General features: G+C 70.8%; 39 protein-coding genes. 28 read left to right on the top strand and 11 right to left on the bottom strand.

What is annotated here, in order from left to right; all coding sequences use genetic code 11:
• On the bottom strand, window positions 1–357 hold a 357-nt coding region (locus FGX59_RS28185), incomplete at its 3' end, for a helix-turn-helix domain-containing protein (protein WP_171060868.1).
• Window positions 358–425: 68 nt separating this feature from the next.
• Between FGX59_RS28185 and FGX59_RS28180 the strand changes: the two genes are divergently transcribed.
• The 15 genes from FGX59_RS28180 to FGX59_RS28110 all read left to right on the top strand — a co-directional run bounded on the left by FGX59_RS28180 (window position 426) and on the right by FGX59_RS28110 (window position 18,389).
• Window positions 426–707, top strand: coding sequence for a hypothetical protein (locus FGX59_RS28180; protein ID WP_138470635.1), 282 nt, complete (start codon window positions 426–428; stop codon window positions 705–707).
• Window positions 708–1,189: 482 nt separating this feature from the next.
• Window positions 1,190–2,182, top strand: coding sequence for a phosphotransferase (locus tag FGX59_RS28175; protein WP_138470633.1), 993 nt, complete (start codon window positions 1,190–1,192; stop codon window positions 2,180–2,182).
• On the top strand, window positions 2,179–3,435 hold the full coding sequence (locus FGX59_RS28170; RefSeq protein ID WP_206078457.1) for an aspartate aminotransferase family protein: 1,257 nt from the start codon (window positions 2,179–2,181) through the stop codon (window positions 3,433–3,435). The genes FGX59_RS28175 and FGX59_RS28170 overlap by 4 nt, the downstream gene beginning before the upstream one ends.
• Window positions 3,436–3,469: 34 nt before the next feature.
• Window positions 3,470–4,165 (top strand): GntR family transcriptional regulator, encoded by a 696-nt coding sequence (locus FGX59_RS28165; RefSeq protein ID WP_206078456.1) that lies wholly within the window; start codon window positions 3,470–3,472, stop codon window positions 4,163–4,165.
• A gap of 198 nt (window positions 4,166–4,363) precedes the next feature.
• Complete coding sequence (locus FGX59_RS28160; protein ID WP_138470631.1) at window positions 4,364–5,719, top strand: aminotransferase; 1,356 nt, start codon at window positions 4,364–4,366, stop codon at window positions 5,717–5,719.
• Window positions 5,720–5,796: 77 nt separating this feature from the next.
• Window positions 5,797–6,858, top strand: coding sequence for a TMAO reductase system periplasmic protein TorT (gene torT, locus FGX59_RS28155; protein ID WP_138470629.1), 1,062 nt, complete (start codon window positions 5,797–5,799; stop codon window positions 6,856–6,858).
• 91 nt (window positions 6,859–6,949) lie between these two features.
• Window positions 6,950–8,434, top strand: a complete 1,485-nt coding sequence (locus tag FGX59_RS28150) for a sugar ABC transporter ATP-binding protein (RefSeq protein WP_138470627.1) — start codon at window positions 6,950–6,952, stop codon at window positions 8,432–8,434.
• A gap of 10 nt (window positions 8,435–8,444) precedes the next feature.
• Window positions 8,445–9,473 (top strand): ABC transporter permease, encoded by a 1,029-nt coding sequence (locus tag FGX59_RS28145; RefSeq protein ID WP_138470626.1) that lies wholly within the window; start codon window positions 8,445–8,447, stop codon window positions 9,471–9,473.
• Complete coding sequence (locus tag FGX59_RS28140) at window positions 9,470–10,447, top strand: ABC transporter permease (RefSeq protein WP_138470624.1); 978 nt, start codon at window positions 9,470–9,472, stop codon at window positions 10,445–10,447. The genes FGX59_RS28145 and FGX59_RS28140 overlap by 4 nt, the downstream gene beginning before the upstream one ends.
• Before the next feature lie 23 nt (window positions 10,448–10,470).
• Window positions 10,471–12,531: a hydantoinase/oxoprolinase family protein gene (locus FGX59_RS28135; RefSeq protein WP_138470622.1), complete on the top strand. Its 2,061-nt coding sequence runs from the start codon at window positions 10,471–10,473 to the stop codon at window positions 12,529–12,531.
• 16 nt (window positions 12,532–12,547) lie between these two features.
• Entirely contained in the window at window positions 12,548–14,347 is a 1,800-nt protein-coding gene (locus tag FGX59_RS28130; RefSeq protein WP_138470620.1) for a hydantoinase B/oxoprolinase family protein, read from the top strand.
• A gap of 10 nt (window positions 14,348–14,357) precedes the next feature.
• Complete coding sequence (locus FGX59_RS28125) at window positions 14,358–15,275, top strand: aminotransferase class IV (RefSeq protein ID WP_138470618.1); 918 nt, start codon at window positions 14,358–14,360, stop codon at window positions 15,273–15,275.
• Window positions 15,276–15,375: 100 nt separating this feature from the next.
• Entirely contained in the window at window positions 15,376–16,353 is a 978-nt protein-coding gene (locus FGX59_RS28120; RefSeq protein ID WP_138470616.1) for a hypothetical protein, read from the top strand.
• 108 nt (window positions 16,354–16,461) lie between these two features.
• Entirely contained in the window at window positions 16,462–17,286 is an 825-nt protein-coding gene (locus tag FGX59_RS28115; protein WP_138470614.1) for an amidohydrolase, read from the top strand.
• A gap of 68 nt (window positions 17,287–17,354) precedes the next feature.
• On the top strand, window positions 17,355–18,389 hold the full coding sequence (locus tag FGX59_RS28110; protein ID WP_138470612.1) for a proline racemase family protein: 1,035 nt from the start codon (window positions 17,355–17,357) through the stop codon (window positions 18,387–18,389).
• On the opposite strand, the gene FGX59_RS28105 is transcribed toward FGX59_RS28110, so the two are convergent.
• The 3 genes from FGX59_RS28105 to FGX59_RS28095 all read right to left on the bottom strand — a co-directional run bounded on the left by FGX59_RS28105 (window position 18,379) and on the right by FGX59_RS28095 (window position 21,582).
• The gene (locus FGX59_RS28105; protein ID WP_138470610.1) at window positions 18,379–19,635 is read right to left on the bottom strand and encodes an FAD-binding oxidoreductase; all 1,257 of its coding nucleotides are present in this window, start codon (window positions 19,633–19,635) and stop codon (window positions 18,379–18,381) included. The genes FGX59_RS28110 and FGX59_RS28105 overlap by 11 nt on opposite strands.
• 61 nt (window positions 19,636–19,696) lie before the next feature.
• On the bottom strand, window positions 19,697–20,623 hold the full coding sequence (locus FGX59_RS28100) for a proline racemase family protein (protein WP_138470607.1): 927 nt from the start codon (window positions 20,621–20,623) through the stop codon (window positions 19,697–19,699).
• On the bottom strand, window positions 20,614–21,582 hold the full coding sequence (locus FGX59_RS28095; protein WP_138470605.1) for a dihydrodipicolinate synthase family protein: 969 nt from the start codon (window positions 21,580–21,582) through the stop codon (window positions 20,614–20,616). Before FGX59_RS28095 ends, FGX59_RS28100 begins: the two co-directional genes overlap by 10 nt.
• A 196-nt stretch (window positions 21,583–21,778) precedes the next feature.
• On the opposite strand from FGX59_RS28095, the gene FGX59_RS28090 reads away from it, so the two are divergent.
• From FGX59_RS28090 to FGX59_RS28080, 3 genes are all read left to right on the top strand, one after another.
• Complete coding sequence (locus FGX59_RS28090; protein ID WP_240722779.1) at window positions 21,779–22,399, top strand: helix-turn-helix domain-containing protein; 621 nt, start codon at window positions 21,779–21,781, stop codon at window positions 22,397–22,399.
• Window positions 22,400–22,463: 64 nt separating this feature from the next.
• Complete coding sequence (locus FGX59_RS28085) at window positions 22,464–23,501, top strand: Ldh family oxidoreductase (protein ID WP_138470601.1); 1,038 nt, start codon at window positions 22,464–22,466, stop codon at window positions 23,499–23,501.
• 81 nt (window positions 23,502–23,582) lie between these two features.
• Window positions 23,583–24,680: an NAD(P)-binding domain-containing protein gene (locus FGX59_RS28080; protein WP_138470599.1), complete on the top strand. Its 1,098-nt coding sequence runs from the start codon at window positions 23,583–23,585 to the stop codon at window positions 24,678–24,680.
• Between the two features lie 19 nt (window positions 24,681–24,699).
• Here the strand turns inward: FGX59_RS28080 and FGX59_RS28075 are convergent, their stop codons facing one another.
• From FGX59_RS28075 to FGX59_RS28060, 4 genes are all read right to left on the bottom strand, one after another.
• Window positions 24,700–26,124, bottom strand: a complete 1,425-nt coding sequence (locus FGX59_RS28075; RefSeq protein WP_138470597.1) for a cytochrome c — start codon at window positions 26,122–26,124, stop codon at window positions 24,700–24,702.
• 2 nt (window positions 26,125–26,126) lie between these two features.
• Window positions 26,127–27,716 carry a GMC family oxidoreductase gene (locus FGX59_RS28070; protein WP_138470595.1) on the bottom strand — a complete coding sequence of 530 codons (1,590 nt, stop codon included), beginning with the start codon at window positions 27,714–27,716 and terminating at the stop codon, window positions 26,127–26,129.
• 51 nt (window positions 27,717–27,767) lie between these two features.
• Window positions 27,768–28,331, bottom strand: a complete 564-nt coding sequence (locus tag FGX59_RS28065) for a sugar dehydrogenase complex small subunit (protein WP_138470593.1) — start codon at window positions 28,329–28,331, stop codon at window positions 27,768–27,770.
• Window positions 28,332–28,496: 165 nt separating this feature from the next.
• The gene (locus FGX59_RS28060) at window positions 28,497–29,396 is read right to left on the bottom strand and encodes a LysR substrate-binding domain-containing protein (protein WP_138470591.1); all 900 of its coding nucleotides are present in this window, start codon (window positions 29,394–29,396) and stop codon (window positions 28,497–28,499) included.
• A gap of 100 nt (window positions 29,397–29,496) precedes the next feature.
• On the opposite strand from FGX59_RS28060, the gene FGX59_RS28055 reads away from it, so the two are divergent.
• The 3 genes from FGX59_RS28055 (at window position 29,497) to FGX59_RS28045 (ending at window position 32,787) form a co-directional block, all read left to right on the top strand.
• The gene (locus FGX59_RS28055) at window positions 29,497–30,570 is read left to right on the top strand and encodes a nitronate monooxygenase family protein (RefSeq protein ID WP_138470589.1); all 1,074 of its coding nucleotides are present in this window, start codon (window positions 29,497–29,499) and stop codon (window positions 30,568–30,570) included.
• A gap of 370 nt (window positions 30,571–30,940) precedes the next feature.
• Window positions 30,941–31,276, top strand: a complete 336-nt coding sequence (locus tag FGX59_RS28050; RefSeq protein WP_138470587.1) for a hypothetical protein — start codon at window positions 30,941–30,943, stop codon at window positions 31,274–31,276.
• Window positions 31,273–32,787, top strand: coding sequence for a sodium:solute symporter (locus FGX59_RS28045; protein WP_138470584.1), 1,515 nt, complete (start codon window positions 31,273–31,275; stop codon window positions 32,785–32,787). Before FGX59_RS28050 ends, FGX59_RS28045 begins: the two co-directional genes overlap by 4 nt.
• A gap of 38 nt (window positions 32,788–32,825) precedes the next feature.
• Here the strand turns inward: FGX59_RS28045 and FGX59_RS28040 are convergent, their stop codons facing one another.
• A complete protein-coding gene (locus tag FGX59_RS28040; protein WP_138470582.1) occupies window positions 32,826–33,779 on the bottom strand; it encodes a LysR family transcriptional regulator in 954 nt (317 codons plus the stop codon).
• Window positions 33,780–33,964: 185 nt separating this feature from the next.
• Between FGX59_RS28040 and FGX59_RS28035 the strand changes: the two genes are divergently transcribed.
• A complete protein-coding gene (locus FGX59_RS28035; RefSeq protein ID WP_206078455.1) occupies window positions 33,965–35,008 on the top strand; it encodes a carbon-nitrogen hydrolase family protein in 1,044 nt (347 codons plus the stop codon).
• A gap of 4 nt (window positions 35,009–35,012) precedes the next feature.
• On the opposite strand, the gene FGX59_RS28030 is transcribed toward FGX59_RS28035, so the two are convergent.
• Together FGX59_RS28030 and FGX59_RS28025 are read right to left on the bottom strand one after the other, a co-directional pair.
• Window positions 35,013–35,642: a glutathione S-transferase family protein gene (locus FGX59_RS28030; RefSeq protein ID WP_138470580.1), complete on the bottom strand. Its 630-nt coding sequence runs from the start codon at window positions 35,640–35,642 to the stop codon at window positions 35,013–35,015.
• A 24-nt stretch (window positions 35,643–35,666) separates the two neighbouring features.
• A complete protein-coding gene (locus FGX59_RS28025) occupies window positions 35,667–36,551 on the bottom strand; it encodes a LysR family transcriptional regulator (RefSeq protein ID WP_171060867.1) in 885 nt (294 codons plus the stop codon).
• A gap of 217 nt (window positions 36,552–36,768) precedes the next feature.
• Here FGX59_RS28025 and FGX59_RS28020 point away from each other — a divergent pair, with 217 nt between their 5' ends.
• The 6 genes from FGX59_RS28020 to FGX59_RS27995 all read left to right on the top strand — a co-directional run bounded on the left by FGX59_RS28020 (window position 36,769) and on the right by FGX59_RS27995 (window position 42,811).
• Window positions 36,769–37,977, top strand: a complete 1,209-nt coding sequence (locus FGX59_RS28020) for an ABC transporter substrate-binding protein (protein WP_138470576.1) — start codon at window positions 36,769–36,771, stop codon at window positions 37,975–37,977.
• 10 nt (window positions 37,978–37,987) lie between these two features.
• Window positions 37,988–38,866, top strand: a complete 879-nt coding sequence (locus FGX59_RS28015) for a branched-chain amino acid ABC transporter permease (RefSeq protein WP_138470574.1) — start codon at window positions 37,988–37,990, stop codon at window positions 38,864–38,866.
• Window positions 38,863–39,849, top strand: coding sequence for a branched-chain amino acid ABC transporter permease (locus tag FGX59_RS28010; RefSeq protein ID WP_138470572.1), 987 nt, complete (start codon window positions 38,863–38,865; stop codon window positions 39,847–39,849). The genes FGX59_RS28015 and FGX59_RS28010 overlap by 4 nt, the downstream gene beginning before the upstream one ends.
• A complete protein-coding gene (locus FGX59_RS28005; RefSeq protein ID WP_138470570.1) occupies window positions 39,842–40,570 on the top strand; it encodes an ABC transporter ATP-binding protein in 729 nt (242 codons plus the stop codon). The genes FGX59_RS28010 and FGX59_RS28005 overlap by 8 nt, the downstream gene beginning before the upstream one ends.
• Complete coding sequence (locus tag FGX59_RS28000) at window positions 40,557–41,258, top strand: ABC transporter ATP-binding protein (RefSeq protein ID WP_138470568.1); 702 nt, start codon at window positions 40,557–40,559, stop codon at window positions 41,256–41,258. Before FGX59_RS28005 ends, FGX59_RS28000 begins: the two co-directional genes overlap by 14 nt.
• 119 nt (window positions 41,259–41,377) lie before the next feature.
• On the top strand, window positions 41,378–42,811 hold the full coding sequence (locus FGX59_RS27995) for a CoA transferase (RefSeq protein WP_138470567.1): 1,434 nt from the start codon (window positions 41,378–41,380) through the stop codon (window positions 42,809–42,811).
• Window positions 42,812–42,912: the final 101 nt, after the last annotated feature.

Raw genomic sequence — 42,912 nt, 5'->3', positions numbered from 1 at the left:
CGCAGCCATCGACCGGATCGACCAGTGTGTCGCGTCCCGGGGCGTGCTTTCCAGCGTCCTCTTGATGACCTCCGCCACCTGTTCGTCCGAAACCGTGCGTGGACGGCCTTCACGGTATTCATCGGAAAGCCCCTCGAGCCTCTGCTCCGCAAAGCGGCGGCGCCATTTGCCCACCGTGTGCTGGCTGTGGCCGAGTGAGACGGCGATCTCCTTGTTGGACATCCCTTCGGCGCATCGCAGGACGATGCGGCAGCGGTCCGAAAGTGATCGGGCCGCCTTGTGCCTGCGAAGCTGGGATTCGAGGAATGAGCGTTCCTCGTCGCTGAGATCAATTGGAACAGCAACACGGCCACCCATCACATCCTCCCGCATCAGGCAGAATAATGATACAAACTTTAGTTCCAGGTGACTAGGTCCATCTGGCTATGGATGCGGCACTGGGCGACATGCGGGCGGAAGACGTCACCTCCAGCCGCGAGGGCGGCATCCCGGTTCTGCAGGAACTCCCGGTCCGTATTTCCGGCGACGTGCAGATCGGCCGTCACCGGGGACGAGGTCTTCGGCACTCGCCGGCGCCATCCAGCGATCTGGCGCGCGGAGGCACCGGAGACATTCCGATGAGGAAGAGCGGCTGCCTTTCGCAGGCTGCTGAAAAAGGAAACCAAGGCCTCGTCGTGGAGGAATTCGTTCCGGACCTGGTCAGGTGATTTCTTCAGGGATGGGCAAGTCCAGCCGCTTTCAGGACGATTGTTCCAGTTTTGCCCCCAGCTCCTCGGCCAAACGGACTTTTTCAGCATCCTGTTAGAAAATGCATTCTCCGGCTGCGCTCGCGCGCAACGGCATTCTGCCGGTGACGCGGCGCCTCCGACGGACGGTCCGGAATCGGCAGTCGGGCTGCGATGTCCGGAGCAGGGGCGAGGCGAAGAAGCGGTGCCTGAAGACCTTCGGCGAAGGGATCGCCTCGATAGCCCCTGACCGCCGAGATCTTCTCCGAATTGCGGTCATGACCTGCTTCAACGCATCGGCACCGCCAAGATCGAACCCGTGGTCGAACTTTGACTGGCGAAAGGGGTATTCCGTTCCGGCGCCGGTGTCTGCAGCAAAGCCGCTCGTGCCGTCCGGTCCGAAAATCGGCTTGATAGTGCTTACAATTTATAAATAATAAAATGACGCAACCGAGGGCAGGCGAGTGACAGCAGAGATTCCCGGCTTCGAAGAGATCGCGCGGAGCCTGCGCGTGCCGCGGCCGGTCCTGTCGGCCGCGCAGGCCGAAGCGCGGCTGCGGCAGGGCTGGGGGTGCGAGGCGCGGGCCGATCTGCTCGGCGGCGAGCGCGACCTGAATTTCCTGGCCCGCAGCGCTGACGGCTTCCGCGGCGTCTTCAAGGTCTTCAACGCGACCGAGGATCCGCGCGGCCGTGCCTTCCAGACCGGGCTCCTGCGCCATCTGGAAACCGCCGCGCCGGGCCTGCCCGTGCCGCGGCTGGTGCCTGCTCTGGGCGGCGGGGCGGAATGCGAGGGCGAGGGCGGGGTCGCGATCCTGATCACCTGCCTCGACGGGCGCATGCCGGGGCCGCCCTCTGCCCCGCTCCGGCGGGAGGCGGGGCGGGTCGCGGCCGAGCTCCACTGCGCTCTGAAGGACTTCCGCGACCCGGCCGCCGACCGCATCCTCCTCTGGGACGTGATGCAGCTGCCGCGCCTGGCGCCGCTTCTGGAGCTGCTGCCGCCGGCTCTGCGCCACGCCGTCGGGCCGGTCCTCGCGGAGATGGCCGCCAGACGCGAGGTGCTCGCGGCGCTGCCGCGGCAGGTCATCCATGGCGATCTGAGCCCGAGCAACCTGCTGGCCGATGCCGGGACGGGCGTCAGGATCACCGGCATCATCGATTTCGGCGATGCCGTCCTGGCGCCGCGCATTGCGGATCTGGCCGTGGCGGCGAGCTATTTCATCGACGGGACGGCGTTCGGGGACCAGGTCGCCGAGCTGGCCGAGGGCTATGAACGCGTCCAGCCATTGCTGCCGGCGGAGCGCGCGGCCCTGCCGCTCCTGGTGCGGGCGCGGCTGGCGGCGCGGATCGTGCTGCCCTACTGGCGCGCGCAGATGTTCCCCGAGAACCGCGACTACATCCTGCGCAGCAGCCGCCAGGCGGTGGCGCTGCTGACCGCCATCGACGGGGCGGCGGCATGAGCGGCGCGGATCTGATGGCGCGCCGGGAGGCGGTGCTCGGCCCGGCCTACCGGCTCTTCTACGACGAGCCGCTGCATCTGGTGCGCGGCCGCGGGGCCGAGGTCTGGGACCGCGAGGGACGGCGCTATCTCGACGCCTACAACAACGTGCCCTCGGTCGGGCACTGCCATCCGCGCGTTGTCGCCGCGCTGGCCGAGCAGGCCGGGGCGCTGAACACCCATACCCGCTATCTGCATGAAAACGTTGTCGCCTATGCCGAAAGGCTTGTCGGCACCCTGCCGCCGGAGCTGGGCCAGGTCATGCTGACCTGCACCGGCAGCGAGGCCAATGACCTGGCGCTGCGGGTTGCGCGCTGCGCGACCGGCGGCACCGGGGTGATCGTCACGGCCCATGCCTATCACGGCGTCACCCTGGCGCTGGCGGAGATGTCGCCGTCGCTCGGCGCGGGCGCCCCGCTCGGGCGGCATGTGCGGACCATCCCGGCGCCGGACGCCTTCCGCCTGGCCGATCCGGGGCAGGCGATGGCGGCCGCGGCCGAGGCAGCGGTCGACAGCCTCGCCGCCGAGGGGATCCGCCCCGCCGCGATCCTCTTCGACACGGTCTTCGCCAGCGACGGGCTGCATCCCGGAACGCCCGGGATCTATGCCGGGGCGGTGGAGGCGGTGCGCCGCGCGGGCGGGCTCTTCATCGCCGACGAGGTGCAGTCGGGCCTGGGGCGCCCAGGCGGCAGCATGTGGGCCTTCGAGCGCCACGGCCTGGTGCCCGACATCGTCACCATGGGCAAGCCGCTGGGCGGCGGCCATCCGCTGGCGGCCATGGCGGCGCGGCCCGATCTGCTAGAACGCTTCGGCAGGGAAACCCGCTATTTCAACACGTTCGGCGGCAATCCGGTCTCGGCGGCGGTCGGGCTGGCGGTGCTCGACGTGATCCGCGACGAAGGGCTGATGCAGCGCGCCGAAGCGACCGGGCGCCAGCTTCTCGACGGGCTGCGCCAGATCGCGGCGGGGCGCGCAGGGATCGGCGATGTGCGCGGCGCCGGGCTCTATGCCACGCTGGAGGTCGTCTCGGCCCCGTCCGGCCGCCCCGACGGACCACGCGCGGCGGCGCTGCAGAACCGCCTGCGCCAGCTCGGCATCCTCGCCGGGCTGTGCGGCGCAGAGAACCAGTGCCTCAAGCTGCGCCCGCCGCTATGCTTCTCGGACCGCGACTGCGACGAGCTCCTCTCGGGCCTGGACCGGGCGCTGTCCACCTGACCCCGCCGACCCTAGCTCCGGAGCCGCGAAGACATTGACACGACAGCCCCGCAACGCCATCGAGCCGCTCGTCCAGGGCAGCCTCTCGTCGCGCGCCTATATCGCCCTGCGCGAGGGGCTGACCTCCGGCAAGTTCCGTCCCGGCCAGCGGCTGATCATGCAGGAACTGGCCTCGCAGATGGGCACGTCGATCACCCCGGTGCGCGAGGCCTGCATGCGGCTCGTGGCCGAGGGCGGGCTGATCCTGAAATCCGGGCGCTTCGCGATCGTGCCGCCGATGACGCTGGAGCGCTACATGGAAGTGCGGATGATGCGGCTGGAGCTCGAGGGGCTCGCGGCGGCGCTGGCGGCAGAGCGCGCGGGCAAGGCCGATATCGAGCGGCTGCACGCGATCCATGCCGATTACGTGCAGATGGATGCCTCGCCCGATCTGGCTGCCGCCTACGAGACCAACCGGGAATTCCATTTCGCGGTCTACCGCATCCCCGGCATGCCGCTGCTCGCCTCGCATATCGAGAGTCTCTGGGTCTCGATGGGGCCGATGCTGACCGCCTTCTTCGCCAATGGCGACCGCCGCTACTACGGGGCGGAGGCGCATCTGACCATCATCCGGGCAATCGAGGCGGGCGATGCCGAGGCGGCGCGGCGCGCGCTGCGGCGCGACATCATCGATGGCGGCGAGGACTTCCTGCGCTTTCTCGAGGCGCATCCCGGCTATTCGGTGGAATAGCGCGCCAGCCAGCGCCCAAGTTACCGACATTCCAGCCTAAATTTTCTGCACCCCGCCTGCGGGCGGCACTCTCCTGCCGGGAGAGTCGGGTGATTCCAGTGGCTTGCGCCGGAATTTGCCGCGCTGCCGCAAAAAGGTGATTGACGCGTATAATTTATAAAATGCACGTTGTGACTCGGAACAGTCAGGAGACGTGCCGTGGACGGCAATCCGAACTCTCTCGAAGCCCGGGACATCCTCTACCAGCTCCATCCCTCCACGCCCGCGCGCAGCCATCAGCGCACCGGCCCGCTGGTCATCGCCAAGGGCGACGGCGCCGGAGTGATCGACACGTCCGGCCGGCGCTATATCGAGGCGATGTCGGGGCTCTGGTGCGCCGGGCTGGGCTTTTCCGAGCCGCGGCTCGCGGAGGCGGCCTACCGGCAGATGCTGGAGCTGCCTTACTATCACGGCTTCAGCCACAAGGCCTCGGCCCCGGCGGTCGAGCTGGCCGAGCGGCTGGTGCGGATGGCGCCGGTGCCGATGAGCAAGGTCTTCTTCGCCAGCTCGGGCTCGGAGGCGAATGACACGGCGGTCAAGCTGGTGCGCTACCGCTCGAACGCGCTGGGGCAGCCCGCGCGCAAGAAGATCATCGCGCGGCACCGCGGCTTCCACGGCGTGACGATGGGCGCGGCCAGCCTGACCGGCCTGCCGGTCAACCATGCCTCCTTCGACCTGCCGCTGCCGGGCTTCCTGCACGCGACCTGTCCCGACCATTTCCGCGAGGGCCGCCCCGGCGAGAGCGAGGAGGCCTTCGCCACCCGCCTGGCCGAGGAACTCGAGGCGATGATCCAGGGCGAGGGGCCCGAGACGGTGGCCGCCTTCTGGGCGGAGCCGGTCATGGGCGCGGCGGGGGTGATCGTGCCGCCCGCGACCTACTGGGAGAAGATCCAGGCGGTGCTGGCGCGCCACGGCATCCTGCTGGTCGCCGACGAGGTGATCTGCGGCTTCGGGCGGACCGGGCGGATGTTCGGCTCCGAGGCCTGCGGCCTGCGCCCGGACATCATGATCCTGTCGAAGCAGCTCGCCTCGGGCTACCAGCCGATCGCCGCCGTGATGATGAATGACGCGGTCTTCGAGCCCGTCGCCGACGAGAGCGAGCGCCAGGGCAGCTTCGGCCACGGGCTGACCTCGGGCGGCCATCCGGTGCCCTGCGCTGTGGCGCTGGAGACGCTCGACATCATCGAGGAACGCGGCCTGGTGGCGCGGGCCGCCCGGCTCGGCGCGTCGATGCAGTCGCAGGTGGCGGAGCTTGCCGCGCTGCCCGCGGTCGCCCAGACCCGCGGCATCGGGCTGATGGCGGCGGTCGAGCTGGACGCAGCTGCGGCCGGGCTGGCGCCCGGCGAGGCAGGCCCCATGGTCCGCGACCGGATGCAGGCGGCCGGGGTCATCGTCCGCGCCATGGGCGACGCGATCGCGCTCTGCCCGCCGATGATGATCCCCCGAGACGAGCTCGACACGGTGCTGGGCTGCCTGCGCGACACGATCGCGGCGCTCGCGCTGGAGACCGCCTGAGCTTGCGGGCGCCGTCCCCGACACAACCCGGAGAGCCGGAGCAACCGGCCCCGCCTTCCCCCGACATGGAGTCTGACATGAACGCGAAGCTACTTTTCCTCCTTTCCGGAACCGCCCTGCTGGCCGGGCAGGCCGCGCTGGCCCAGGACGCCGCGCCCTGGTGGCCCTTCGCCATCGAGGCGGCCAAGGGCGGCGATCTGGAGGCGGTCGAAAGCATCGAGTACGAACCGCTGGAAAAGGCCGACCAGAAGTTCAAGCTCTGCGTGCTGCTGCCGCATCTGCAGGACAGCTACTGGGTTTCGGTCAATTACGGCCTGGTCGAGGAGGCCCGCCGCCAGGGCGTCGCTATGAGCGTATACCAGGCGGGCGGCTATTCCAACCTGCCGCGCCAGATCTCGCAATATGACGACTGCGTGGCCTCGGGCGCCGACGCGATCCTGATCGGCGCGATCTCCGAGGCGGGCGTCGCCGCCAAGATCGGCGAGGGCATGGAGAAGGGCATCGTCAATATCGCGGTTGCCAACCCGATCCTCGACACGCCGATCACCGCGCGGATCACGCCGGATTTCTACCAGAAGGGCTTCCAGACCGGCGAATTCGCCAAGGAATATCTCGACGGCGAAAGCGCGGTCTCGGTGGGCTTCCCCGGGCCGCAGGGCTCGGGCTGGGCCGAGACCTACATGTCGGGCTACCGCGACTCGGTGAAGGACAGCAATATCGACCTCGTCGCCGAGATGTACGGCGAGGCCAGCGTGCCCGCCCAGCTGCGCCTGGTCGAGGACGCGCTGCAGACCTATCCCGACCTGAAGGTGATCTGGGGCGGCGCGCCCACGGCCGAGGCCGCGATCGGCGCGGTGGCCGATGCCGGGCTCGACGACGCGCTGATCGTCGCCTCCTACGAGAACCAGCAGATGCTGCGCTTCGTCAAGGACGGCGACGTCAAGGCCTTCGCCACCGAATACCCGGTGATGATGGGCCGGATCAGCGTCGACCTGGCGGTGCGCGCGCTCGAGGGCAAGGAGTACGAGCAGATCCTGCTGGTCACGCCGGGCATGGTCACGGCCGACAATATCGACAGCTTCGACACCACGCAGATCTTCGCCCCCGAGGGCTTCCAGCCGGTCTTCTCGGTCGATTGATCCGGCCGGGGCCGGGAACGGGGATCTCCGGCCCCTCCGCCTCTCCCGGCTCCGCAGGCAGCGGGGCCGGCCGCGACAGGAAATGTGCCATATGCTAGTCACCAGAGGCCTGACCAAGACATTCGGCAGCGCCACGGCCCTGCAGGATGTCGACTTCACGCTGGAAGCGGGCGAGGTCCATGCGCTCCTGGGCGAGAACGGCGCCGGGAAGTCGACGCTGATCAACCTCATCTGCGGCACCTTCCCGCCGAGCGCGGGCACGATCGAGATGGACGGCCGGCCGCTTGGCGCGGGCACCGTCGCCGCGGCGCGGGCCGCGGGCATCGCGCCGGTCTTCCAGGAATTCAGCCTCGCCCCCGACCTGACCGTGCTGGAGAACCTCTTCCTCGGCCGCGAGAAGCGCCAGGGGCTCTTCCTGCAGAAGCGCGCGATGCGCCGGGAGGCGGAGGAGCTGCTGGCCGAGATCGGCTTCGCGCTGCCGCTCGACCGGCTGGTCTCCGAGCTCTCCCGCGCGCAGAAGCAGATGACCGAGATCGCCAAGGCGCTGCGGCTGCGACCGCGCATCCTGATCCTCGACGAGCCGACCGCCTCGCTGACTGACGGCGAGGCGCGCCACCTGTTTCGCGCCATCGGGCTCCTGCGCGGCAAGGGCGTCGGCATCCTCTATGTCTCCCACCGGATGAGCGAGATCCGCGCGCTTTCGGACCGGGTCACGGTGCTGCGCGGCGGGCGCCATATCGGCACGGTCGAGACCGCCGCCACCAGCGACCGCGCGCTGATCGAGATGATGGTCGGCCGCCCGGTCGAACAGCTCTTCCCGGCGATCCGCAGCCGCCCCGCCGAAGAGGTGCTGCGCGTCGAGGGCCTCGCCACCGCCGATGGCGCGGTCGAGGGCGCCTCGATCACGCTGCGCCGCGGCGAGATCGTCGGGCTGGCCGGGCTGGTCGGCTGCGGCCGCTCCGAGCTCTGCCGCGCGGTCTTCGGGCTCGACCCGCTGGCGGCGGGGGAGATCGCGCTGAAGGGCGAGACGCTGCGCCGCCCGTCGCCGAACGCCATGATCCGCCGCGGGCTCTGCTACTTCCCGGGCGACCGCGCGGCGGAGGGGCTGGCGCTGGCGCGTCCGGCGCGGGAGAATGCCGGTATGGCCGCGCTGCGCCTGCCCGCGCTGTCCGCCGGGGGCACGGTGCTGAAGACCTGGCGCGAGGGCGCCGTGGTCGCCGCGCCCTTCGAGGATCTCGGGCTGCGCCCGATGGCGCCGGAACTTCCGGCCGGGGCCTTCTCGGGCGGCAACCAGCAGAAGGTGATGCTGGCCCGCGGGCTCCTGCAGGACTTCGACGTCTACCTTTTCGACGAGCCGACCGTCGGCATCGATGTCGGCGCCAAGGCCGATGTCTACCGGTTGATGAAGCGGCTGGTCGAGGGCGGGGCGGGGGTGGTCGTCTCGACCTCCGAGCTGCCCGAACTGATCCATCTCGCCGACCGCATCTACGTCATGCATGCCGGCCGCGTGGTCACCGAGATCGCCGGCAAGGGCACCGGCGAAGCGGAAATCCTGTCCCACTATTTCGGCGAATGAGGAGAAGCGCATGAGTTTCGCCCCGTCCCAAGCGGCCCCGTCCCAAGCGGCCCCGTCCCTGGCCGACCGCGCGCTGCTGCGGCGCATTCTGGCCAATGGCGGCGCGGTGATCGCGCTGCTGGTCCTGACGCTCGGCTACACGATCCTGTCCGAGCCGCGCTTCCTGAGCCGGCTGAACCTGATCAATGTCGGGCGCAACTTCGCCTTCCTGTCGATCCCGGCGATCGCGCAGATGCTGGTGATGACGGTGGGCGGGTTCGACCTGTCGATCGGCGCCGTCGTCGCGGCGGGCTCGCTGCTGACCGCGGCGACGATGGGCTGGGCGACGGCCGCGATGCCGGGCGCCGAGGCGGCCGCGCCCTGGCTGTCGCTGGCCGCGGTGCTGGCCATGGGCGCGCTGATCGGGCTGGCCAATGCGCTGATCGTGGCGCGGCTGGAGCTCTCGGCCTTCATGGTGACGCTGGCGACCGGCTCGATCCTGACCGGCATCGCGCTCTACCTGACCCAGGGCATCCCGGTCTACGGCGTTCCCGACGGCTTCGTCGACCGGATCGGCCGCGGGAGGCTCTTCGGCCTGCCGGCGGTGACGCTGATCGCGCTCGGGGTGATCTTGCTGGCGGTCGCGGTGCAGCGCGGCACGGTGCTCGGGCGCCATCTCTATGCCGCGGGCAGCGACTTGAAGGCGGCGCGGCTTTCCGGCGTGCCGGTCCTGCCGGTGCAGGTCGCGGCCTATGTCGCGGCGGGGATGCTGGCCGGGCTGACCGGCTTCCTGATGACCTCGCGGATCGGCTCGGGCCAGGCGACGATCGGCGGCACGCTGGCGCTCGAGACCATCGCCGCGGCGGTGATCGGCGGCGTCTCGCTGCGCGGCGGCGTGGCGAGGGCCGAGCTGGTCGCCATCGCCGCGCTCTTCCTGACGGTGATCGCCAATTCGATGAACCTGCTGCGCATCGACAGCAAGTTCCAGACCCTCGCGCTTGGCGCCGTGCTGATCCTGGCGCTCGGCTTCGAGCGGCTGGTGCTGAGGAGATCCGCATGACCGGGCAGACCGCATCCGCCCGTTCCGGCGCGCCCGCCCGGCTGCCGCTGCAGAAGATCCTGCGCGCGCTGCGCATGCCGCTTGCCATCCTCGCCGCGCTCCTGGTCTTTGCGGCCTTCTCGCCGCAGGTCCTGACCGTCGGCAACCTGCGCAACATCGCGCTGCAGGCGAGCTTCCTGATGATCTTCTCGCTGGCGCAATGCGTGGTGATCCTGACCCGCGGCTTCGACCTGTCGCTGGGCTTCACCGTGTCGCTGGTCAGCGTGGTCTCGGCGCTGGCGATGGCGGCGACCGGCGCGGTCCTGCCGGGGCTGGCCGCCGGGCTCGGGGTCGGGCTGGCCGTGGGGCTGGCGAACGGGCTTCTCGTCGGCGCGGTCGGGCTGAACCCGCTGGTGACGACGCTGGGGATGGGCAACATCCTGCTGGCGCTGGCCAGCACGGTCTCGGGCGGCTTCCCGGTCTCGGGCCTGCCCGCGGGCTTCAACGCGGCCTTCGCCCAGGGCACGTTCCTCGGCCTGCCCGCGCCGATCTGGAGCGCCGCGCTGCTGCTGTCGCTGCTCGGCCTCGTGCTGCACCTGACGCCGCTCGGGCGCAGCTGGTACATCCTGGGCGCCAATCCCCGCGCGGGCCGGGCCGCGGGCATCCGCGCGGTGCCGGTCCTGGTCGCCGCCTATGCGATCTGCTCGCTGCTCGCCGCGGCCGGAGCGCTCCTGATGACCGCGCGCACCGGCTCGGGCGAGCCCAATCTCGGCGGCAACCTGACGCTCGAATCCATCGCCGCGGCAGTGGTCGGCGGCGCCAAGCTCTCGGGCGGGGAGGGCGGCATCTCGGCCGCGATCCTCGGCGCGGTCTTCATCACCATCCTCTCCAACGGCATGAACCTCGTCCAGGTCGACGGCTATCTGCAGCAGATCTGCCTCGGCCTCATCATCCTCGCGAGCCTTGTCCTCAGCCGCGGCGCCCGCCGCCGCTGATCTCCCAGTCCAGGAAAAGCACCATGGGTTACCAGATCTGCATCGATATCGGCGGCACCTTCACCGACTGCCTCGTCTCCGACCCGGCGGGCGAGATCTCGATCTTCAAGTCGCCCACCACCCCGGGCGAGTTCGAGAAGGGCTTCGTCAACGTGCTGCATGTCGCGGCGGAGGGCTACGGGCTGCCGCAGGACGCCTTCATGCGCCAGATCGACATGATCGTGCACGGCTCGACCGTCTCGACCAACGCGCTGGTGGAGCGCAAGACCGTCAAGGTCGGGCTGATCCTGACCGAGGGGCACCAGGACATCCTGGTGCTGCGCGAGGGGCCGCGCAAGGGCGCTTTCCAGTGGAAGATCGACTATCCCGAACCCTATGTCCCGCGCCACCTGACCCGAACGGCCGGGGGGCGGATCGACGCCCGCGGCCGCGAGATGCGACCGCTCTGCGAAGACGACATCCGCGCCGCCGCCGCGCATTTCCGCGCTGCCGGGGCGGAGGCGGTCGCCGTCGGGCTCCTGTGGTCGGTCGTCAATCCCGCCCATGAACTGCGCGCCCGCGAGATCCTCGGCGAGGAGCTGCCCGGCGTGCCGGTGACGCTGTCCCACGAGATCAACCCGATGCCGCGCGAGTACAAGCGGGTGATCGCCTCGGCCATCGACGCCTCGATCAGCCCGATCGTGCGCACCTATGTCGAGCGGCTGAACACCGCGCTCGACGAGGCGGGCTTCGCCGGAGACCTGCTCCTGGCCAATTGCGTCGGCGGCATGATGCCGGTGGCGGACATGATCCGGAAGCCGATCTACTCGGTGATGTCGGGCCCGACGCTGGCGCCGATGGCGGCGCTGTCGCTGAGCGAGGAGGCCGACATCATCGTCGGCGACATGGGCGGCACGACCTTCGACGTCTCGGCGCTGCGCGACCACCAGATCATCGTCACCCCCGACAGCATGATCCACGAGGACAGCCTCGGCATCCCCAAGGTCGATGTCCGCTCGGTCGGCGCCGGCGGCGGCTCGATCGCGCGGGTGGACGAGGGGGGGCTGCTCCATGTCGGGCCGCATAGCGCAGGCGCAAGGCCGGGCCCGGCCTGCTACATGAAGGGCGGCACCGAGCCCACCGTCACCGATGCCAACGTGATCCTCGGCATCGTCGATCCGGACTACTTCCTGGGCGGCAAGATGCAGCTCTCGCGCGCGGCGGCGGCAGAGGCGGTCGGCAAGATCGCGGCGCGGCTCGGCACCTCGCTGCAGGAGGCCGCCTACGCGATCTACACCACCTCGAACCACAACATGGTCGCCGCGATCGAGGAGATCACCGTGCGAGAGGGCATCAACCCGCGCGACAGCTTCTTCGTCTGCGGCGGCGGCGCGACCGCGATCCACATCGCCGAGATGGTCGATATCCTCGGGCTGAAACGCTACATGATCCCGCGCTTCATGGCCGGGCTCTCCGCCTTTGGCGGGCTGATCTCCGACATCCGCTCGGAGGAAAGCACAGTGCTCCTGGCCTCGGACCGGATCTTCGACGCGGACGCGGTCAATGCGGCGCTGGCCGGGCTTCTTGAGCGCGGCAACGCCTTCCTCGCCCAGGCCGGGATCGCCCCCGCGGCGCGGCGCTTCGAATTCTCCTTCCAGGGCCGCTACGAATACCAGTCCTTCGAGATCGAGGTGCCCTTCGAGGCGCCGGACGGGCGGATCGCGGCGGAGGATCTGCCGCGGCTCGTCGAGGAGTTCCACCGCATGCACGAGCGGATCTACTCGATCCGCACCGACACCGACACGGTCGAATTCACCGCCTGGAAGCTGCGCTCGATCGGCAAGCGCGAGGGCCAGGACATCTGGAAGACCGACACGCTGGCGGTCCAGGACGGCCCCGTGGCGCCGAAGGGCAGCCGCGAGGTCTGGAACGAGACGCTGCGCGAGATGCGCCCGGTCCCGGTCTACGAGATGACCGGCCTGGGGCAGGGCGCGGCGCTGTCGGGTCCCTGCCTGGTCGAGGCCGCCACCTTCACCGCCTATCTCAAACCGGGGCACCAGGGCGCGATCGACGCCCATGGCAACCTCGTCGTCACCGTCGCCTGAGCCGGAGGAAGGCCCCATGGACACCCGCTACGAACCCGACGCGCCCGAGGCAGGCAGCCGCCAGACCGACGCCTTCATGATGTCGGTGCTCAAGAGCCGCTTCGAGGCGATCGTGCGCGAGATGACCCTTGTCGTGATGCGCGCCAGCCGCTCGGCGGTCATCAAGAACGCCCGCGACTTCAGCTGCGCCATCCTGACCTACGAGCACGAGCTGGTCACGGTCGAGGACGCGCTGCCGATCCATGTCATGTCGATGGACATGGCGACCCGGCCGCTGACCGAGCTCTTCTCCGACATCTCGCAGGGCGACATCTTCGTCAACAACTGCCCCTATACCGGCGGCACCCACCATGCCGACCTGATCATGGCGATGCCGGTCTTCTCGGGCGGCCGGCCGCTCTTCTGGGTGGTGGCGCTGTCGCACCATGCCGATACCGGGGCGCCCGCGCCCTCGACCTACCTGCCTTTCGCCAAGAACATCTTCGAGGAGGGCATGCATTTCCCCTGCGTGCGCATCGCCGAGAACTACCGCGAGAAGGACGACATCCTGCGCATCGGCGCGATGCGCAACCGCGTGCCCGACCTGTGGATGGGCGACGTGCGCGCCCAGATCGGCGCCTGCCGCACCGGCGAGCGGCGGATCGCCGAGCTGATCGATCGCTATGGCGAGGCCGAGGTGCTGGATTTCGTCCGCGACTGGTTCGCCTATGGCGCGCGCTGCGCCAAGGCGGCGATCGCGAAGCTGCCCGCGGGCAGCTACAGCTACGAGACCCATCACGACCCGGTGCCGGGCGTGGCCGAGGCCGGCATCCCGGTGCGCGTCACCGTCACGGTCGATCCCGAAGAGGGCGAGATCTTGGTCGATGTCACCGACAATATCGATAATGTCCCGGGCGGGCTGAACCTCTCGGAGAACACCACCACCGGCTCCTGCCGGATCGGCGTCTTCAACAATCTCGACGAGAGCGTGCCGCATAACGAGGGCGCGAAATCCCGGGTCCGGGTGAAGATGCGCGAGGGATCGGTGATCGGCAAGCCGCGCTACCCGGTCGGCACCTCGGTGGCCACGACCAATGTCAACGACCGGCTGATGATCGCCGGGAACGCCGTCTTCTCCGAGATGGGCGCGCCCTACGGCCATGCCGAAAGCGGCTCGCACCTGCCCGCGGGGGTCGGCGTGATCTCGGGCGCCGATCCGTTCAAGGACGGGCGCGGCTATATCAACCAGGTCTTCGTCGGCTATGGCGGCGGCGGCGCGAACCACGGCCATGACGGCTGGCTGACCTATTGCGGTCCCGCCAATGCCGGGCTGATCCAGCTCGACTCGGTCGAGGTCGACGAGAGCATGTACCCGATCCTGATCGAGAGCCGCGGCGTGCTGCCGGGCACGCAGGGCTTCGGCGAATACGAGGGCGCCCCGGCGATGGGCGGCGTGTTCTACCCACTCGATCACGACATGACGGTGGCCTATGCGGCCGACGGCAAGGCCTTTCCGCCGCGCGGCGTGCTCGGCGGCGGCGACGGCGGCGGCTCGGACACGGTGCGGATCGAACCCGGCGGCGCCCGCGTGACCCTGCCGGAATTCGCCGAAGAGGTGATCCCCGGCGGCCACAAGATCGAATTCGCGGCCTGCGGCGGCGGCGGCTACGGCGATCCGCTGAAGCGCGCGCCCGCACGGGTGGCGGCGACGGTGAACCGCGGCTGGCTCTCGCCCGAGGCCGCGCGCGAGGTCTACCGCGTGGCACTGGAAGACGCGGGCGAGCCCGGGCTATGGAAGGTCGACGAGGCCGCCACCGCGGCATTGCGGGCAGGTTGAGGAGCGCAGGATGCAGGATTTCTCGAAGGGCGCCGCCTGGATCGGCGGCGAGGTGGTGCCGGTCGGCGAGGCGAAGATCCCCGTCACCCACTGGGGCTACCGCCGCTCGGACGTGACCTATGACGTGGTCGGCGTCTGGGAGGGCAATTTCTTCCGGCTCGGCGACCATATCCGCCGCTTCCGCGCCTCGATGGAGCGGCTGCGGATGGATCCCGGGCAGAGCGATGCCGAGATCGAGGGGATCCTCCACCGCATCGTCGCGGCCTCGGGGCTGCGCTCGGCCTATGTGGCGATGGACTGCCTGCGCGCCCAGCCGGTGCCCGGGCTGCCCCGCCACCCGGCCCATGTCCCGGCCTATCTGGTCTGCCACGCGGTGCCCTGGGCCTGGGTCGCCTCGCCCGAGATGATCGCGCGCGGCATGCACCTGATGATCCCCGAGGTGCGCCGCATCCCGCCCGAGAGCTTCGACCCGCGGGTCAAGAACTTCCACTGGGGCGACCTGACCGAGGGCCAGTTCGAGGCCGAGGCGGCGGGGGCGGATTTCGCCATCCTGCTCGACGCGCAGGGCAATGTCACCGAGGGGCCCGGCTTCAACATCTTCTGCATCCGCGACGGGCGCGTGGTCTCGCCGGACCGCGGCGCGCTCGAGGGGGTGACCCGGGCCTCGGTCTTCGAGCTCTGCGCCGAGCTGGGGATCCCGGTCGAGATCCGGCCGCTGCCGGTGGCCGAATTCCGCGATGCCGACGAGATCTTCGCGGCGACCACCGCCGGGGGGATCATGCCCGCCTCGCGGATCGACGGGCGGATCATGAACAACGACCGGCCCGGCCCGCTTTCCATGCGGCTGCATGACCGGTTCTGGCAGAAGCGCGCCGAGGGCTGGCACGCCACGCCGGTGCGCTACGCCGCCGAACCGGTCGGCACCTGATCCGGGCGATCCTTCACTTGTTCGCTGTTCTGTGTCCTGCGGCACAGAAGGGCGGCGCCGTCCCGGCTAGGATCGGGGCGGCAACGCAAGGGAGGAAACGATGCCCGAAGACTACAGCAATGTCCCCGTGCCGGGCTGGATCGGCGGCTTCGCCCAGTCCGATCCGGCCTTCGCCTATCCCGATCCGGATCTGTCGTCGCTGCCGCTGCTCGACAACATGGACAATATCGACAAGCTGGAGCGGCAGCAGGCGGTGCTCTGGCCGGAATTCAGCTGGCAGACCGTGCCCGGCGACGAGGCCTCGCGCTGCTTCCAGATGTTCTCGCCCGACATCTCGCGCATCGGCTACACGTCCGAGGGCCGGGTCTATTCGATCATCTGCCCGCAGCAGGGCGCCTGCTCGCCCTCGCTCGGCTGCCTCAATGTCGAGGTGACGGTGACCGGCCAGCGCGGCTGGGTCGACGAGACGACGAAGACCATGGCCGCCGACATGACCGTGACCGGCAAGGTCTGGTTCAGCCCCTCGGCCAAGAGCTCGGGCGCCGGAGCGCTGCTGTGGCACCTCTTCGAAGGGCTCGGCAAGGACTTCCCGCATGACAAGGCGCATGCGATCGAGGTGGCGACCTCGCTGAAGGGCGATCCCTCCCAGCCGGTCTTCCCGGTCCGCTCGGGCGAGACGCGGGCCTTCGAGAGCCCCGATTTCGCCCGCCATCCCGAGGCCTGGGACGTCGCCAACCTGCTGGTGGAGATCGGCGCGGTGAAGCCGACCGGCGAGCCGATGGTCGATGCCTTCAACAAGCTGGTGATGGAGATCTTCAACGCCGCTTCGGGCAACCTGCTTCTCCAGGGCAACACGCTGGCCTGGAATGTCTGGTTCACCGCGCCCGAGCTCGTGGATCGGGCCGAATGGCGCGCGCATGCCGAGAAATGGCGCGAGTCGATCGACGCCGACCATGGCAGCCCGGGCGGCCCCGGCACTGCGGCGCGCTATTTCGACGGGCGGCCCTTCGAGGCGGGCGAGGCACTGCTGGCCGAAGAGCTGGAGAAGATCTGGCGCTTCATCCGAGACCACGTCTGAGCGGTCCGGGCCGGGCGGAATCCGGCCGGGACCGGCGGAGGGCTCTGGCGCCCTCCGCCGCCATGGCGCATGAGAAGGGCGTGCCCGCAGCAGACAGGAGCCGCCGCCATGACCGTCCATGACATGCCCAAGGTCGACTGCCATTGCCATGTCTTCGACCCGGCCGCCTTTCCCTACGATCCGGCCTCGCCCTACCACCCCGCCGGGCAGGAGATCGCCCCGGCGGCGCAGATGGCCCATGCCTTCGCCGCCCATGGCGTCGCCCATGCGCTGCTGGTGCAGCCGAATTCCGGCTATGGCGAGGACAACCGCTGCCTGCTCGACGCGATCGCCCGCAGTGGCGGGCGCTGGAAGGGGATCGCGGTGGTGCCGCCCGGCACCTCCGGGGACGAGCTCGCCGCGCTGAAGGCGCAGGGCATCGTCGGCGCCGCGGTCAACCTGACCTTCCACCCGCCGGGCCATTACGACGGCTACGGCCCGCTCTTCGACCGCCTCGCCCGGCTCGGCATGCATCTGCAGGTCCAGGTCGAGGGGCCGCAGCTGACGGGCATCCTGCCGCTGCTGCTCGATTCGGGGGCATCGCTGGTGATCGACCATTGCGGCCGGCCCGATGTCGCGGCGGGGCTGGACCAGCCGGGCTTCCGCGCGCTCCTGGAGCTCGGCCGCAGCGGCCGCGCGGCGGTGAAGCTGTCGGGGCAGGTCAAGTTCTCCGCCCAGGCACATCCCTTCGCCGATGCCCGCCCCTATGTCGCCGCGCTGATCGACGCCTTCGGGCCGGAGCGCTGCCTCTGGGGGTCCGACTGGCCCTTCCTGCGCGCGCCCTCGCGGGTGGATTACGGCCCGCTCCTCGACCTCTTCGAGAGCCTGGTGCCGGACCGCGCGCTGCAGCAGCAGATCCTCTGGGACAATCCGCGGCGGATCTTCGGCTTCTGACACAGGGACTTGCCTGCCCGGCGGGCAGGGTTCCATATGGCCGGGCACGTCCCCGAGGAGGCCCCCCGATGCGCAGCAGCAAGATCATCCACGCCGTCTCCTGCCATGCCGAGGGCGAGGTGGGCGACGTCATCACCGGCGGGGTCGCCCCGCCGCCGGGCGCGACGCTCTGGGACCAGCGCGGCTGGATCGCCCGCGACGGCGCGCTGCGCAGCTTCATGCTGAACGAGCCGCGCGGCGGGGTGTTCCGGCATGTGAACCTGCTGGTGCCGCCGACGCATCCCGAGGCGCAGGCCGCCTGGATCATCATGGAGCCCGAGGACACGCCGCCGATGTCGGGCTCGAACTCGATCTGCGTCGCGACCGTGCTGCTCGAGACCGGCATCCTGCCGATGCAGGAGCCGGTGACCGAGCTGGTGCTGGAGGCGCCGGGCGGGCTGGTGCGGGTGCGCGCCGACTGCCGGGACGGCAAGGCGGAGCGCATCCATGTGGAAAACCTGCCCTCCTTCCCGACCCGGCTGGGCGTGCCGCTCGACGTGCCGGGGCTGGGGCGCATTGCCGTCGACACCGCTTTCGGCGGTGACAGTTTCGTGGTGGCCGACGGAGAGGCGCTCGGGCTCGACCTGTCCGAAGGGCGCGCGCGCGAGCTCGCCGAGCTGGGCATCCGCATCACCAATGCGGCCAATGCCGCCTATCCGTTCGAGCATCCCGGCCGACCCGACTGGCGCCACCATTCCTTCTGCCTCTTCGCCGGGCCGGTCCGCCGCGCGGGACGCGAGCTGCGCGCGCAATCCGTGGTGGCGATCCAGCCCGGCAAGCTCGACCGCTCGCCCACCGGCACGGCGGTCTCGGCGCGCATGGCGCTCCTCGAGGCGCGGGGCGAGATGGGCCCGGGCGACCGCTTCACCGGCGTTTCCGTGATCGGTTCGGAATTCCACGGCCGCATCCTCGGCATGACCGAGGTCGCGGGGCAGCGGGCGATCCGCCCCGAGATCAGCGGCCGCGCCTGGATCACCGGCACGCATCAGCACATGCTCGACCCCGCCGATCCCTGGCCCGCGGGCTACCGTCTGTCCGACACCTGGCCGCGGATCACCGGCTGAGGCGGAAGCGCGACGCGGCATAGGGGGCGAGCGGGATCGCGGGGTCGCGCCCGGCGGCCAGATCGGCGAGGATCGCCGCCGTCCCGGCCGATTGCGTCAGCCCCAGATGGCCGTGGCCGAAGGCGTAGAGCACCCGCGCCGCCCCGGGGGCGCGGCCGATCACCGGCAGGCTGTCGGGCATCGAGGGGCGGCAGCCCATCCATTGCGTGCCGTCTTCCGGCGCGAAGCCCGGCAGGAAGGCGCGGGCCTTCTCCACCAGGATTTCCGAGCGGCGGTAGTCGGGCGGCAGCTCCGGCCCGCCCAGCTCCACCGCGCCGCCGACGCGCAGCCCCTGGCCGATCCGCGAGATGACGAAGCCATGGGCGGAGAAGGTCAGATGGGTGCGCAGGTCGAAGGCCGCCGCGGGGAAGGTGGTGTTGTAGCCGCGCTCGGTCTCGAGCGGCAGCCGGTCGCCGAGGCTCCGCGCCAGCCGCTTCGACCAGGCGCCCGCGGCGACGACCGCCTGCGCGGCGCGCATCGGGCCGGTCGCGGTGTCGATCACCACGCCGCCGTCCACCTGCCGCAGGGCGCGGACCTCGCGCTGCTCGAAGGTCCCGCCCTCGGCGAGGAAGCGCGCGGCGACCATCTCGGTCCAGGCAAGCGGGTCGGTGACATTGGTCCAGTCGGGGGTGAAGCCCGCATGGGTGAAGCGCGGCGACAGGCCGGGCTGGATCTCGGCCAGCGCGCCGGGGCTGTCGAGAAGCTCGAAGCGGATGCCGTGGCAGCGGCGCAGCTCCCACGAGGGCAGGCTGGCGCGGTAGTCGGCGGCGCTCTCGTAGAGCTGCATCTGCCCCTCGCGGCGCAGCATCGCCCCGGCCCCGCAGGAGGCGACGAGCCGCGCCAGCGCATCCTGCGACACCGCCATCAGCGCGGCCTGCGCGGCCACTGCCGCCTCGTAGCGCGCCGGCCGGCTGGCGCTGGCGAAGCACAGCATCCAGGGCAGCATCCGCGCCGCATGGGCCGGGCGCAGCGACAGCGGCCCGAGCGGATCGAAGAGCCATTTCGGCGCCTTGCGGAGGATCCCCGGCGTGGCCAGCGGTTCCACCTCGGAGAAGGCGAAGGCCCCGGCATTGCCGCGCGAGGTCTCCGCGGCGATGCCCTTGCGGTCGACCAGCCGCACCTTGTGCCCTGCGCGCTGCAGCGCCAGCGCGGCGGTGGCGCCGATGATGCCCGCGCCGATGACAATGAGCTCCCGTTCCGGCTCCATGCGACCGTTTCCCTTGGCTTGCGTGGTTGGGCGCCCCCGCAGGCAGCGGAGACGCGGCGCGTCAGAGGCGGATGCCGTCCCGGAACGGATCGTCCGGATCGAAATGCAGCCGGGCCTCGGCCATGATCCAGGCGCGGCCGGTGATCGAGGGGATGACGCCCCCCGCGGCACCCGGCTGCCAGGAAAGCCGGTAGGTCGAGCCGATGATGCTCTCCTGCACGATCTCCTCGCCCGCGCCCAGCCGTCCCGACGCGGCCAGGCAGGCCAGCCGCGCCGAGGAGCCGGTGCCGCAGGGCGAGCGGTCATGGGCATCGTCGGGGCAGAGCACGAAATTCCGGCTATGGGCGCCCGGCCCCAGCGCGGGGCCGTAGAAGATCACGTGATCGACCGGCGCCGCCGCCGCGCCCGGCCGCCGGGCCAGGGCGCGGCGCAGCGCGATCGCGGCCGCGGTCAGCTCGGGGATGCGCTCCGGCCCGACCGGGACGGGGCTGTCTTCGACGAGGAAGAACCAGTTGCCGCCATAAGCGATGTCCCCGGTCACCGGGCCGTGGCCCGGCAGCTCCACCGTCACGCCGGTCTCGCTGCGGCGGCTCTCGACATTGGTGACGGTGACCTCATGGGCGTCGCGGAGCTCGACCGTGACGATGCCCGCCGGGGTCTCGATCCGGTGGCGTCCGGGGCCGATCCGGCCGAGATGGCCGAGCGTCACCGCCAGCCCGATCGTGCCATGGCCGCACATGCCCAGCACCGCGCCGGCGTCGAAATAGATCACCCCCGCCACGCAGCCGGGATCCACCGGCGGCACGAGGAGCGCGCAGACCATCGCGGGCTGTCCGCGCGGCTCCAGGCTGACCGAGCGGCAGAAGGCGCCATGCGCCTCCGCCAGCCGCGCGGCGCGCTCCGAAAGCGGCCCGGTGCCGAGATCGGGCCCGCCCCCGAGGATCACCCGCGTCGGCTCTCCGCCGGTATGGCTGTCGATCACATGCATTCGGCGATCGCCCCGCCCTGCGTCGACCAGGCGGCGAACCAGGCATTGAACTGGTGGAACTGCGCCTCGCAGAACCGCGCCTGCGAGGGCGACAGCGCGTCGGTCTCGTTGATGTTCAGACGGTAGGCCTCCTCGCCCTTGAGCACCATCAGATGCTTGAAATAGAGCACCAGATCGGCGCCCTCGTCGAATTTCGCCAGCACCGAGAAGGCCTCGGCCAGCTCGCGCGCCAGCCTGTCGGCCTGCGGGTCGCCCGCCGCGGCGCGCTTCGACAGCGCCACCTGCAGCAGCGCCTCGCGCGGGAAGATCGTGCCGATCCCGGTGATCGCGCCTGCTGCGCCGCATTTGGCGAAGCCGTGATAGACCTCGGTGTCGACCCCCACCATCAGGAGCACGTCCCCGTCCTGGTGGGTGATGTGCTCGGCGGCGTAGCTCAGCGCCTCGCGGCCGCCGAATTCCTTGAAGCCGACCAGGTTGGGATGGGCGGCGCGCAGCTCGAAGAACAGCTCGGCACGGGTGGAATAGCCGTAATGCGGGCTGTTGTAGATGATCGCGGGCAGCCCCGGCGCGGCGGAGAGCACCGCCTTGAAATGCGCCTTCTGCGCGGCGGGCGAGGCGCCGCGCGACAGCACCCGCGGGATCAGCATCAGTCCCTTGGCGCCGACCTCCGCCGCATGGGCGGCATGGGCGGCGGCCGCGCGGGTATTGACTGCGCCGGTGCCCGCCACGACCGGAATCCCGGCCTCCGCCAGGCGGCGCACGCCCTCCATCCGCTCGGCATCGCTCAGCAGCGGCCAGTCCCCGCAGGAGCCGCAATAGACCACGCCGGACATGCCGGCCGCCATCATCTCGTGCCCCTTCGCGACCAGCGCGCCGTAATCGGGGCTGCGGTCGGGCAGGCAGGGGGTCAGCAGGGCGGGGATCGTGCCGAGGAAGATGTCCTTGTCGAGGGCGGTCATGGGCGGGCTCCTGTGCGGAAAGGGCGGTCGCGGCAGGGCGCGGGGCGCTCTGCCCGGGGCATGGGGCGTCATCTGCCGCCGGAGGCGGCACTCTGCGGGGAATTCGGGTCTTTCGCGCGCGCAGGGCAGGGCTATCCTTGTCCTCGCGACAAGGATGTGCTTAAACAATCAAGATTGGTAAGAAAAGAAAAATCTGATGGAAACGGAAAAATCTCCGGACAGCGCCTGGGATGCCGAGCGCCAGCAGCTGCGCGCCGAGCTGGGCGCCCGCATGAAGGCGGTGCGCACCTCGGCCGGACTGACGCTCGAGGCGGCGGCGCAGGCCTCTGGCCTGGCGCTGTCGACCATCCACAAGATCGAAAACGGCCGCGTCTCGCCGAGCTACGAGAACCTGGTGCGGATCGCGCGGGCCTATGACATCGGCATCGAGCGGCTGATCGCCTCGGATCACGAGGCCGGGCCGACGACGCGGATGACGGTCACGCGGGCGGGGCAGGGGCGCAAGGTGCGGGGCCGCAGCTACGATTACGAGCTGCTGTGCAACGCCCTGGCCGAGAAGAAGATCCTGCCGCTCGTGACCCGGGTGGAACAGCGCGCGCCGCTGGCGCCGGGCGATCTCGACTCGCATGACGGCGAGGAGACGCTCTACGTGCTTTCCGGCCGGGTCGAGCTGGTCGTCGAGCATTACCAGCCGGTGGTGCTGGAGACCGGCGACTGCGCCTATTTCGACAGCACGCTCAAGCATGGGCTGCGCGCGCTCGACGAGACCGAGACCCGCGTCTTCTGGGCCTGCACCTATATCGATGTCGACAAGTAACCCTTCCGGGACGGGCCCTTGCGGCCGGTCGCGGCCCGCTGGACAAGACAGGAGAGCCTGATCCATGCCGACCCCCAACCTGATCCCCGTGGCCGAGCTCGAGGCGCGCGTCACCCGCATCTTCGAGGCCGCCGGGGTGCGCCCCGAAAGCGCCGCCTCGGTCGCGCGCGTGATCGTCGCGGGCGAGCGCGACGCCTGCAAGTCGCACGGCATCTACCGGATCGAGGGCTGCCTGAAGGTGCTGGCCGCGGGCAAGGCCGCGGGCGATGCGGTGCCGCAGGTCCATGACAGCGGCCGCGCGGTGATCGAGGTCGATGCCGGCGGCGGCTTCTCCAACCCCGCCTTCGACGCCGCCCGGCCGCTTCTGGCCGCGCGGGCGCGCGAGACGGGGATCGCCGCGCTGGTGATCCGCGACTGCCTGCATTTCTCGGCGCTCTGGCACGAGGTGGAGACGCTGGCGGGCGAGGGGCTGGCCGCGCTGTCGATGTGCCCGAGCTACGCTTTCGTGGCGCCCGCGGGCGGCAAGGAGCCGCTCTTGGGCACCAACCCCTTCGCCTTCGGCTGGCCGCGCCAGGGCGAGCACCCCTATGTCTTCGACTTCGCCACCTCGATGGCGGCGCGCGGCGAGATCGAGCTGCACCGCCGCGCGGGCAAGCCGATCCCCGAGGGCTGGGCGGTCGACGCCGACGGCAACCCGACCACCGATCCCGAGGTGGCGCTGGCCGGCGCGATGCTGCCCTTCGGCGCGCATAAGGGCTCGGCGATCTCGACCATGGTAGAGCTCCTCTCCGGGGCGATGCTGGGCGAGTTCATGAGCCGCGAGGCGCTGGATTTCATGGGCGGGGGCGGGCTGCTGCCGCGGCATGGCGCGCTGATCCTGGCGCTCGACCCGCAGGTCTTCGCCGCGCGCAGCGGCCGCGATCCGATCGCCGAGGGCGAGAAACTGCTCTCGGCCTTCGGCGCCCAGGGCGCGCGGCTGCCCTCGCAGCGCCGCTTCGCCGCGCGTGCCGCGTCGCTTGCCGGGGGCATCCCGCTGACCGATGCGGAACTGGCCCAGATCGAGCGCTTCGAGGCCGAGGGGCTGGCCGCGCCCGGCGCCTGAGCCTGCTTGCCCTCCTTGCGGATCCCCGGCCGGGCACATAGCTCGTCCGGGGGCGGAGCGGTCATGAGGGAAGGCAGCACCATGGCAGAGCGCGCAGCGGGCATCCCCAAGATGGAGGTCGTCGTCATCGGCGGCGGCCAGGCGGGGCTCTCCTCCGCCTACTATCTGGGCCAGGCGGGGCTGGTCCCCGACCGCGAGTTCACCCTGCTCGACCGCGCCCCCGGTCCGGGCGGCGCCTGGCAGTTCCGCTGGCCCTCGCTGACGCTGAGCACGGTCAACGGCATCCACGACCTGCCGGGCGGCATTGCCCTGGCCGCCAGCGCCGCGCCGGGCGAGACCGGCGATGTCCGCGCCGCCGAGGCGGTGCCGCGCTATTTCGCCGAGGTGGAGCGCGCCTTCGCGCTGCCGGTCCACCGCCCGGTCGAGGTGCTGGCGGTGCGCGACCACGGCGCGCGGCTGCGGATCGAGACGGATCGCGGCACGCTTTCGGCCAGGGGGATCATCAACGCCACCGGCACCTGGGACGCGCCGCATATCCCGCCATATCCCGGCGCCGACAGCTTCCGCGGCCGCCAGCTCCATGCCCATGACTACTGCGGGGCCGCGGAATTCGCCGGGCAGCATGTGGTGGTGGTCGGCGGCGGCATCTCGGCGGTGCAGATCCTCGACGAGATCTCGCAGGTGGCCGGGACCACCTGGGTCACGCGGCGGCCGCCGGATTTCCACGAGGGCGCCTTCCGCGCCGCGGACGGCCGCGCCGCGGTCGCCCGGGTGGAGGCGCGGGTGCGCGCGGGGCTGCCGCCGGGCTCGCTGGTCTCGGTGACGGGCCTGCCGCCCTCGCCCGCGCTGCAGGCGGCACGGGACCGCGGCGCGCTGGAACGGCTGCCGATGTTCGCTCGGATCACGCCCGAGGGCGTCGAATGGGCCGACGGGCGGCGGCAGCGGGCGGATGCGATCCTCTGGGCGACGGGCTTCGGCAATGCGCTGGGGCATCTGGCGCCGCTCGGCCTCGTCAATGCCGAGGGCGGCATCCGCATGAGCGGGCGGCTGGCGACCCAGGTCGCGGCCGATCCGCGGATCCACCTGGTGGGCTACGGTCCCTCGGCCTCGACCATCGGCGCCAATCGCGCCGGCCGCGCCGCGGCCGAGGAGCTGCTGCGGCATCTGGGCAGGCGCTGAGCCGCGCCTGCCCGCGCCGTCAGGCGGCGCGGCGGCCGTCCTGGCGCAAGAGCCGCACCAGCGCGATCAGCACCAGCAGCACCAGCACCGCGGCGGCGATCCCGGCCCAGGTCAGCCAGGCCGCGTTGCGCAGGATCCAGGGCGCGGCGCCGCCGACGCGGATCTGCGCCACGTCCCCCGCCGAGGGACCGGTCTTCGCGCCGCCGAAGGTCTCGGAGACATAGCTGGCCAGCGACGCGATCTGCGCATTGTCGAGATCGCGCGCGAAGCCCGGCATCACCGTGTAGCCGTCGGCGGCATGGCGGCTGATCCCCTCGGCGATCACCATCACGAGGTTCGAGGGATCCTTCGAAGTCACCGGCGCGGCATGGGCGAGATCGGGGAAATGCCCGTCCGCCGAGCCGCGCCCGTCGACGCCATGGCAGGCGGCGCAGGCGGCATTGTAGAGCACCGCCCCGTCGGTCGTGCCGTGCTGCGCCAGCGCCGCGGCATGGTCCGGATTGCCCACCCAGCCGGCGGACTCGTAGTCGCTCAGCGCCACCGGCTGGACCTGCGGCGCCGCGCGGCTGTCGACGGCCGAGCGCACGGGCGGGACGGTCTTCAGATAGGCGGCGATGGCGGCCAGGTCGGCATTCTCGAGATGGCTCAGCGAATGCTCGACGGCTTCGGCCATCGGACCGGCCGCCGATCCGCGCCCGGCGGCGGAGCCGGTCGCGAGATAGGAGACGATCTCCTCCTGCGACCAGGCGCCGATCCCGGTGGCGGTGTCGGGGGTGATGTTCGGCGCCCGCCAGCTGCCGAGGCTGCCGCCGCCCAGGTAGTCGCCGGCCGTCTCGTTCATCAGGAGGCCGCGCGGCGTGTGGCAGGTGCTGCAATGGGCCAGCGCATCGGCCAGATAGGCGCCGCGCGCCTCGGTCTCCGACAGGCCCGCGGGCGCGGTCCAGCCGGGATCCGGCGAGAAGAGCAGGTTCCACCCGGCCATCAGCGCGCGCTGGCCGAAGGGGAAGGGCAGGTCGGTCTTCTCGGCGGGCGCGGCATCGACCGGCGCCACCTCCTGCATCAGGTAGGCATAGAGCGCCGAGACATCCTCGTCGGTCATCTTGGCATAGGACGGGTAGGGCATCGCCGGATAGAGATGTCGGCCGCCCGGCGCCACGCCCTCGCGGATGGCGCGGGCGAACTCCGCCTCGCTCCAGCCGCCGATGCCGAATTCCTCGGAGGGCGTGATGTTGGTGGCGATGATCGGTCCCATCGGCGAGGCGATGGCATAGCCGCCCGCGAAGGGCGCCCCGCCCGAGGGCGCGGTGTGGCAGGCGACGCAGTCGGCGGCGCGGGCGACATAGGCGCCATGGGCGACGGGATCCGCGCTGTCCTGCGCCAGGGCCGGGGCGGCGAGCCCGAGGGCGACCGCGGCGGCGGCGAGGCCGGTTCGGGGAAGGGCCATGCTCAGACCTCCTTGGCGATGGTGTCGGCGGCGCGGATGCCCAGGGCGACCGCGGTCAGCGTCGGATTGACCACCGAAGAGGAGGGCAGGTTGCCGGTGCCGACCACGAAGAGGTTCTCGTGCTCCCAGCTGCGGCAGTCCTTGTCGACCACGGAATCCGCCGGATCGTCCCCCATGATGGTCGTTCCCATGATGTGGTCGTGATTGGCCAGATCGCGGGACATGCTCAGCGTCTCGCCATTCATCGCGGTGACGAAATTGGTGAAATCGGCGATGCAGGGTTCGATCGCGCCGCGGCAGTAGTCGTCGACCGCATAGGTCAGGCGGATATTGGGATTGCCGAGCGCATCGGTCCGGTCGCCCGGCTGCACCCGGTTCGCCGGATCGGGCAGGGTCTCGAACATCGAGTAGAGGCTCATGTAGCGGGCGCTGTCATGGCGGATCCGCGCGTCGAGCTCGGAGCCCAGCACGCCCTGCGCCAGCAGCCGCTTGGTGATGTTCTCGTTGGCGACGAAGTTGTTGACCGCGTGCTTCATGCCGGAATGGCGCGCGCGGCTCTCGCCGTCGCGATGGCTGAAGATCGCGCCCTGCTGGATCGGGCCGCGGCCCGGCCAGACGGCCTCTTCGGCGAAGAAATCGACGCCCAGCCCCAGATGCGGCATCAGGAACCGGCCGACCATGTCGTTGGAATTGCCGACATCGGACATGATCATCAGCTTGGGGCTCTCGTAGCCATGCGCCGCCAGCACGAAGGCCCTGGCCGAGAGCCGCCCCTCGGAGCCGTCGGAGGACTTGTAGTGCACCGAGGCGATCTTGCCGTCGGGGCCCTTCTCGATCCGGTCGACGGTGGCGTCGGTGATCAGCCGACAGCCCGCCTCGATCGCCAGGTCGGCATGGAAGACGCCCGAATAGTTGGCGCCGATCGGGCAGACCGGGGCGCAGTTGTTGTTGCCGACGCAGCCCGGCCGGCCGCGGTAGCTGCCGCTCATCATCGCCGAGGGCTCGGCGACGATCTCGTAGCCCATCGGCCCGATCGCCTTGGCGAAGGTGTCGAGCATGTAGCTGTTCTTCTGCGCGGGCATCGGGAATTCGCGCGCGCGGGGCGGCCAGGTCCGGCCGGGGCGGACCCCCGACTGGTCCTCGCCGAGATTGCCGGCGACGCCGATCTCGTATTCGGCCTTGTCGTACCAGGGCTCCAGGTCGTCATAGCTGATCGGCCAGTCGCGGCCGACGCCATAGGTCGACTTCATCTTGAAATCGTCGGGGATGAAGCGCCAGGTCGCGCCGCCCCAGTGCCAGGTGGAGCCGCCGACGAGCTTCAGGAAGTTCGCCACCATCGCGTAGCTGCCGTCATTCTCGACATAGGCGTGGGAGGCGGAGGTATGCGCCCAGGGCGCGTCCGGGTAGGGGCCGTTATAGTCCGTGCGCCGCGGCGAGTTGCGGAAGCTCTCGATCAGCTTCCAGCGCGGGATGCGGACGCCGGCCTCGAGGATGATGACGGACTTGCCTTGCTTGGCCAGCTCGTAGGCGGCGTTGCTGCCGACCGTGCCGGAGCCGATGACGATGACATCGGCATCATGTTCTTGTGCCATGGGGTGGGGGGAATCCGGTGTGGTGGAAAGGGCTTGCGTGGGCGGGACGGATCAGTCCGTCGCGATGCTCGCGGGCGGTTCCGCCCAGTAGTTCTGCCGGTGCTGCGAATAGGTGGGGATCGGCGTCGCATCGGCCGTGGGTTCCCACATCAGCGCCTCGCGATAGGTCACGAGCTTGGCGTTGTCGCTTTCCTGCGAGGGGTCCGGCGTGCCGGTATAGCCCAGGTACCAGGCGGCGGTGATCGTCGTCATGGTGGCGCGCAGCTCCGGCGCGGGGCCGGTGGCGAGGAAGGCGTCGACGCTTTCCGCGCCGGTTTCCGCAATCGCGGCCGACAGCGCGGCGAGCTTGGCGTCGAAGCCGGGATCGAGCGCCGCGAGCTGGCCGTAGGCGCGTTCCGCCAGCGCGGCATCGAGCGCGCTGCGGCCGGTGACGAAAGCGCTGAGCGCGCCGAAATCGGCGGCCCCGGCGGCCCGGGCGGTCCCGCCGAAGGGCAGGGATGCGGCGAGCCCGGCCAGCGCCGAGCTCAGCAGGAAATCGCGGCGGCGAAGGCCGGCGGGGGCGGGGGCGGCCGGTGCCGCGTCGCGCCCTTCCCGCCGGATGGATCCGATGGACATGGTCGTGCTCCCTTCAGGGCATGGGCCGGAATCCGGGGAGCAGCATCGGACGGCGGTGGGCGATGGCTCGGCGGAGACCCGGTGCTCGCCCTTATTGGGACGGCCGCGCGGCAGGCGCCAGTGACGCAATGGCGAAGAAACTTTTCGAGAAATGCGAAAAATAGATTAGATTTGGATATGTGATTTCGATGCGGGCGAAGGACCGGGGCGCGGCTCGCCTCCGGCCAGCGCCTCGCGGAATTCGGCGAAGGCGGCGGTGGCGAAGCCGGGGCGGCAGGCCAGCAGGGTCTCGCTGACGGCGATCGGCTGCATCCCGACGGCCGCGCCCGGGTCCATCCGCTCGGCGGTGCTGCGCGGCATGACGCTGATGCAGGCGCCCGCCGCAGTGCAGGCATACATCGCGTGGCAGGAGCCGACCTCCTGCACCGCCACCGGTCCCGCGCCGCCGCCCGCCAGCCAGTCGAGCGCGATCTGGCGGTAGCTGCAGCCCGGCGCGAAGGCGGCGAGCACCCGCTTCTGCAAATCGGCGGGTCCGGCGACCGGCGGATGGCCCGGCGGCAGCAGCAGCAGCAGCTCCTCGCGGAAGACCGGCACCAGCTCCAGCCCTTCGGCCGTTTCCCCGGGCGGCAGCGCGATCAGCGCGCAGTCCAGCCGGTGCTCCAGGACCGCATCGACCAGCCGCCGCGTCGGCCCGGTGGACAGCGCGATCTCCACCTCCGGCCAGGCGAGGGCGAAGGCGGCCAGCGGCTGCGGCAGGCGCGCGGCGGCCGTGGAGTCCATCGCCCCGATGCGCAGCTTTCCGGCAGGCCTGGCGGGATTGACCTGCTGCCGCGCCTCTTCGGCCAGGCTGAGGATGCGCTCGGCATAGCCGAGGAAGGTCCGCCCCTCCGGCGTCAGCACCATGCGCTTGCGGTCGCGCTGGAAGAGCGCGGTGCCGATCTCGGCCTCGAGCTGCTGGATGCGGGTGGTGACATTCGAGGGCGCGCGGCCAAGCTGCCCGGCGGCGCGGGTGATCCCCTCTTCGCGCGCCACGGCGCGGAAGATCTCGAGCGCCGCGATCTCCATTGCAGGGACTCCTTTGACAGTCTGGCCGAAGTTGATATTCCCTTAGTGAGAATAAAAGTCAATGTACCTTTCCTAATCGGGAATGAAAGGAGAGCGGCAGATGCTGGCAGAACGGCTTGGCCTTGCGCATCCGGTGATCCAGGCGCCGATGGCGGGGGTTTCGACCCCGGCACTGGCCGCGGCGGTGTCGAATGCCGGCGGGCTCGGCTCGATCGGCATCGGCGCCACGGATGCGGCCGGGGCGGCGGCGATGATCGCCGAGCTGCGCGCGCGCAGCGACCGGCCGTTCAACGTGAATGTCTTCGTGCATGCGCCCGCGGTGCGGGATGCGTCGGCCGAGGCGGCCTGGCTGGAGCGGCTGCGGCCGGCCTTCGCCGAATTCGGCGCCGAACCGCCCGCGCGGCTGAGCGAGATCTATCCCAGCTTCAACGGCGATCCGCAGATGCTGGCACTGCTCCTGCGGGAGCGGCCGGCCGTGGCGAGCTTCCATTTCGGGGTGCCGCAACCCGGGGCGGTGCGCGCGCTGAAAGCGGCGGGCATCCTGCTCCTGGCCACGGCGACGAGCCTAGCCGAGGCAGAGGCGCTGCGCCGCACGGGGATCGACGCGGTCGTGGCGCAAGGGATCGAGGCGGGCGGCCATCGCGGCGTCTTCGACCCGGAGGGGCCGGATGCGGAACTGGGCACGATGGCGCTGACCCGGCTGCTGGCGTGCCGCGCCGGGCTGCCGGTCATCGCCGCGGGGGGCATTATGGACGGCGCCGGGATCGCCGCGGCACTGGCGCTCGGGGCGGAGGCGGCGCAGCTCGGCACGGCCTTCATCGCCTGTCCGGAGTCGGCCGCCGATGCCGCCTACCGCGCCGCGCTGGCGGGACCGGGCGCAGCGGCCACGCGGATGACGCGGGCGATCTCGGGCCGTCCGGCGCGGGCACTGGCCAACCGCTTCACCGCGCTGGCCGAGGGCCAGCCGGACGCGATGCCCCCGGCCTATCCGGTCGCCTATGACGCGGGCAAGGCGCTGAACGCCGCCGCGAAGGCCCGGGGCGAGTCCGGGTTCGGCGCGCAATGGGCGGGGCAGGGGGCGCCGCTCGCCCGCAGCCTGCCCGCCGCCGAGCTGATGGCGCGGCTGGCCGAAGAGCTGGCCGCAGCCCGTCTGCCCATGGAATATGCGCAATGATGCCGCTTTAGGCAGACGGAAAGGCCCTTTCCGCGCCCGCGCCGCGCGGCGGACACTTTCCGTGCCCTGCCGCCCGGGGGCCGAGCCTTTGGCCCTCCGGCCGCCGGGGCGGCCGGAAACATGTCCCGGGATTGCGCGAAAACCCCTGTTCCGCTTGCGGTTGCGGGGCCTCTGCCGTCCCTCAATGGCGCGGCGGCGGCACCCCGGCGGCGGACGCGCTGCGGGCGCAGCGGCACAACCCTGTGCAGGATTTCCCGATGCCGCGGGCGCAGGGACCGGAAATGCTGCACATGCAGCCACCGGCCAATGCCCGCCCGGGCCCGGCAGGCCTCCGGCCGGGGGCTGCCACGCAAAACAACAGGAGAGGTCCATGACGACAACCGCGCGCAGCGCCGCGAGCCCGGACATGGCGGCAGGCCATGACGGTCCCGGCCACATGCCCATTCTCGGCATCATCCCCCGCAGCCCGACCGGCCAGATCTTCCTCGGCTGGGCGGTGCTGAACTTCCTTCTCGCCCTGCTTCCGGCCTATGACATCATCGGCAACGGCACCGCCATGGTGGCGGGCTTCCTGCCGCTGACCGTGTTCTACTGCTATGCGGTCTTCACGCTGAACTGCGTCTTCGGCCTGTGCTACTTCCTGGTCCGCGGCCGCGCCTGGGCGGTGCTCGACGCGCATTACGGCGGCGGGGAGGCGGGCGAATGACCATCGCGCTGACCATCGGCGGCATCGTCCTCTACCTGATCGCGATGTTTGCCATCGGCTTCGCCGCCTTCCGCCAGAACAAGGCCGGAGACGCGGATGACTGGTTCGTCGTCGGCCGCAAGGCCAATCTCTTCATGCTGGTCGGCACGCTCTTCGCGACCTGGTTCAGCACCTTCGCCTTCCTCGGCGGGCCGGGCACCTTCTACCTCAAGGGCGTCGACTGGCTGCTCTTCGGCTTCTTCAACTCGATGGGGCCGGTGCTGGTGATGATCATCGGGCCGCGGGTCTGGGCGCTCGGCAAGCGCTTCGGCTTCATCACCCCGGCGGATCTGCTGGCGCACTACTACAATGACAGCCGCCGGCTGCGGCTGCTGACCGGGCTCGTCTGCATCGCCGTGCTCTTCCCCTATGCCGCGATCCAGCTTTCGGGCATCTCGGTGGCGCTCGGCTCGATCTCCGAGGGGCTGATCTCCTACGAGACCGGCATCATCGGCCTGGCGATCTGCGTCGGGCTCTACGCGATCTTCGGCGGCAGCCGCGCGGTGGTCTGGACCGACGCGGTGCAGGGCTTCATCTTCGCGGCGCTGCTGATCGGCGGCTCCTTCGCGGTGGTGCACTGGGCCGGCGGCTGGGAGGCGGGCTGGCAGGCGGCCATCGCCGCGGAGCCGGGCAAGCTGGCCTTCGGCGCCGACACCCGCCAGGGCAGCTATGTCACGCTGCTGATCCTGTGGACCTTCGGCTGGATCCTGACCCCGCACCTGTGGCAGCGGCTCTACATGGCCGAGAGCCCGCGGACGCTGCTCCTGGGCTCGGTCATCACCTCCTTCCTCGCGCTCTTCGTCGTGACCTTCACCGGCGCGGTGATCGGCATGGTGGCGATGGGGATGGACCTGGGCGACACCTCCAGCCTCGTTTCCGACGCGCTGGTGCCGATGATCTTCGCCAAGTACCTGCCGGTCATGGGCGCGGTGCTGGTCGTGGCGGTCTTCGCCGCGGGGATGTCGACCCTCGACAGCCAGATCATCTCGGCCTCGTCGAACTTCACCCAGGATCTCTACGGCAGCTTCGACCGGCTCGACCAGTCGAAGAAGATGAAGGCCAGCCGCTATTTCGAGGGCGCCTTCGTGATCGCGGTCGTGCTCTTCTCGCTGTCCGATGCCGGGCGGCAGCTCCTGATCCCGCTGGCCTCGATCGGCGTGGGCATGGCGCTGGTCTTCCTGATGCCGCTCCTCGGCGCGCTCTTCTGGCCGCGCGCCAGCGAAGAGGCGGCCTTCTGGTCGATGCTCTGCGGCTGGGGCGTGATGCTGGCCATGCAGTTCGGGCTGGTCTCGCTGCCGGGCTCGATCGGGCCGGCGCTCTGGGGGCTGATCGTCAGCATGGTGCTGTTCTACGGCATCTCCTTCGCCACCCAGCCGGTCGCGGCGAAGAAGCGCAAGGAGTTCCAGGAGGATCTCGACGACGTCTTCCCCGAACCGCGCGCCGCGCGCGGCCTGCCGGCGCTGCCGCGCTGAGCCCCTGGCCGCTGCCGCCCGCTCTGTGCGGCGGCGGCCTAGCCCTCGGCGCCGGGCTGTGCCCCGCAGCCGGTCGTCGAGGGCCCCCGTCCGAACAGATAGTCGCGATCCGCTCTGAGCAGCCCCGCGATGTAGCGCTCGACCGCCCGGATGCGGCCCGTGCCGCGGAGATCGTTATGCACCGTCAGCCAGACTTCCCGTTTCACGTCGGTCACGCCCTCGAGCACCCGGACCAGCCGGGTTTCCTGCTCGACCGAGAAATAGGGCAGCAGCACGATGCCGATGCCGCCGACGGCGAAGCCCATCTGCGCGATCATCGAGGAGGAGGTGATCGCCACCTGCGGCTCGGCGATCACGTCGTCGAGCCAGCGCACCGGATCGACATGGATCAGGTCGCGGATGTAGTCGACGAAGCGGTGGTCGCGCAGATCCTCGATGCAGCGCGGCGTGCCGTGCCGGTCCAGGTAGTCCTGCGAGGCGAAGAGCCCCAGGCCGAATTCGCCGATCTTGCGCGACAGCACGCTTTTCGCCGCCGCCGGAAAGAAGCTGAGGAACAGATCCGCCTCGCGGCGCGAGACCTGGACATGCTGCGGCGAGGTGACGATTTCCAGCGACAGCCGCGGATGCGCCTCGGTCAGCCGCAGGAGCCGCCGCGACAGGTAGAGCGAGGCGATCCCCTCCATCATCGCGATCCGCACCGTGCCCGAGACCTCGCGGTCGCCCGCCTCGAGCGCGGCGCCCATGCGCAGCACCCCGGCCTCGATCTCCTCGGCGCGCGCCAGCAGGTCCTGGCCCAGCCGGTTCAGCACCAGCCCCGAGGCGTTGCGCTCGAAGACGCTGGCGCCCAGCGTGTATTCGAACTGGGTGATCCGGCGGCTGACGGTCGAATGGTCCATGCCCATCTGCCGCGCCGCGCGGGAGATCGCCCCGGCGCGCGCCACCAGCAGGAAGACCCGGATATCGTCCCAGTTGAGGTTGTTGAACGCGGTCATTCCGCCCCTCTTGGCTGCCGCCGACGCCCCCTCACGTGCCGCCTGGCCGCCGATGCTGCAACCGCCCATCCGCCGCGGCGGCCGGATTTTCCGGCAGAGCGCCGGTAACTGCCCAAATTCCAGACAATCGCGACCGCTCCGCCCCCGCGGCGGCGGCGCAGCCGACCCCGAGAAGGAGCCTGAAAATGTCCATGTCCCGCCCCGTCCGCGTGGCCGCCATCCATGCCGCGCCGGTCTTCCACGACCGGATCGCCACGACCCGCAAGGCGGTGTCGCTGATCGCCGAGGCCGCCGAGCGCGGCGCCAGCCTGGCCGCCTTTCCCGAAAGCTTCATCCCCGGCTTCCCGGTCTGGGCGGCGCTCTGGGCGCCGATCTACAACCACGATCTCTATGCGGAATTCGTCGAGGCCTCGATCTATGCCGACGGGCCCGAGATCGCCGAGATCCGCGCGGCGGCGGCGCGCCACCGGATCGCCGTCTGGATCGGCTTCTCCGAGCGCAATCCGGCCAGCTGCGGCGGCATCTGGAACAGCGCGCTGCTGATCGACGAGACCGGCCGCGTCGCCGTCCACCACCGCAAGCTGGTGCCGACCTTCTTCGAGAAGATGGTCTGGGCGCCGGGCGACGGGGCGGGGCTGCAGGTGGCCGATCTCGGCCGGACCGGCCGGGTCGGCGGGCTGATCTGCGGCGAGAACACCAACCCGCTGGCGCGCTTCGCGCTGATGGCGCAGGCCGAGGAGCTGCACATCTCCTGCTGGCCGCCGATCTGGCCGACCCGGCCGCCCTCCGACGCGCGCAATTTCGACAATCTCGCGGCGAACCGCATCCGCGCGGCGGCGCACTGCTTCGAGGCCAAGGCCTTCGGCATCGTCTGCGCGGCGCTTCTGGGCGATGACTGCAAGGAGATGCTGGTCCGCCGCGATCCGGGCGTGGCGGCGATCCTGGAAGGCGCCGACCAGGCAGAGTCCTTCTTCCTCGACCCGACGGGCAAGGCCGTGGGCGAGAGCGCGCGCGACCGCGAGGCGGTCATCGTCGCCGACCTCGATCTGGCCGACTGCATCGAGCCGAAGCAGTTCCACGACCTGACCGGCTACTACAACCGCTTCGACATCTTCGGGCTGGAGATCGACCGGCGGCGGCTGGTGCCCGCCACCTTCTCGGACCTGCCGCGCCCGGCCCCGGCGGAGCGGGAGCGGCGCGAGGAGGAAGAGGCCGCGCTCTCCGGCTGAGTGCTCAGGCCGGGACCGGGCTCGCCGCCATCGGGGTGAAGCCCGGCAGCGCCTCGATCCGTGCCAGCCAGGCGCGGATCGCCGGATAGGGGTCGAGGCTGACCCCGCCCTCGGGCGCATGGGCGATATAGGTATAGCCCGCCACATCGGCGATGGTGGGGGCCGCGCCGGCCAGATAGTCCCGCTCTGCCAGCGCCGCCTCGACCACCTCCAGAAGCGCATGGGCGGCGGCCTTGGCGGTCTCGTCTCCGCCGCTGCGCAGGAACACCACCGCGCGCCGCGCCGCCGCCGGGCCCGCCGCCAGCGGACCGGCCGCGACCGAGAGCCAGCGCTGCACCTCCGCCGCCCCGGCGGGATCCTCGGGCAGCCAGCCGCCGTCGCCGCCGTAGCGCTTGGCCAGGTAGACCAGGATCGCGCAGCTGTCCCAGAGCACGGTGCCGCCATCCTCGATCGCCGGGATCTGCCCGAAGGGGCTGATCGCCAGGTAGTCCGGCGCCTTCTGCGCGCGGGCGGCCAGGTCGATGCGGATGGTCTCGCAGGGCAGGCCGAGCAGCGACAGCATCAGCTGGGCGCGGTGGGCATGGCCGGATTTCTCGTGCCAGTAGAGCTTGATCGGGCGGTCGGGCAGGGTCATCGGCGGTCCTCCTCGGGGACGGGATCAGACAGGAGCGGGATAGGCGGCGCGCAGCGTGTCGCGGAAGGCGCGGAAGGCGCGGGTCTCGAAGGCGTCGCGGCGGCGCACCAGCACCGTGTCGACGAAGATGCCCCCGGCGCCCATGCGGTGGATGTCGATCTTCAGCCGGCTGGCCGCGGCCTCGGCCACCGAGCGCGGCACCATCGACATGCCGATATCGGATTCGACGCAGCCGAGAATGCCGTCGAGCGTGCCGAATTCCATCCGCAGCGCCTGGCCGATGGCGCATTCCGACAGCGCCCGCAGGAAGCGCGCGCGGTAGGAGCAGCCCTCGCGGAACATCAGCGCGGTGGGCTCGGGATGGGCGGCCAGATAGGCCTCGAGCGTGTCCCAGCCGCGGGCGGTGACCATCACCAGCTCCTCGCGCAGCACGGTTTCCTCGCTGAGCGCGGGCTCCGAGACCGGCCCGGCCACCAGCGCGCAGTCGAGCCGCCCGTCAAGCACCTGCTCCACCATCTGCCGGGTCGGGCCGGTGCCGATCTCCAGCGCGACCTTGGGGCACTGGGCGCGGTAGGCGACCAGCACCTTCGGCAGCCGGATCGCCATCGTCGTCTCCATCGAGCCGATCCGGAGCGTCCCCGATGGCTCGCGCGAGACATCGCGCACCACATGTTCCGCCTCGCGCACCAGCGCCGAGATCCGCGACACGTAGGGGCGCAGCGCCGCGCCGGTATCGGTCAGCTCCATCCCGGTGCGCTTGCGCACGAAAAGCTGCGTGCCGATCGCATGCTCCAGCGCCTTGATCCGGTTGGTCACGTTGGACTGCACCATGTTGAGCTGGCCCGAGGCGCGGGTCACGCCGCCCAGCTCGGCCACTGTGTCGAATATCATCAGGTCGCGCAGTTCCATGCCCTGTCCTCGCCGTCCATGCCGTCTACCATTCCAAAAGCAGATCGCTTGCATCTTGCATAATCGTTTCTGCGGATGGGCGGGCCGCCTTAGACATTTCCCTGCAACCGCCCGGAAAACAGGCTGGCGTGGCTGCGGAACGGGCAGGGCGCGTCTCTGCCGCCGGTTCCGGGCCGGGACGCCGCCGCGGGCGGAGAACCAGAAACAGGGAATGCACATGACCGGAACCTCCTCCCCCCGGGCGCGCCTGCGCCGTCTTCTTCTCTCCGCGCCTCTGCTGGCGGCCGCGGCTGCCGCCGCAGCTGCGGAGACCCCCGGAACCGTCAAGGTCGGCGTGGTCCTGCCGCTGAGCGGGGCGAATGCGAAATTCGGCGCCACCAGCCGCAACGGCATCGAGCTGGCGCTGCAGGGCATCAATGCCGCGGGCGGGATCAAGGGGCTGGGCGGCGCCCGGCTGGAACTGGTCTATGCCGATGTGCCCACCCCGAACGCGGCCGGCTCGGCGGTGCAGCGGCTGGTGATGCAGGACAAGGTCGTCGGCGTGATCGGCTCCTTCGTCAGCTCGATCACCATCGCCGGCTCCGAAGTGACCGAGCGGGCGGGCGTTCCCTGGATCACCCATGCCTTCTCCGACAAGATCACCGGGCGCGGCTACCGCAACATCTTCCAGATCACGCCGCCGGGCAGCGTCTTCGGCGAGACGCAGTTCGGCTTCGCGCTCGAGCTTCTCGACCGCCCCGAGGCGCCGGTCGAGAAGGTGGCGATCCTCTACGAGGACACCGCCTACGGCACCTCGCAGGCGGCGGGGCTGCGCGCCGCGGCCGAGGCCGCCGGGGTGGAGGTCGTGGTCGACGAGGCCTATCCGCTGGGCATCACCGATGTCACCCCGCTGGTGAACCGGCTGCGCGCGGCCGCGCCCGATCTGGTCTTCCCGGTCTCCTATCTCAATGACAGCCTGATGATCATCCGCGGCATGCGCCAGCAGGGGCTCGACATGCCGACGATCGGCGGCGCGGCGGGCTACGTGATCCCCGACTTCCAGCGCGGGCTGGGCGATCTGGCCGAGGGCGTCTTCTCCATCTCTCCGACGAATTACGACCTCGTGCCGGAAGAGGCCGAGGCCTATTTCGACACCTATGGCGAATTCATGACCCAGGAGGCGCAGAGCTATGCCGCCGCGCTGGAGCTGATGGCCGACGCGATCTCGGATGCCGGGACCACCGATCCGCAGGCGATCCGCGACGAGATCGCGGCGAACGACTACTGCGAGGGCTTCGTGGCGGGCATGCCCGGCGGCTGTCCGGAATTCGACGGCACCGGGCTGAACGTCAAGGCGGTGCCGGTCTTCGTGCAGTGGCAGGGCGAGGATCTGGTGACGGTCTATCCGCCGGAGCTGGCCCGCGGCCCGGCCGAACTGGGCGAGTGAGGACCGGACCGTGCTTCCCGAACTCCTCCAGTTCCTGCAGGCCGTGCTCGACGGCCTGCTCCTGGGCGGGGTCTATGGCGTGATCGCCATCGGCCTGACGCTCATCTTCGGCACGCTGAACGTGGTCAATTTCGCCCAGGCGGAATTCACCATGATCGGCATGTATGTCGCCTGGTTCCTGTGGCACGCGCTGGGGATCGACCCGCTTCTCGGCGCGGTGATCTCCTTTGCCGCGGGCTTCGCGCTCGGCGCGGCGGTGGAAGCCAGCCTGATCCGGCCGGTAATGAAATCCACCGGCGCGGCGCAGATCTTCCTGACCGTCGGGCTGATGATGGTGCTGGAGAACGGCGCGCTCCTGCTCTTCGGCAGCGACTACCGCTCGGTGCTGACGCCCTACCAGACCACCGCCTACCGGCTGGGGCCGCTCTTCGTCTCGGCGCCCTATCTCTACGCCTTCGTCGCCGCGCTTCTGGGCGCGGGGCTGATGTGGCTGGTGATGATGCGCAGCTGGCTGGGCCGCGCGATCCGCGCCACCGCGCAGGACCGGATGGCGGCCGAGCTGAGCGGCATCAACACGCGGCTGGTCCACATGGCGGCCTTCGGCATCGGCACCGGCATGTCGGCCTTCGGCGGCGGCGTGATCCTGCCCTATTCCAGCGTCTCGCCGACGGCGGGGGCGCAATACGTGGTCATCATGTTCCTGGTGGTGGTGCTGGGCGGGCTCGGCAATGCCGCGGGCGCGCTGGCCGGCGGGCTGGCGGCGGGGGTGATCCAGTCGCTCAGCGGGCTCTACGCGCCGATCCAGATGCAGAACCTGACGCTCTTCGTGCTGTTCCTGGCACTGCTCTATTTCCGCCCGAACGGGCTTCTCGGAGGCAAGCGGGCATGAAACGCGACCTCACCTTCATCCTCTGCGCGCTGGCGGTGCTGGCGGCGGCGGGGCTGGCGCTCGATCCGGGCGGCTACGCGATGCGCATCCTCTGCCTGGTCTTCCTGACGGCGGCGATGGCGCAGAGCTGGAACATCATGGGCGGGCTGGCCGCGCAGATCTCGCTGGGCCATGCGGCCTTCTTCGGGATCGGCGCCTATGCCTCGACCATCCTGCAGGTCGAGGCCGGGCTGAGCCCCTGGATCGGCATGTGGATCGGCATGGTCCTGGCGGTGGCGGCGGCGATGCTGCTGGCGCTGCCGACGGTGCGGCTGCGCGGGCACTACCTGGCGCTCGCCACGCTGGCCTTCGCCGAGGCCTGCCGCGTCATCGCCAACAGCATCGGCATCACCGGCGGGCCGCAGGGCATCTCGGTGCCCTACATGGGCAACTCCCCGGCGATGATGCAGTTCTCGCAGAGCGGCGGCTACCTGCCGGTGATCGGCGCGCTCTTCGCCCTGGTCTTCGGCCTCTTCGCGCTGATCTCGCGCAGCCGGCTGGGCTACATGCTGCGGGCGATCCGCGAGAACGAGGACGCCGCCGAGCTCTCGGGGGTCTCCGCCGTCCGGGTCAAGATCGCGGGCTTCGCCATCTCGGCCGCGCTCTCGGCGCTCTGCGGCACGGTCTTCGCGCAGTTCATGTACTTCTTCGATCCCGACAGCATCTTCAGCCCGCTCTCGATCTCGGTGCGCATGGCGCTGGTGGCGATCATCGGCGGCCTGGCGACGCTTTCGGGGCCGCTCTGGGGCGCCGTCGTGCTGGTCGTGCTCGAGGAGACCGCGCGCAGCCGCTTCTCGGCGCTGCCGCCGGGGGTGACGCCCTTGCTGGTCGGCAGCCTGCTGATCGCCACGGTGCTGTGGCGCCCGGCGGGGATCGTGTCGCTGCTGCCCGCGCCCGGGGGGGTCCGTCCGGGCTGGCTCAAATGGAGGAAACGCAATGCCTGAGCTACTCAAGGCCGAGGATCTCGGCGTCTCCTTCGGCGGATTGCGCGCGCTCTCGGGGGTCACTTTCGGCCTCGGCGCGGGCGAGATCGCCGGGCTGATCGGACCGAACGGCGCGGGCAAGACGACGCTCTTCTCGACGCTCGTGGGGCTCGTGAAGCCCGCCACCGGCCGGGTGCGGCTCTCTGGGCAGGACATGACCGGCGCGGCGCCGAACCGGATCGTGCGCGCCGGGATGACCAAGACCTTCCAGAACACCGCGCTTTTCGACTCGATGCCGCTGATCGACAACATCGTCGTGCCGGGGGTGGTCCATGGCAGCCTGGCCGAGGCGCGCGAGCGGGCCGCGGACTGCCTGGCGCGGGTCGGGCTGGCGCATCGCCGCCGCGCCGCGGTGGGCGACCTGACCTTCCCGGAAAAGGCGCTGGCCGAGATCGCCCGGGCGCTGGCGACGCGGCCGAAGGTGCTGCTCCTCGACGAGGTGATGGCGGCGCTGACGCCGCAGGAGATGGAGGCGGTGATCGCCCAGATCCGCGACCTGCGCGCCCGCGAGGGCATCAGCTTCGTCATCGTCGAGCACCACATGCGCGCCATCATGGGCCTCTGCGAACGCATCCTGGTGCTGAATTTCGGCGAGCTGATCGCCGACGGCACCCCCGCCGAGGTGTCCCGCGATCCGCTGGTGCTGTCGGCCTATCTGGGAGAAGACCATGCTCTGCATTGAGGATCTGACCGGCGGCTACGGCCCGCGCCCGGTGCTGTCGGGCGTGTCGCTGGAGCTGGCCGAGGGCGCCGCGCTGGCGGTCTTCGGGCCGAACACGGCCGGGAAGACCTCGCTCCTGCGGGCGATCAGCGGCCAGCTTCCGCATGTCTCGGGGCGGATCCGCTTCCGCGGCGAGGAGATCTCGGGCCTGCCCGCCCATGCCCGCGCCGCCCTCGGCATCGCCCAGGTGCCGGAGGGGCGGCATGTCTTCGGCGGCATGGCGGTGGAGGAGAACCTGCTCTGCGGCGCCTGGACCCGCCGCCGCCAGGTGGCGCAGTCCGATCTCGACGAATGCTACCACCTCTTTCCGCGGCTGCGCGAACGGCGGCTGCAGATGGCGGGATCGCTCTCGGGCGGCGAGCAGCAGATGGTTGCCATCTGCCGCGCGCTGATGCTGCGGCCCTCGCTGCTCCTGCTCGACGAGCCCAGCCACGGGCTGGCGCCCTTGATGGTGCGCGAGGTCCATGCCGCGATCTCGCGGATCCTCAAGACCGGCATCTCGGTTCTCCTGGTCGAGCAGAACCTGCCCGCCGACCTGCCCGCGATCCGCGAGGGGCTGCTGCTGGAGGAGGGCCGCGTGGCGCTGGCCGGGCCGATGGCGCAGATCACCCGCGATCCGCGCTTCCGCGAGGCCTATCTGGGCGTCTGAGCGCGCCTCTTGCCGGCAAGGACCGCCCCCGCGACGGGGCCCAGGCGGGGGCGGCAGCCCGGCCCCGTCCGCAATCAACATGACTTGGGAGCAGCCCGATGGGCCTCACGGAACCGCATATGACAACCGGGTTCGACGAACTCATGGCGATCCGCGGCGGCGCGCCGCTGGCGGAGGGCGAGTTGGCGCTGACGGGGGGCGATCCGTTCTATCCGACGCCGCTCAGGATCGGCGAGGCGACCGCGCTGGCGCTGGCCGCGCGCGGCGTCGCCGCCAATGACCTCTGGGCGCTGCGCGGACATCCGCGCCAGCAGATCTCCGTCGATTGCCGCCATGCCGCCGCCTGCTCGCTCTACGGCACCTCGCTGACCCAGCGGCGCAGGCCCGACGGGGGCTATCACGGCATCCCCGCCGCGCCCGAGATCGCCCACATGATCGAGATGACCCAGTGCTGGCCCGCGGCCGGGGGCGGCTGGTTCCTGCCCCATACCAACCTGCCGCATCTGGAGGCGCGGGTGCTCGGCGTGCTCGGCTGCGACAGCACGGTGGAGAGCCTCTCGGCCGCCATTGCCGGGCGCGGCGCGGCGGAGCTGGAGGACAGCGTCGCCGCGGTCCATGGCTGCGGCGGCATGGTCCGCTCGCCGGAAGACTGGCTGGCCCATCCGCAGGGCGCCTATCTGGCCGCGCGCCCGGTCGTCGAGGTGGAGAAGATCGCCGAAAGCGCGCCCGAGCCGCTGCCGCCTGCCGCCGCGCCGCTCGGCGGCCTGCGGGTGCTCGACCTGACGCGGATCATCGCCGGGCCGACCGCCGGGCTCGCCCTGGCCGAGCATGGCGCCGAGGTGCTGGCCGTCACTGCCGCGCATCTGCCGCAGGTCCCGGCCTTCTTCCGCGACACGAGCCACGGCAAGCGCAGCGCCTTCCTAGATCTCGGCCGGGCGGAGGAGGCGGCGCGGCTGAAGGAACTCGTCCGCGGCGCCGATGTCTTCCTCGAGGGCTACCGCCCCGGCCGTCTGGCGGCGCGCGGCTTCGGCACGGCCGATCTGGCGGCCCTGCGCCCGGGGATCGTCCATGTCTCGGTCAACTGCTTCGGCTCGGGCGGCCCTTTCGGCGGCCGCGCGGGCTGGGACCAGGTGGCGCAGGCGGTGACCGGGCTGGCCCATGTGCACGGGCAGGGCAGCGGCGCGGGCCATCCGCAGCTGATGCCGGTCTTCGTCTGCGACTTCCTCGCGGGCTACCTGGCGGCCTATGGCACGATGCTGGCCCTGGCGCGGCGCGCGCGCGAGGGCGGCAGCTACCGGGTGCAGGTCTCGCTCTGCCAGGCGGCGATGTTCCTGCTGCGGCGCGGCCGCACAGAGGGCTTCGCCGGGGCGGCGGGCGCGCCCTCCGCCGCAGAGGCCGTGGCCTGGATGACCGAGGTGCCGGGCACGCCCTGGGGCGATCTGCGCACCCTGTCTCCGGCGCTCGGGATGGCGCAGACGCCCTGCCGCTGGGCCTCGCCGCCGCCCGCGCCGGGGCAGCATGCGGCGGCCTGGCGCGCGGAGGCCATGGCATGACCGAGAAGCTAGTGATCATCGGCGCCGGGATGGCGTCGGGGCGGGCTCTGGAGGAGCTGTTCTCGCTGGCGCCCGATGCCTACGAGGTCACGCTCTTCAAT

This window comes from Poseidonocella sp. HB161398, from assembly GCF_005870025.1.
Classification (GTDB): domain Bacteria; phylum Pseudomonadota; class Alphaproteobacteria; order Rhodobacterales; family Rhodobacteraceae; genus Mangrovicoccus.
Note: the sequence above shows the minus strand (reverse complement) of the source record. Positions and strands in the feature narration are given on the sequence as shown.

Excerpts from the sequence above, each read along its gene's own strand:
- FGX59_RS28180 (WP_138470635.1), top strand. The coding sequence starts at position 426 with ATGGATGCGGCACTGGGCGACATGCGGGCGGAAGACGTCACCTCCAGC.
- FGX59_RS28170 (WP_206078457.1), top strand. The coding sequence starts at position 2,179 with ATGAGCGGCGCGGATCTGATGGCGCGCCGGGAGGCGGTGCTCGGCCCG.
- torT (WP_138470629.1), top strand. The coding sequence starts at position 5,797 with ATGAACGCGAAGCTACTTTTCCTCCTTTCCGGAACCGCCCTGCTGGCC.
- FGX59_RS28150 (WP_138470627.1), top strand. The coding sequence starts at position 6,950 with ATGCTAGTCACCAGAGGCCTGACCAAGACATTCGGCAGCGCCACGGCC.
- FGX59_RS28145 (WP_138470626.1), top strand. The coding sequence starts at position 8,445 with ATGAGTTTCGCCCCGTCCCAAGCGGCCCCGTCCCAAGCGGCCCCGTCC.
- FGX59_RS28140 (WP_138470624.1), top strand. The coding sequence starts at position 9,470 with ATGACCGGGCAGACCGCATCCGCCCGTTCCGGCGCGCCCGCCCGGCTG.
- FGX59_RS28135 (WP_138470622.1), top strand. The coding sequence starts at position 10,471 with ATGGGTTACCAGATCTGCATCGATATCGGCGGCACCTTCACCGACTGC.
- FGX59_RS28130 (WP_138470620.1), top strand. The coding sequence starts at position 12,548 with ATGGACACCCGCTACGAACCCGACGCGCCCGAGGCAGGCAGCCGCCAG.
- FGX59_RS28125 (WP_138470618.1), top strand. The coding sequence starts at position 14,358 with ATGCAGGATTTCTCGAAGGGCGCCGCCTGGATCGGCGGCGAGGTGGTG.
- FGX59_RS28120 (WP_138470616.1), top strand. The coding sequence starts at position 15,376 with ATGCCCGAAGACTACAGCAATGTCCCCGTGCCGGGCTGGATCGGCGGC.
- FGX59_RS28115 (WP_138470614.1), top strand. The coding sequence starts at position 16,462 with ATGACCGTCCATGACATGCCCAAGGTCGACTGCCATTGCCATGTCTTC.
- FGX59_RS28110 (WP_138470612.1), top strand. The coding sequence starts at position 17,355 with ATGCGCAGCAGCAAGATCATCCACGCCGTCTCCTGCCATGCCGAGGGC.
- FGX59_RS28105 (WP_138470610.1), bottom strand. The coding sequence starts at position 19,635 with ATGGAGCCGGAACGGGAGCTCATTGTCATCGGCGCGGGCATCATCGGC.
- FGX59_RS28100 (WP_138470607.1), bottom strand. The coding sequence starts at position 20,623 with ATGCATGTGATCGACAGCCATACCGGCGGAGAGCCGACGCGGGTGATC.
- FGX59_RS28095 (WP_138470605.1), bottom strand. The coding sequence starts at position 21,582 with ATGACCGCCCTCGACAAGGACATCTTCCTCGGCACGATCCCCGCCCTG.
- FGX59_RS28090 (WP_240722779.1), top strand. The coding sequence starts at position 21,779 with ATGGAAACGGAAAAATCTCCGGACAGCGCCTGGGATGCCGAGCGCCAG.
- FGX59_RS28085 (WP_138470601.1), top strand. The coding sequence starts at position 22,464 with ATGCCGACCCCCAACCTGATCCCCGTGGCCGAGCTCGAGGCGCGCGTC.
- FGX59_RS28080 (WP_138470599.1), top strand. The coding sequence starts at position 23,583 with ATGGCAGAGCGCGCAGCGGGCATCCCCAAGATGGAGGTCGTCGTCATC.
- FGX59_RS28075 (WP_138470597.1), bottom strand. The coding sequence starts at position 26,124 with ATGGCCCTTCCCCGAACCGGCCTCGCCGCCGCCGCGGTCGCCCTCGGG.
- FGX59_RS28070 (WP_138470595.1), bottom strand. The coding sequence starts at position 27,716 with ATGGCACAAGAACATGATGCCGATGTCATCGTCATCGGCTCCGGCACG.
- FGX59_RS28065 (WP_138470593.1), bottom strand. The coding sequence starts at position 28,331 with ATGTCCATCGGATCCATCCGGCGGGAAGGGCGCGACGCGGCACCGGCC.
- FGX59_RS28060 (WP_138470591.1), bottom strand. The coding sequence starts at position 29,396 with ATGGAGATCGCGGCGCTCGAGATCTTCCGCGCCGTGGCGCGCGAAGAG.
- FGX59_RS28055 (WP_138470589.1), top strand. The coding sequence starts at position 29,497 with ATGCTGGCAGAACGGCTTGGCCTTGCGCATCCGGTGATCCAGGCGCCG.
- FGX59_RS28050 (WP_138470587.1), top strand. The coding sequence starts at position 30,941 with ATGACGACAACCGCGCGCAGCGCCGCGAGCCCGGACATGGCGGCAGGC.
- FGX59_RS28045 (WP_138470584.1), top strand. The coding sequence starts at position 31,273 with ATGACCATCGCGCTGACCATCGGCGGCATCGTCCTCTACCTGATCGCG.
- FGX59_RS28040 (WP_138470582.1), bottom strand. The coding sequence starts at position 33,779 with ATGACCGCGTTCAACAACCTCAACTGGGACGATATCCGGGTCTTCCTG.
- FGX59_RS28035 (WP_206078455.1), top strand. The coding sequence starts at position 33,965 with ATGTCCATGTCCCGCCCCGTCCGCGTGGCCGCCATCCATGCCGCGCCG.
- FGX59_RS28030 (WP_138470580.1), bottom strand. The coding sequence starts at position 35,642 with ATGACCCTGCCCGACCGCCCGATCAAGCTCTACTGGCACGAGAAATCC.
- FGX59_RS28025 (WP_171060867.1), bottom strand. The coding sequence starts at position 36,551 with ATGGAACTGCGCGACCTGATGATATTCGACACAGTGGCCGAGCTGGGC.
- FGX59_RS28020 (WP_138470576.1), top strand. The coding sequence starts at position 36,769 with ATGACCGGAACCTCCTCCCCCCGGGCGCGCCTGCGCCGTCTTCTTCTC.
- FGX59_RS28010 (WP_138470572.1), top strand. The coding sequence starts at position 38,863 with ATGAAACGCGACCTCACCTTCATCCTCTGCGCGCTGGCGGTGCTGGCG.
- FGX59_RS28005 (WP_138470570.1), top strand. The coding sequence starts at position 39,842 with ATGCCTGAGCTACTCAAGGCCGAGGATCTCGGCGTCTCCTTCGGCGGA.
- FGX59_RS28000 (WP_138470568.1), top strand. The coding sequence starts at position 40,557 with ATGCTCTGCATTGAGGATCTGACCGGCGGCTACGGCCCGCGCCCGGTG.
- FGX59_RS27995 (WP_138470567.1), top strand. The coding sequence starts at position 41,378 with ATGACAACCGGGTTCGACGAACTCATGGCGATCCGCGGCGGCGCGCCG.